Source organism: Phreatobacter sp. (assembly GCF_016793595.1).
Lineage (GTDB): Bacteria > Pseudomonadota > Alphaproteobacteria > Rhizobiales > Phreatobacteraceae > Phreatobacter.
The window spans coordinates 443366-501036 of record NZ_JAEULY010000004.1; the positions used below are offsets into that span (position 1 = coordinate 443366).

The window sequence follows — 57671 nt, forward strand, 5'->3', positions numbered from 1 at the left end:
TGCGGTTGTCCGCGCCGATGCCGCGCGCGACGTCCTGTACATCCGCGCCGACCTTCTCGCAGAGATCGGCGATCTCGTTGATGAAGGTGATCTTCATCGCGAGGAAGGCATTGGCCGCATATTTGATCAGCTCTGCCGCCCGGCGCGAGGCAAAGAGCAGCGGCGATGTGTTGAGGAACAGCGGCCGATAGACCTCCGTCATCACCTCGCGCGCGCGCTCGTCCGTCGTGCCGACGACGATCCTGTCGGGCCGCTTGAAATCGCCGATCGCCGCGCCCTCGCGGAGGAATTCGGGGTTGGAGGCAACGACGACATCGGCCGCCGGATTGGCCGCGCGGATGATCCGCTCGACCTCGTCGCTGGTGCCAACGGGAACGGTCGACTTGGTGACCACCACCGTGAAACCGCGCAGCGCCGAGGCGATCTCCCGTGCGGCGGCGAAGACGTGGGATATGTCGGCGAAACCGTCGCCGCGCCGCGACGGCGTGCCAACGGCGATGAAGACGGCATCCGCCTCCCCGACCGCTGGCGCGAGCGCCGTCGTGAAGGCGAGGCGTCCCGCCTCGACGTTCCGCGCAACCAATTCAGCAAGACCGGGCTCGTAGATGGGCACCCGGCCGCCGTGCAGGGCATCGATCCGCGCCGGATCACTGTCGACGCACGTAACGGAATGGCCGAAATCGGCGAAACAGGCCCCGGATACGAGGCCGACATAGCCGCAGCCGATCATCGCGATATGCATGGCGCTTCTCCCTTCCTCGCAGGCGTCGCGCAGCCCGGTCAGGGCAGCACGGCGACCCGCGTGAGGAGGGAGACCAGCTCCGCCTGCCGCCGCGTCTGCGTCTTGGCAAAGATGGCGGCGAGCTGGGAGCGGACCGTCGTCCGGCTGAGCCGCCGGCTGCGCGCGATCTCCATCGGCACCTCGCCCTGCGCCAGCAGCAATGCGAGCCGCGTTTCGGCAAGCGTCAGGCCGAACATCCGCTGCAGCATGCTGGGATTGGGCTGCAGATGGGCGTCGAGGTCGAGCAGCATGACGAGGCAGCGGCCATCCGCCGGCGGGTCCGGCGTCTGGTTGACGAAGAGCGGGGCTTCGTCGCGGCCGGACACCACCACCCAGGAGAGCGCGCCGAGCGTCGGCCTGGTGCGCGAACGATCCATCAGACGACGGAAGGCGCGCGAGATCTCCTCGAGACCGCGCGAGGCGCCGGCAGCGCCCATCAGCAGCGTGCGGGCCGTCGCATTGGCCTCGACCACACTGCGGCCGTCGGCAAGCACCAGATAGCCGCAGCCGAGGCGGTCCAGCGCGCCGAGCGCCGGGTGGTTCGGCGCATCCCGGCTGCCTGCATCGGCAAGCGAGGACGAGAATTCGCGGCTACGCGGAGGCGGCGGACGCCTCCCCTCCAGAAACGGCGGCGGTGAGCGGAGAGAGGCTTCTGCGTGGCTGCTCGCAAACGTCATGACACTACTCCCTACGAGAGCCTTCCGACGACGGAAGCGGGTCCGGCGATGACGCGCGTTTGCTGTCATCGCGCAGGATTGCGCGCTGTCGTTGTACGGAAGTTTGGTGTTTCCCCTCGACCTCCGGCGGAGGCCAATTCATGCCACTTCACAATCATTTGCGTGGAATTTTCCGGCAGCCAAAAGAACTGCACCCCCATCCATTCCAGCACCTGAAGACAATAGCAGCACGGCCCCGATGCACACGCGCCCGTTGTAGTTAGCAGACTTGCCCCGATGGGTGGGACAATCGTTCGAATGAATCCTTCCGCTAGGTAATATCGATCAGTCTACTCCGAAGGAGGTATCGCCTGTGGAGTACCCCCTCAGGCAAGCCTCTCGCCGTTCGCGACAACCGATCGGTTCGAGCCCGGGCGCCACCGTCATGCCGGTGCTCCCAGAACGCGAGCGCGCAAGACGCGAGCGCGATGCGGCCACGCGCGCGCAGCGTCGCCGGACGGCGCGGACGCACCGGTCGGCCGATGCCTTTTCAGGTCGAGACTGCAGCCGTCCTTCAAACGGACGAAGACCGGCCCGAACAACGCTGCCTAGCATCCCCAATCTCCGCCGGAGCTGACGCCCAACCGATGCTCCCGGCGGCCACATCCGCATTCGGGAATGTCTCGCGTCTATCGGTCGATGCCGGCCTGGGCGGATATTGGGAGGTTCGCATGAAGGCAGTGATCCAATGTGGCGGCAAGGGCACCAGGCTGCGTCCCTATACGGCGGTGCTGCCGAAGCCTCTCATGCCCATCGGCTCGCGGCCGGTGCTGGAACTGCTGCTGAAGTGGCTGCGTCGCAACGGCATCCGCGAGGTCTTCATTACCACCGGCTATCTCGGCCACCTCATTCGCAGCTTCTGCGGCAATGGCGAGCAGTGGAACCTGAAGATCGTCTACACCGAGGAGATCGAGCCGCTCGGCACGATCGGCCCGCTGACCCTCGTGCGCGACCGCCTGCTGGACGGGCCCTTCCTCGTGCTCAACGGCGACGTGCTCACCGACCTCAATCTCAGCCAGTTCGCCAGCTTCCACCGCCGGCAGCCGGGCCCGGTCACCATCGCCACGGCGGTCCGGACCATCAAGATGGATTTCGGCGTCATCGAGGAGGTCAATGACACCGTCGTCGGCTTCCGCGAGAAGCCTTCGCTGCCGCATCTCGTCAGCATGGGTCTCTACTGCATGGACCCCTCGATCTTCGAGCTCATTCCCGACGGCGTGCCGTTCGGCTTCGACGACCTGATGCTGCAGATGCTCGAAGACCAGACGCCGGTGCATGTCTTCAAGCACAACGGCCTGTGGCTCGACATCGGCCGCGTCGAGGATTTCCACCGCGCCCAGGACATCGCATGGGACGACCAGTCGGTCGTCGCCGAGTCCCAGGCTGCCTGAGCCCCTCACTGGCAAGGATCCGCGCCATGCTGCTGGTCGGCGAGCCCATTCTGGGCCACGAAGAGAAGAACGCCCTGTGCGACGTCATCGACAGCGGCTGGCTGACGATGGGCGATCGCGTCCGCGCCTTCGAGGAGGCCTTCGCCCATGCCCATGGCGCGGAGGATTCCGTCGCGGTGAATTCCTGCACCGCGGCGCTGCACCTGATCCTGCACGCCCTCGGCCTCGGCCCCGGCGACGAGGTGCTCGTCCCCTCCCTCACTTTCGTCGCGACCGCCAACAGCGTGCTCTATGTCGGCGCGACGCCGGTCTTCGTCGACATCCAGTCGGCCGACGTGCCGCTGATGTCGCTGGCCGAGGCGGAAGCCCGGTGCACGCCGCGGACCAAGGCCGTCATCCTCGTCCACTTCGCCGGATATCTGCCGGACCGCGCGGCCTGGCAGGCCTTCGCCCACCGGCGCGGCCTCCTGCTGATCGAGGATGCCGCCCATGCGCCGGGACTGCGCGAGGTCGGCACATTCGGCGTCGCCGCGGCCTTCAGCTTCTACGGCAACAAGAACATGACCACCGGCGAGGGCGGCGCGGTGATCGCCCGGGACAGCGAGCTTCTGGCGACGATCCGTCAGGCGCGCGGCCACGGCATGACCAGCGGCACGCGCCAGCGGCTCGACGCCCGCACGCCGACGTACGACGTCACCATGATCGGCTTCAACTACCGGCTAGACGAGCTGCGCGCAGCCATCGGCCTCGCCCAGCTCCGGCATCTGCCGCACTGGAACGAGGCCCGCCGCGCGCTGACGGCCGAATACCGCCAGCGGCTCGCCTTCCACTGCCCCGGCCTGACGGTGCCCTTCTCGCAGCCACGGCTGACGACCTGCCACATCATGCCGGTGCTCCTGCCAGTCGGCACGGACCGGCAGTCGGTGATCGACCATCTGCGCGCCGACGGCATCCAGACGACGATCCACTACTCGCCGGTGCACCTGATGACGCTCTACGCCAACCTCTGGCGGGGCATCAGCCTGCCGCGCACCGAGGACTTCGCCCGGCGCGAGCTGACGCTGCCGCTGCATCCCCGCATGGATGCGGCGAACGTCGAGACGGTCGCGGCCAGTCTCGGACAGGCCCTCCGCAGCCGCGCATCGGTGGAGGCCGTGGCATGAGCGCACCCGAGCTCGACCTGCGCCACGGCCACACGGCCCGCGACATCGGCGAGGCGGCGAGCCGCTGCTTCGACCTCGTGATCGCGATCGCCGCGCTCATTGTCCTGTCGCCGGTCTTCCTCGCCGTGATGGCGGCCATCTGGATCGAAGGCGGCAGGCCGATCTTCTTCGCGCAGCTCAGGCTCGGTCGCAGCGGGCGGCCCTTCGTCATGTACAAGTTCCGCAAGTTTGGCGCGGCCAGCGGCACCGATGGATGCCCGCTCACGGTCGCGGGCGACATGCGGCTGACGCCGGTGGGCGCCTTCCTGGCCGCGACCAAGATCGACGAGCTGCCGCAGCTCTGGAACGTGCTGCGCGGCGACATGGCGATTGTCGGCCCACGGCCGGAATCCCTGGCTTTCGCGGATTGCTTCCGGGGGTCTTTCGAGCACGTCCTCGACTTCAAGCCGGGACTGCTCGGACCGAGCCAGATCTACTTCCGCAACGAGTGTCGCTTCTATCCGGCAGACGCGGATCCGACGACCTTCTACCGGGAGGTTCTGTTCCCCGCCAAGGCGCGGCTGGACCTCGCCTACTTCCCGCACCGGACCCTCGGCTCCGACTTCGCGCTGCTGCTCCGCGGCGTGCTGGCGGTGCTCGGCTGGGCGCCGGCAAGGAGCGCCGGCGACCGCGCCGGTCCGGCGGACGTGCGTTTGCCGGGCCATTCGTGAGGTCGCGGAGCAGGGAGGCGCAGCGCCATGGACTACAGGGGCATGAAGGTTCTCGTTACCGGCGCCGACGGCTTCATCGGCTCGCACCTGACGGAGGCCCTGGTCGGAGCTGGCGCCCAGGTCACGGCGCTGGCGCTCTACAATTCCTTCGACAGCCACGGCTGGCTCGACGACGTGTCGGAGCCAGTGCGGCGCAACCTGACGATGATCCGCGGCGACGTGCGCGACGCCGCCTTCGTCGCCCGCATCGTCCAGGGCCAGCACATGGTGTTCCACGTCGCGGCCCTCATCGCCATCCCGCATTCCTATGCCGCCGCGCAGTCCTATGTGGAGACCAACGTCATCGGCACGCTCAACGTGCTCGAGGCCGCGCGCCAGTACGGCACCGAGCGCGTGATCCACACCTCCACCAGCGAGGTCTACGGCACGGCGCAGACCATGCCGATCGCCGAGAGCCATCCGCTGCAGGGGCAGTCGCCCTATTCGGCCTCCAAGATCGGCGCCGACATGATGACCGAAGCCTTCGCCCGGTCTTTCGGGCTGCCGGCGGTGATCCTCCGGCCGTTCAACACGTTCGGCCCGCGCCAGAGCGAAAGGGCGATCATCCCGACCATCATTCGCCAGGCGCTGGATCCCGGCTGCGATGCGATCATGGTCGGCGACACCACGCCGGTCCGCGACCTCACCTATGTCGATGACACGGTGGCCGCTTTCATGGTGGCCGGGAGTGCGCCGGGGATCGAGTTCGGGCGTCCCTACAATGCCGGCTGCGGCAAGGCCGTGACGGTGGCCGATCTCATCGAGATCATTCGCGGCCTCACCGGCACGAGCAAGCCCGTGCGGCGCGACGAGGCGCGGATGCGCCCGGTCAATTCCGAGGTGCGGGCGCTGCTCGCCGACAATTCCCTTCTCCGCCGCGAGACGGGCTGGCGACCCGGCACCAGCCTCAGCGACGGCCTTGAAAAGACCATCGCCTGGTGGCGCGGCCGCATGGGTGCCGGCCGGGTCCGCCGCGAGAAGGATTTCATCACATGAACCGGCCCGACAGGGCCGGGCGCCGGCGTCTGATCGGATCGGTCGCGGCCGCCGCCACGATCGCGGTCCTTTCCGGATGGGCGTCGGCGTTCTCCGACAACCTCTCCGGCGCACGGGTCATACCGCCGCCGGAGACAGCGCTGCCGGGCTATCTCCAGCCCAGCCGCGACCCCGCCTTTGGCACGCCCTACACGCGCATCACCGATCCGGGCGCGACGCTCGGCGCCGGGATAGCCTGCGGCCGCGACATGTGCCGCCACCGCTATTCCAGCGCGCAGGCATGGAATGCCGACCAGAGCCTGCTGCTTATCCCGATCGGTTGCAGCGGCATGTGCTTCTTCGACGGTCGCACCTACGAGCCACTTTTTCGCCGCGCCCGTTTCGGCGAATGCGAATGGCATCCCCTGCGTCCCGAGGCGATGATCTGCGTGACGCCCTCCGCCGTGCTGATCTGGGAGCCCAAGACCGCGCGCGAAGAGGTGCTCTACCGCGCGGCGGGCTATCGCGACCTCAAATTCGGCCCGTACAAGGGCAACCCTTCGAATGACGGGCGCTGGATCGCCGTGCGCGCCCTCGCTCCGAGCGGCGAGGAGGTCGTGTTCGCCTTCGATCTCGTCGAACGACGCAAGAAGCCCGACATTTCCCTCAATGGCCTGCCCGGCAAAACGAATGCCTGCACGATCTCGCCGCTTGGCCTGCATGTCGCCTGCATCCAGAACGCGCCTGACGGTACGGACCAGGGGTTCATTTTCTCGCGCGACGGCGATCTCGTGCAGCGCTGGTCGGAGCACCATAGGCCGGGCCATGGCGACATGACCGTCGATGCCGATGGCAGCGAGGTCTATGTCGGCATCAGCAAGGCGCCGCCGGATCGCTACTTCATCATCAAGCGGCGGCTTGTCGACGGCGCCGTGACTGTTCTCGCGCCCACGGGCGAAGGCCAGCATGCCTCCCTGCGCTCGATCGGCCGGCCGGGCTGGGTCTTCGTCACCTATTCCGGCGACCCCGAGGCGGTCGCGCGGCGGCCGGGCTGGGCGCCATTCGCGCGCGAGGTGATCGCGCTGAAGATCGACGGTAGCGGCGAGTTCCGCCGCGTCGTCCATACCCACAGCGTCCGGCACAATTACTGGAACGAGGCGCAGGCATCGCCCTCGCCGGACGGCACCCAGATCATGTGGGCGAGCAACTGGAACCGGCCGGGTGGCCCCATCCATACCTTCGTCGCCCGCCTCGACTGGCCGACGCGCGCGGCCACCTCAGAATCCGTGATGGAGCCGCAGAGATGACCCGCAGCAGGCATTCCCTCCTCCTCGCCGCCTCGCTCATCTGCATCGGCCTCGCGGCGACGCCACGGCCCGCGCGAGCGGACGGCCCCTATCGGCTCGCGCCCGGCGATACCGTCGAGATCGGGCTCGCCGTGTTGGGCGACCAGCGCCAGCGGGCCATGATCCAGGCGGACGGGACCATCGCCCTGCCCTGGACCGGCCGGGTGATGATCGGCGGACTGACGGCGGCCGAGTTCCAGGCGCGCATGGAGGCGCTGCTGCCGAACCGGGTGCTCCGCAGCCGCACGCCGGACGGGCGCGAGCACATCATCTCGGTGCGGCCCGAGGACATCTTCGTCTCGGTCGCGGAGTTCCGCCCCGTCTACGTCACCGGCGACGTGCTGACGCCCGGCCAGCAGACCTATCGCCCCCAGATGACCGTCCGGCAGGTCGTTACGGCGGCCGGCGGCTACAGCCTGCTGCGCTCGCGCGCCACGCAGACCGGCGCCGACCCGGCCGACCTGCGCCGCGACCACGACACGCTCTGGACCGAGTATACGCGCGAATATTACCGCATCCTGCGCACCCGCGCGGAGCTTGCCGGCCATGACAGCTTCGATCTGGCGCCGCCCCGCTCGTCGCCGCTGCCCGCCTCCGTACCCGAGAGCATCGGTCAGGCCGAACTGGAATCGCTGAAGGTCGCGCAGGCCGACTTCCGGCTCGAAGGCGCCTATCTCGCCCGCGCCACGCGGGAAACCCAGGAACAGGCCGTCGTGCTCGCCCGGCGCGAGCAGGAGGAGGAGAAGGGCGTCGAGGCGGACACCGCCGAACTGGAGCGCATCAACCGCCTCTACGGCGGTGGCAATCTGGTCAGCCAGCGCGTCAGTGAGAGCCGCCGCGCAGTTCTCATGTCCTCCTCACGGCGCCTCGAGACCACGGTTCAGCTCATGCGCGCGCGCCGGCAGGCGGACGACTACGCGCGCCAGCTCGAACGGCTGGGCAACCAGCGGCAGAACACACTTCTCCTGCAGCTTCGGGACGCCAGCACGCGCCTTGCCGATCTCGCCCTGCGCATCCAGGCCGTGGGCGAGAAGCTCCGGCCGAGCGGCGGCGCGGTCTCGGCGCCCGGCCCCGGCGCGACGACCGCGACCAGCCTCGTCGTGACGCGCAAGATCGGCGAGCAGTGGCAGCGCCTGCCGGTGACGGAGGATACCGACGTGCTGCCCGGCGATGTCGTGGAAGCGGTGCTGCGCTCCGAGGCGACCGCCGCCGTCGCGAACTGAACGGACGACAGCCGCAACCGGGCCGGCGCCTCACCGCGCCGGCCTTTCCCTGTTCAGATATGGCCGAACTGGAGCGCCGCCAGGATGAGCGGCAGGTTGTGCGCCAGGTGCGGCGGCACGACCAGATCGAGGTGCCCGCCGGCGATCGGCACGATATCCAGCCCGCCGACCATGCGCCGCCAGCCGAGATCGTCCGACAGGCCGCGCCGCTCGCAGCGGAACAGAGTGCCCGTGATCGGCAGGGGCGGCTCCTGCGGACCGCCGAGCCAGCGCCCCATGGCCCGCATCCGGAGCACTTCCTCCAGCTCCAGCCGCAGCATGAAGCGGGTGCCCGAAAGCCGGCCCGGCAGGACCTTCGCCAGTAGCCGGGCGAAGCTGGCCTCGCAGCCGAGCCGCACCGCCAGTTTCGCCACGCTTCGGCAGAGCATGCGATAGACCGTGACGCGATGCGCGCGGACGCGCTGGATCGCGCGTGCCACTGTCTCGGCGGGCTGATGGCGCCGGCCATCGACATTGGTGTCGAGGATGCCGAGGAAGCGGATCTGCCGGCCCTCCGCCAGCAGCCGGCTGGCGGTCTCGAATGCGACCGCGCCGCCAAGCGAATAGCCGAGCAGACGGATCTCCCCACGCGGCTGCGCCATCCGTATCTGGGCGAAGGCTTGGTCGGTCATCGCGGCGACCGTCTGCTGGCCGTCGAGAATGGCGTCCAGGCCGGGATAGCGGATCGGCACGACGCGGACGACGCGGCCCATCTCGCCGCCGAATGCGGCCATGCTCGGCCCGTAGCCGACCGAACCGGGGAACAGGAACAGGATCGGCCGCGCATCATCGTCGGCGCGCGCCGCCAGCGGGCCGTCGTCGGGCGGACTCGATACCGCTTCGACCATCTCCTCGAAGCTCATGTCGATCCGGTAGGCGTCCATGTGCAGTTCGCGGCCAAGCGCCGTCTCGATGTCGAGCACGCATTGGAGAAGCTTCAACGAGTCGCCGCCGGCCTCGTCCCAGCGGCCATGCGCCTCGGCCGTCCGCAAGGTCGCCTTCCATATCCGCTCGACGACCGCGCGCTCGCTGGACGCCGCGCCACTCTCCTGCCGGGCGGGCATCGCGACGGTATCGCGAGTGCGGATGCGCAATTCGCCGTCGAGGCGGCGCAGCGCCTGCGCGTCCATCTTGCCGCCCGGCAGCCTCGGCAGGTCGGGCAGGACATGAAGGCGGGCCGGATGCAGCGATGGCGGCAGGTTGCGCCGAACCGCCTGACGAAGCGCCTCGACCGGATCGACGCCCTCCCGCCGTGGCACCACGAAGGCGACGAGTTCGCCCGCCTCGGTCGGCAGCGCCGCGGCATCGACGACCAGCGGCGATTGCCGCAACACGACTTCCAGTTCCGCAGGCTCCACGCGGCGGCCGTTGATCTTCAGCTGCCGCCCCTTCCGCCCGACGATCCTCACCAGTCCGTCGGCGGCAACGGTTACCAGATCCCCGGTCGGCAGGATGCGTTGGCCGGGATGTTCGGGGTCGGCCGCCAGCGGCGCGACGACGCCGCCAGACCAGTGGCCGAGCGCCACATAGGGGCTGCTGATCACGAGTTCGCCGGTTCCACCGGACGGAACCGGCCGGCCGTCCTCGCCGAGCACCGCATAGGCGATGCCGGGCAGCAGGTAGCCGGCGGGCACGCCGACCCCGTCCTCGGGCGCCGGCTCGCCGGGAAACCACTGCGATCCCGTCGTCTCGGTCGACGAGTAGCTCACCTGAACCCGGCAGCCGGCGGGCGCGACGGCGCGTACCGCCGCGATGTCGTCCCACAGGATGCGTTCGCCGGCGATGCGGACGATCCGCAGCGAGGCGAAATCGTCGCCGCCCTCCCGCATCAGCGCACGCAGCAGGGCCGGCACGATATAGACCACCGTCGCCCCGGCCGTGCGGAACCGGCGCCGAACGCCGCGCAGGCCGGCGGCCTCGACATCGACGATCGCAAGGGTTGCGCCCGTCGTCAGGGCGGAAAGCACTTCCCGACAGCCGGCAATGGTGGCCGCGCCGCTCAGCGGCATCAGCACGTCGCTGGAGCCGATATGACAGGCATCGACATATTGGTGGACGCGTTGCAGCAGGCTGCGCTCGCTGTTGACGATGCCCTTGGGGCGGCCCGTGCTGCCGGAGGTGTAGAGGACGACGGCCGGGCGATCGACCGAAGCGGTCATGCCGGAGCCGACCGTCCGGTGTGGCGGCGCGGGCGCCAGCGCAGCCGCCGCGTCGATCCAGCGGACGGTCGGCGCTGCCGGCCAGTCGGCGGGACGACTGGCACCGATGCCGACCACGGCGGGCAGCCGCGCATCCGCGACGATGTCGAAGATGCGCTGCGGCGGGTCACGCGGGTTGAGCGGCACCACCAGCCGGTCGCATTCGAGGCCGGCAAGCATGCCGACCGGGAACCAGGCCGAGTTGCCGAGTATCAGCCCGACAGCCTCCCCCTGCGCCGTGACCGCGGCAATCCGGTCCGAAAGCGACGAGACCGCCTCGACGAGCTGGCGATAGGTGAGCGCGACCGCATCGTCCACGACAGCGGGCTTGTCGGGAAACGCTGCCGCCATCCGCCGTACGTGCTGCATCACCGGCACCTCGGCGAACTGCGCGCCGAGCGGCTCGAAGGGATGATCGACAGGGCCGCCGGCGTCCAGGGCCCTGCGCGGCGGCATCGACCAGACGAAGGACGGCGGTGGCGCTGCGGGGATCTCGCGCCGGACGGGGCTGTCGTAGATCGGGGCGCCCCCTGTCGTTCGGCGGCTGTTCATGTCGAGCATGGGTGGCTCCGTTCCCCGCATTGTCGTCCTAGGCGGTGGCCGGGATGGCGACATCGTACGATCGGAGGAGATTCCGGCCGGAGCGCCACCAACCCGCGTCATGGGTTCAGCTCCCTCCCGCCGCGATCTGGCCTACGGCGCGCGAACGAAGGCGCTCCGAAACGGCGCAGGCGAGCCCCGGCAGGAGACCAAGGCGGCGGTGGATGCTGACCGCCATGATGATGTTCCAGACGATGATCACCAGCGTGGTCGCCAACGCCGCTCCGACGGCGCCGAACAGTTTGATGCCGATCAGGCATCCGGCGACGTTGAGCGCTGCGCTGATGGCCATGGCGAGCGCCGCCGCCCGCTCCTGGCCGGTCATCGTCATCAGGTGTTGCTGCGGCCCCATCGCGGCGGCGATGAGCTGGCCCAGAACGAGCAGGCGCGCGATCTGGGCCCCCTGGACGAAGTCCTCGCCGAAGAAGCGCAGCACCGGCTCCATGAAGATGAGGAGCGGCGCGGCCAGAAGACCCGACACGGCGAACGACAGAAGGGCGGCGCGCGCGAAGAGCCGTTGCAGGCCGGCATGGTCATCGCGTGCATGAAGATCCGCCGCCGTGGGCGCGAACATGGTGCCGACCGCGACGCGCGGCAGCAGGATCAGCGTTGCGATACTGAAGCCAAGCGCAAAGATGCCGGCCTCGCGAATATGCTCCAGCCAGCCCAGCAGGATGACGCCGGTGCGAACCATGAGCACGTCGAGCAGCGACAACACCGTCATCGGCAGCACGGTCGCGCACCATTGAGCAATAGAGAAGGCCGGCCGCACGCCCTTCAGATAGGCCGGCCAGATCCGCAGCATCAGCACGAAGGCGAGACAGGCGGTGAGCACCGAGCTGACCAGCAGCGCGGTAAGAACGCCGGTGGCGTCCACCGGCCGGATGGCGAGGGCCGCCATGACCGCCACCAGCGCTGACAGGAGCGCGTCGCGGGCGATGCGTTCGGGCAGAAGCGCCGTCACCACCCCGCCGAAGGCGCGCACCAGCGCCGCGCTGATCAGATACATGGTCATGGCGGGGATCGTGGCCATGCCGATCAGCAGACCCGCCTCCTTGGAATCCGGAATGTGGTCGGCGACGGCGACGATCACAGCGATTCCGATCGCCGCGAGGATCAGCGATGCAACGGTCGAAACGCCGATCGCGAACAGCACGACGCCCCGCACGAGCCCCCATTCCTCGCGCGCAGCATGGACCGGCACGAAGCGCAGCACGGCGACGTGAAAACCGAGTGTCGCGACGTAGGAAAGGAACGAGGTCCAGGCCAGCACGTAGGAGAATATGCCGAAGCCATCCGTGCCGATCAGCCGCGCGATCTGCAGTTGCACCAGGCTGGTCAGAACGGCGCCACCGACATAGAGCGCGAAGGCCTGCGCGCTCGCGCTGGTCATGCGCTTGCCGAGATCCGGCTCCTTTTCCGTCCTCGCCGCCTGTTCCGGCTCGCTTTCGGCGGGGCGATCGGGCGGCGGCGCGTCGCCCGGCGCCTTCGCGGCCGGTCCTATGCGCAATTCGACCGCCTGCTCGATCCTGTCCAGTGCCGCGCCGAGCGAGACGCTATCCAGCGAACGCACCTCGATGATCGAGCCGCCACGCTGTTCGAGCAGCCCCTGGATGCGATCCGCTATGGGACCGGTCGCCATGCTGGTGCTGAGTCCTGCATCGAAGAACTGCTCCATTCGCGGCAGATGCTCCGAGCGATCCCGCAGGCGGCGCTCAAGCAGTTCGCACGGCGCATCGAGACGCACGACCAGATCGGCCTGCGGCGCCGCCTCCAGCGCACCGGCGAGCGCGGCATCGTTGGCGGCGCGGGTGAAGGCGGCGAGCGAACAGACGGCTTGCAGATAGGCCTGGTCGAAGATCACGACCCGGCTGGACTGGGCATTGCGCTTCCAGCAGCGCGAGAGGCGCAGGATGTACTGCCACAGGCGCAGCATCCAGACCGGGCTTTTCGGCGGCAGCAGCCAGATGAGCGAGTTCGCCAGGTGCAGTTCCTGCCGATGCTTGCGCGGCCGAAATACGGTTGCCAGCGTCCGCAGGAAGGCCCGGCCAGCCCGCCCCAATGCCGAGCGGCTGCCACCCGAGTCCGATGATCGCTCGGGCTCGCCCTGCCGGTAGCTGAGGATGACCGACGTGGCGTGGCCCTGCCGTTCCAGGCGCTGTCCGAGCGCCAGGGCCAGGGTGGTCTTGCCGGAGCCGGGCGGGCCGAACAGTTCGATGATCATCTCAGCCTCCGACGCGGGCACCCGTCAGGACGACGGGCCTCGGCGCCAATGCGGGCTCCTCCTCGGAGAGGATCGAGGCGATCCGTGGTCCGCCTGGCGCCTCCACGCCCGCGGCCCGGGCGAGGAACTGCACGGCGTCGCGGGCGGCTGCGCGCTCGGTGACGCCGGCACGGACCAGGAACAGGATCCAGTCGGCATTCATCGCGGCGAGACCGACCTCGGGCCGCTCGCGCACGCTGTCGTCGTCCACGATGATCAGGTCGTAGGTGCCGCGGAAGCGGTCGCTCCACCGGCCGCCCGGCTCGTCCATTCCGAGGCCGGAGGCCGTGTCCAGCCGTGCGGCGGGCACGAAGTCGATCTGGAGATGGCCGATCCGCTCGGCCGCGGCCGGACGCGCCGTGCTGCCGGCGGCGACCTCTGCCGGGCCGCCGCGGGCCGGCGGGTCGGGCGCCCGCTCCAGCCGCGCGGGATGGTTGCTGCGACTGACCAGCAGCACCTTCATACCGAGCCGCGCGCCGACGGCGGCAAGGCTCCAGGCGAGCGTGGTCTTGCCCTCCCCCGGTCCGGTCGAGGTCAGCAGGACGACCTGGGGACCATGACGCGTGCCGCTCGTCGGCATCAGCGATACAAGCAGCGAGCGGACGGCCCGCGCATAGTCGGATTGCGGCTCGTCGCGCGGCATCAGCGGCGCGCGGAGCGCCTCGACGCGCGACAGATAGGGCACCGCGCCGAGGCAGGGCACCGCCAGGGCATCGACGGCGTCGTCCTCGTCGCGCACGGTGCGCTCGACGACGCCGAGGCCGAGGGCCAGCAGGATGCCGAGGATCGCCGAGGCGATGACCATGGGCGGGATCAGGAAGGCGGGGTGCAGCGAACTCGGCCGCTCCGGCGGCCAGGCGGTCGCCAGCAGCCGCGCGTCCGGCCGGACGAACTGGACCTGCTCGTCGACCTCCTGCTGGCGGCGTAGCAGGCCGTCATAGAACTGGCCGAGCGCCGCTGCCTGCCGCTCGAGGGCGCGCAGGCCCGACAGGCCGTCGGCGGTCGAGTTGGCCGCCGCGCGCAGCGGCGCGAGCCGCTGTTCGATCGACCGTGCCTGCTCGCCATAGACCTGAGCCTCGCCTTCGAGGCGGCGGATGCCGCGGGCAAGCTCTTCCTGGATGGCTGCCGTGGAGGCGACGTCGCCGGTGTTCTGGCGACCGGCATCGCGCCGCACCAGGTCCAGCAGCAGCGGCGAGCCGAGCAGGCGCGCCATCTCCATTTCGGCGCCCGGCCGCTCGCGAAGCTCCCTGGCCCGCGCGAGGCGCTCCGTCGCCGACTGCATTTCCGAACGCGCTATGGCCAGCTGGCGCGACATCTGGGCGATCTGGAGGGCCGTCTCGTCGGCCGGCGCCGTGCTCGCGGCGGCGTGCAACAGACGATAGGCCTCCAGTTCCCGCTCGGCGCGCGCGACCTCGAGGCGGGCCTCCGGTATCCGCTTGGCGAGCCAGACCATCAACCGCCGGGCCTCGACCCGGTGGCGCAGCGCGAGATCGTCCAGATAGACCCGCACGATCGTGTTGGCGACGGCGGCGGCCGTCTGCGGGCTCGCCGACGTATAGGTCACGGTGATGACCCGCGAGCGCCGCTCCTGCCCCACCCGCAGGCGCTTCTTCAGCTCGAGCGCGAGGGCGTGCGCCGCACCATCGGCCGTTTCCTCAGGCGTGGGGTGCGGACCGGCAAGGCCGAGCGGCCTCAGCACCCGGTCGACGACACTGCGGATGCGGGACAGGCGCGAGGGCGGTTCGGCATAGTTCTCCGGCCGGTTCGCCAGCAGTGCCGAGGCAACCGCCAGCATGTGGGCATCGGAGGCCAGAATGGTGACGTGGGTCTCGATCGCCGATTCCTCGGTCGGCTGCGTGGCGGCGGTCGTGCCCGGTCCGTCATTGCCCCGCTGATCGACGATGATCTGCGAGGAGGCCGCATAGTTCGGCTGCACGACGATAGCCGTGACCAGCGCCACCGCAGTTCCCGCGGCGATGACACCGAGGATCAGCCGCCAGCGCCGCATGAGGGTTCCGAGGCTCCGGCTGATCGCGTGGCGGGCGCCGTCGGCGGGATGGGCGCCATAATCGGGCGTGCTGTCGAACGGGCCGCCCCCCGTCGCTCGAACGGAGTGGAGGAGCCGTGCCTCAGGTCCGAGAAGCGCCCTCATGGTCAACTCCAATGCTGAGCGGTTTCAAGTTCGGGAACACGGTCCGCCGGAGTGGACCGCGCATGTTCGTCAAGCCATGCCTGCAGCATCAGAACCGCCCAGAGGGCGCGCGAATGGTCGCCTCGTCCGTCGAGATGGTCGGACCAGCGGCGGCGCACCCCGGCAACGTCGAGCAGGTCGTGCCGGGCGAGCATGGCAGGGCTGAGCAGGTCCTCGGCCCAGCCGCGAAGCGGCCCGCGCAACCAGGCCCCGACCGGCACGTCGAAGCCGCGCTTCGGGCCTTCGAACACGCTGCGCGGCACGTAACGAGCGAGGACCTCGCGCAGAATCCACTTGCCGCGCCCGCCGCGCACCTTGACCCCCGTCGGCAGGCGCCAGGAGAACTCGACGACGCGGTGATCCAGCAGCGGGCAGCGCCCCTCGAGGCTGACCGCCATGGTCGCCCGGTCGAGCTTCACGAGGATGTCGTCCGGCAGGTAGCCTGCCATGTCGCGATGGACCACGCGGGAGACGATGTCGTCGAGGGCGGGACCGGCTGGATCGGCCGTCGCCGGGGCCTGCGACAGGGGCAGGTCGGACAGGCGCGTCAGCCGATCGTAAAGGCCGTCCTCGCCGCCCTCGATGAGGCGGCCGAGGCGGATGAGACTGTCGCCTTCGACCAGGCGCCGCAGTCGGCCGGGCAGCGGCAGGGCGGCCGCGACACGCCGGGGAAACCGGCCGGAGAGGCCCAGAATCAGCGCCGCAGCTGCCCTTCGGGCGGCTTCCGGCGCGGCGAGCAGGCTGGCAAGGCGCGACACCGTGAAATGCCGCTGATAGCCCGCAAAGCACTCGTCTCCACCGTCGCCGGTCAACGCCACGGTCACCTCGCGGCGCGCCATCCGGGAGACCAGCAGGGTCGGGATCTGCGATTCGTCGGCGAAGGGCTCGTCCCAGATGCGTGGCAATTCGGGGATGGTCTTCATCGCCTCGTCGGGCGACAGCCGGAACTGGGTGTGGTCGGTGCCGAGATGACGCGCCACGCGCGAGGCGCCGGCGGACTCGTCGTAGCCGGATTCGTCGAAGGCGATGGTGAAAGTGCGCACCGGCCGCGCGGACTGCGCCTGCATCAGCGAAACGACCGTCGCGCTATCGATGCCGCCTGACAGGAACGCGCCGAGCGGCACATCAGCCACCATGCGCTCGCGCACCACCTGCCGCAGGAGGTCGTCCAGCGCGCCGACGAGTTCGTCGTTTCCCGCCGCGAACTGGTCCGCACGCCCCCGCTCGGCGGCATCGGCGAGCGACCACCAGGGCCGGCAGGCTGCAGCAAGGCTCGCGGCATTGCCGCCCCGGGCAAGATCGTCGGTGCTCAACGTCAGGCTCGAACCGGGCGGGAGCTTGAAGACCTGCCGGTAGATGCAGCTGTCGCCGGCAACGACGCCCCGCGCAAGGAACCCGGCCACCGCGTCGCGGTCGATCGCCGGTGTGAAACCGGGGACCGCCCTCAACGCCTTGATTTCGGAGGCGAACAGCACCGCCCCCCGCAGGCAGGCGACATGAAGCGGTTTCTTGCCCATGCGGTCGCGCGCCAGATGCAGCACGCGGGCGCGACGGTCCCACAGCGCGAAGGCGAACATGCCGCAGAACCGCCGCAGCGCCGGCTGCAGGCCCCATGCCTCGACCGCGCGGATCAGCACCTCCGTATCGCTGGTGCTGTGGAAGCGGTGCCCGAGCGCCTCCAGTTCCCTCCTCAATTCGAGGAAATTGTAGATCTCGCCGTTGAAGCTCACGACGAGGCTGCCATCCTCCGAATGCATGGGCTGCCGGCCGCCTTCCGACAGATCGACGATGGCGAGGCGCCGGTGGCCGAGCGCGATGCCGGCCTCGCGGTCGATCCAGGTTCCTTCCCCGTCGGGACCGCGATGGGCGATCGCCGCGAGCATCGGGCCGACCACATCGACGCGCAGCTCCGCCGGCGCGCCCGGGCCCCGGAAGATTCCCGCTATGCCGCACATAGCCGGCCCCCTTGTCCCATTCCTGCCCGAGAGGTCGATGCAAGGCGCGCCTGCATGGCGGGCAGGCGCGCGCAGCCCTCGGCGAGGCAGAGCACCAGCCCGAACCAGAGGATCGGGTGCCGGAGGATGAAATGGCTGATGCCGAAGATGATGACGGCGCAGACCAGCGCCGCGAGCGCGTCCAGCCGTGCCCGGAACAGCAGCCGCAGCGTGCTGACATGAAGCCAGGCGAAGATGCCGACGGCGATGATACCGCCTTGCAGAAACAGGTCGAGGATCGTGCTGTGCGCCTCGAACGGCCGCGGCAGCGTCGCTAGCCGCGGGACGTTCGGACGTTCGAGATGCGGCCCCGGACCGAAGCCGAACGACGCGGATTCCAGCCCCTTGCGGATGGCGCTGCGCCACAACTCGAGACGCAGGTTGGCGGTCTGCATCGTCGCGTCGCCACCGTGATCCTTGGCGAGGCTGAGAGCCAGCGCGCTGGCGTCGGTCCGCTCCGACCAGACGAAGGGAAGGAGGCTCGCCAGCACCAGCGGTGCCGCGACGAGGATCGCCATGGCCGCCGTGCGGCGCACGCCGCCCGCCGGATCATCGAGCCAGGTCTTCAGCCGCAGCGCGCCCAGCAGGCCGAAGAGGCCGAGCATCGTCAGCAGGAAGGTATCGCTCCTCGTCAGGCGACCGGCGACGAGCGGGAGAACGGCTCCCATCCAGCCCGCGACACGCGCGCCGCGACTCTGCGCCGTCATGCCGAGATGGATCGCGACGGCGCTGAAAACGGCACAATAGAGCGCCGCCTGATTGGGGTTTTCCGACCAGCCGCGAAAGCGGTTCCAGTACCAGGGGTCGATGCCGCCGGCGGGAACCAGCCCGAAGCCGAGCGCCAGCTGGAAGGCGAGGCCGACATTGGCGAAGCCCACCAGGAACCAGGCCGATCGGCGCATGCGGACCGCATTGTCCGGCAGGATCAGCGCGAGGCAGGAAATCGTCGCCATCAGCACGTAGGCCATGGCGTCGTGGGCCATGCTGGCACCTTCGACGATCGGATCGAACAGCATGCCGAGAAAGGCGCCGATGCCCAGCGACAGGGCGAAGACGCACCAGAAGGTGCCCATCCGGCGGAAAGCCAGCCCCGCGTCGATACGGCCGGTCGCGATGAGATGGGTGCCCGAAAGCGCCAGCCAGAGCGCGAGCAGAACCTCACCCGCCCCGAGCGGCAGCCCCGGGAGCCGCAGGGTCGAGGCTGCGGAAAGCACGGTTCCGGCGGCCAGCATGGCGTCGCGGATCACGGACGCTCTCCATCGGCGCGGGCGGCTGAAGCGAGCTCCCGGACTGCAGGGGCGGGGCGGACCGGGGCGATGCGGGGTCGGAGCATCTGCCGGTAGATGTCGCGGTAGCTGTCGACGACGCCTTCGAGCGAAAACGCGCGCGCGACGAAGGCGATGGAGCGCAGCCCCATCACGCGTGCTTCGGCGGGGTCTTCGAGCAGCCCGAGGATGCGCTGGGCGAGCGCTGCCGCGTCGCCGGGCTCGACGAGATGGCCGTTCCAGCCCTCGGTGACGACGTCGGTACAGCCGGGCATGCGCGTCGCGACCATCGGCAGGCCCGCGAGCCCCGCCTCCAGCAGCGCGCGCGGAACGCCCTCCCGATACTGGGTCGGCAGGACGAAGGCGTCCGCCAGGGCAAGGAGCGCCGGCACGTCGCGCCGGTGGCCGAGCGCCATGACATTGGGGCCCGCGGCCTCGATCTCGGCGGCGTCGATGGCGAAGGGTCCCTCGCTCTCGCGAGGCCCGACGAGCAGGAATTTCACGCGCGGGCGGGCGCGCGCCACGATCCGCGCCGCCTTCAGCAACGTCCCTATGCCCTTCTGGCGGGTCAGGCGGCTGACCGTCACCACGACCTGTGCGTCGCCGAGGCCAAGCTCCTGCCGCAGGATGCCGGGATCGCGGCTCGCCGCGAGGGCCGTCCGGAAGGCCGCGACGTCGATGCCCGAACTGCGAACCAAGTGCGCGGCATCGCGGCTGACAAGACCGTGCCGCTCGAAATAGGCCTTGTCGTCGGCGTTCTGGAAAACCGTGGCCGCGGACCAGCGCGCCGTCGCTCGCTGGAGCAGACGATAGACTGGCCGGATCAGCCGGGCACGCATTCCGCCGCCGGGCGAGAAGGTCCAGCCCATGCCGTTGATGGTCCGGATGACAGGAACCGCGCCTCGCACAGCGAGCGGCGCGAGGAGGTTCGGCTTGGTGTCGAAGGTCTGGATCAGGTCCGGCCGGCATTCCGCGACCAGGCTGGCGATCCGCGCGATCGCGCCGAGATCGCCGCCACGACGATCAAAGCGGTCGAAATGCCAGGGCAGATGCGTCAGTCCGACGGCCCGGAACGGCTCGCCGCCGCCGCTGGACGCCGCCGTGACCCGAAAGCCCCGATCCCGCAAGGCCAGCAGGAAAGGGATGCGAAGGGCGTGGTCCTCTCCTCCAAGACACAGAACATGGGAGTCCATCGCGGCGCCTCCGCCCGCCCCCGGAAGGCCCGCTCATGCGGGACATGCGGGGAGCCATTGGAATGTTCTGGTGGAAGACTAGGAAGCCCCCGGAAATGCGTCCTCATCCGATCGGATGAGGGCTGGCGCCCCGCAGCGCGGCGCGGGCCCCCGCGCCCGCCCGCCGGGGCATTCGTTCAGTGGCCGTTGGGCTTGCCCGGGGCGTGTCGGCCGAAACCATTCGGTCCCGATGGAAGGGGATCGTCCGCCGCCGGCATCGTGGCATAGGCACCCTGCGACAGGTGGCCGAGCGCCCATATGGCCGCCTGTGTGCGGTTCTGAACGCCGATCTTGCGCAGGATCGCCTTCACGTGGACCTTGACGGTCGCCTCCATGATGTCGAAGGCGCGTGCGATGGTCTTGTTGGACTGACCTTCGATGAGCCCGCGGAGAATCTGCGTCTCCCGGTCGGACAGGACAGACGCCCATTGCCGCAGAGACCGTTCCTCCGGAGCCTCGAGCAGCAGCTGCGCCGGCATTTCGCGCGAGCCGCCGAGCTGGGCGAGGATGGACGAGGGGAAAATCCCTTCACCCAGCGCCACGAGCTCGAGCGCCTTGATCAGGGCTTGGGAACTGATGGATTTGCTGAGATAGCCGTTCACCGACAGGCGCAGAGCCTCGGCGAGCGGCGCGAGTTCATGGCGGTCAGCGAGAATGACGATGCGAGCATCGGCGAACCTGAGCCGCAGCGCCTCAATGTCCTCGGCAGGGGAACGATCGTCGTCACCGACGCCGAGAATGATCATCAGGCCGCGAAGGTCGGCGGGAGGCGTGGCCCGCAAATCACCAGGTGTCGGGGCGGTGGCCGCGACGCGGAACAGAGTTCCCGAGAGAATTTTCTCCAGCCCCTCGCGAACCAGCCTGCTCTTTTCGATCAGGACGATAGGTACGCTACGCATGGTGGCACCTTGTACGCTGCCGGCCTTGCCCTAGGCCGATCGATGAATACTCCTGTCCGTTTCTTGTTCTATGCCGACTTGCCTTGTTCTATCTCTATGTCGACTTTGGCTGCATGCTTTAGGGAAATGTACACTAAATCAAACAGATTTCGAATTCCAGCCGCCGCGCCGATCAAAAATTGATGATCCGAAACGTTTGGTTCCCAGTCCAAATTTCGATGATCATTGATATTACTATGCGTCATTTTTAAATATATTCCCACATTTTTGACCAATCAAATCTTGATACAGCGTGTACTGCTAAGATTTAGAACATTTTAATACTGACAGTTACGCGAAAAGTAACCCGCGCTCCACTGAAACATCGCCATCCCTTCCCGCCGCCGGTCAAGCAACAATTTGCAACAATGAACCAAATTGAACAGAGACTACATGGTATTTTCATGCCACCCGTAACGGCGCTTCGCGCTCCGGAGGTCGAGAGGGGCTGCGGTATCGGGGTGGCGACGACCGTTCGGCTTCATCCAAACAGGGGTAGCCCGACCACCCGGAGCAAACGCGCGCCCGGAGCCGCCGCCCCGAAGCTCCGGTCGTCTTCGCCCAAACACAGGCCGGCCGCGTGCGCGCCGCCGGCCTCGCAGAACCGGCCGCCACGCACCGGCAATGCCAAAAAGCACGTTCCTAACTTGCGGCACCTTGATCCCGCCGCCATTTGACGCCACAACTGCGGCGCAAACGCGCACCAGCCGACAGGGACGTTCTCGATGGCCACCGCCTCGACCTCCAACTGGACCAACCTCGTCAACGTCTTCGGAGCGACCATGATCGTCGGCACCGAAGCTGTCGGCGCGGGCGGCGCCACCGGCTGGGCCATTGCGAGCCTTCTCAAGATGGGCGATCAGGTGGTGATCGGCGCCACCGTCGTCGGCGTCATCGCCGGTCTGGTGGCAACCGTCGCCTTCTTCCGCTCCGCCTATCGCGTCGAGCCGTTCCGCTGATCGAACGGGCGGCGCGCCGATCAGGCGATGCCCATCGCCATGTTCAGGCGACATCCTTCGCCATGTGCTGCACCTGCCGGTCCGCGAGCTGTTCGACACGCGTGCGGGAAAAGCCCTTGCGGGCATACCAGGCGATGCGCTCCTCGAGCTTGAGGTTGGTGTAGAGGGCGATGCGCCTCGCGCCGAGCTCCCTCAGGCGTTTCTCGGCAAATGCGAGGATCGCATCGCCATAGCGCCGCCCCTGCTCGGACGGATGCACGGCCAGCGAATAGATCAGCGGCTCGCCCGCGCCCTGCAGCACCGCGCAGGCGATCAGATGATCCTCGCCATCCGCCACCCAGACCTCATGATCGGCCATGATCTCGGCATAGTCGACCATGCGCGGCAGTGACGGCGCACCGGTGATCGTCTCGTTGCGGGTATAGGCGATGTCCTTCAGGGTACGGATCGCCGGCACATCGCGCAGCGTCGCCCGGCGCAGCGCGAGCCCGCCCTCGCGCGCTTCCAGCCGGTTGAAGACCCCGAGGCTGACCTTCTGGCGCCCTTCCGCATCGAAATTCTCCGGCGACAGCCATTGCGTGAAGGCAAGCTTCCGCTGCGGCCATTCGGTGTCGAGCATGGAGAACCAGGCGGTGTCGCGGTTGCGGCCCTTGGCGATCATGTGCTGGCGGAACAGGCCCTCATAGGTGAAGCCGAAGCGCACGGCCGCGCGCTTGGAGGGCTCGTTGAAATTGTGGCATTTCCACTCGTAGCGTCGGTAGCCCAGAGTCTCGAAGACATATTGCGCGAGAAGATATTCAGCCTCGGTCGCCGCCGGCGTGCGCTGCAGCGCCGGCGTATAGAGGATCGAGCCCACCTCGATCACCCGGTGCACCGTATCGATGCGCATCAGCGACAGCCAGCCGATCGCGCGGTCGTCGCGGTCGCAGATCGCCCAATAGACGGGGTCCGTCGTACCCGCGGCAATAGTGCGGACATGGGCGTCGAAATCCGCCTTGTCGGCATAGGGACCGGTGAAGAGATAGGCCCATTGCTGCGGGGCCTCGGGGCCATGCGACAGCGCATGGAGCCCATCGGTATCGCGGGCCGGGTCGAGCGGCCGCAGCCGGCAGAAGCGGCCTTCCATGACGACGTGGGTCGGGCGTGGCGCAGGTTTCGGCTCGACGAGAAAATCGAAAGCAGGTTCGGTCAAGGCACGGCTCCGGCGGTGGATGGTCAGGCTTTCGGCCCATGGGTGCGGAAGAAGGTGTTGAGCGCGGCGAAGGGCTCGGCCTCCGCAAGGCTGTTGAAGGTGCCCTGCCCCGCAAGTTCGCGCGCCGACTTGAGGAAGCCGCCCCAGGCCGCCCGCGCCAGCGCGGAGCCGACGGAGACGCGGCGCACGCCGAATGCCGCCGCATCGGCGACACTGATGCCAATCGGTCCGGACAGCAGAAGGTTGACCGGTTTCGGCGCAACGGCCGCGACCACCTCGCGAATCTGCTCCGGCGTCCGCAGCCCCGGCGCGTAGAGGACGTCAGCGCCCGCCTCGGCGAAGGCGACCAGCCGCTTCACCGCCACCTTCTGCGCATCGGGAACGCCGAACAGATGGGCCTCCGAGCGCGCGGTCAGCAGAACGCCCGTGCCCTTCAGCGCCGACACCGCCGCCTTGATCCGCTCGACCGCGAGATCGAAGGCATAGAGCGGTTCGCCGGGCTTGCCGCTATTGTCCTCGATCGAGAGGCCGGCAACGCCCGTCGCCGCGCAAAGGCGGCAGTTCTCGGCGACGGCCTCCGGTTCGTGAGCGTAGCCGGATTCGAAATCCGCATTCACCGGCAGGTCGGTCGCCCCGACGATCTCGGCGATATGACCGAGCGCCATGTCGCGGGGAACCGCCCAGTCGGTGTCAGGCAGGCCACGCGAGAACGAGAAGCCGGAGGAGGTCGTCGCCAGCGCCTTGAAGCCGAGATGTTTCAGCATCAGCGCCGTGCCGGTGTCCCACGGGTTGGGAATGACGAAGCAGCCGCTCTCGTGCAGGCGGCGGAAGGTAGCGCGCGCGGCCGCGATCTGCGACGCGTCCTGGCGGGTGGCATCCGGCATGGTCATGGTCGGCCCCCTCGTCGATCGGGACCGCGAGTGTCGCGCTTCGCGCGGCCACGGCCAAGACAATCCTCGTGATGGCCGGTATCGCAGCAACGAATGACGAGGCTCAGCCTCCGTCGAAGATCGACGCTATGTCCGCCGGGGCGAGCAACCGGTACTGACCCGGTTCGAGATCGGCGGGCAAGCCGAGCCCGCCCATCCGGTCCCGATGCAGCGCCACCACATGATTGCCGACGGCGGCAAACATGCGCCTGACCTGATGGTAGCGGCCCTCATGGATCGTCAGGCGCGCCAGCTTCGGCTCCAGAACCTCCAGCTCGGCGGCAAGCAGTGGCTTTTCCTCGCCGTCCAGCAGCATGGTCCCGGAAGCGAACAGCGCCGCCTCGTCGCCTTTCAGCGGCCGGTCGAGCGCCGCGACATAGCGTTTCGGCACATTGCTCTTCGGCGAGATGATGCGATGCAGCAGCCCGCCGTCATCGGTCATCAGGAGAAGCCCGGAGGTCTCCTTGTCCAGCCGCCCGACCGTCGAGATCGCCGGGTCGCGCCGCCGCCAGCGCTCCGGCAGCACCGAATAGACCAGCGGCCCGGCCTCCTTGTGGGAGCAGGTCATGCCGAGCGGCTTATGGAGCATCAGGATGAGGCCCGGCAGCGGATCGAGCGGCCGCCCGCGCACGGTCATGCGCTCAGGGAGATCCGGCGTCAGCGCGATGCGCCCGTCCGCCTCCGCCACGGGCGCGCCGTCGAGCAGCACGCGGCCAGCGCCGACCAGCGCCTGCACCTCGCGGCGCGAGCCGTAACCCAGATTGGCGAGCAGGCGGTCGAGCCGCAGTTGGGCGGGCGGCTTGCTCATGGGCGGGTCCTGATCATGCCTCGGCCTCGTAGACCTTGTAGCCTCCGGCTTCCACCCTCAGCGACACCGAGCGGAACGACGCCTTGAGGACCGCCTCATAGGGCAGATGGCGGTTGGCGACGAGCAGCAGGCGGCCACCCCGCCTCAGCAGGCCGGCGGCCCGGCGCACGAAGGCCTGGCCCAGCGCACGGTCCTCCGCGCCGCCATCATGGAACGGCGGGTTGGTGACGACGAAGTCGAGCCCGGCGAGGCTGGCCACCTCGCGCCTGAGGTCCGCCCAGACGAACCGCGCGCGAGGATCAGCGACATTGCGTCGCGCGCAGTCGATCGCCCGGCGGTCGAGATCGACCAGCGTCAGCTCGGTCACGGCCGATGCGGCAAGGACGGCACGCGACAAGACGCCGATGCCGCAGCCGAGATCGGCGCCGCGCCCGGCCAGCGGCGGAAGATGCTCAAGCAGAAGCGCGCTGCCCGGATCGATCCGGTCCCAGGCGAAAACGCCCGGCTGCGACCAGAGCCCCAGCGTCTCGACGATGCGCGGCGCTCCAGCCACGATGGCCTCATCGAACCCGATAGCATCGATCGGACGTGCGGTCGTGCAAATGCGGTGATGCCGGCGCGCATCCTCGGAAACCGTGCAGCCAAAGACCTCAAGCTCCTTGCGCAGGCGCGAGCCGCCCTTGTCCTTGGGCGCCAGAACCGTGAGCTCCGCGCCGGTTTCGAGCGCCCTGAGCGCCAGCGCCACGGCATAGCGCCGCTCGATCGTGCCGGGGGGCCCAAGCATGACCATGCCGGCGAGCGAGCCGGCCGGCTGGTCCTCAAGCACAACCGAGCCAGGCACGAGCGGCGAGAACTGCAAGGCGGTCGGCGGCCAAGCGGCAAGCTCGGCGGGGGGCTCGCCGAAGAGTCCGAAGGCGGAAGGCAAAAGGCCGGCAGACGTGGTCATGCCGGCCCTCATAAGGGCAGAGCGCGCGTCCGTCATCCCGGCAGGGGCGACGGACACTACCAGTCAGTGGTTGTCGCGCGGGATGCCCCGCTTCTGCGCGATCTTCTGGTACTTGACCGCCGGCTTCAGCACCATGCCGTCGGCGAGCTGGCTCACCATGGAGCGCTGGATTTCCTGCCACGGCGTCTGGCTCTTCGGCACCTTGAAGCCGCCATTGGCCTTCAGTTCCGCCATGCGCGCGGCGAACTCCTCCTCGGAGATGAGGATGTTGGCCGAGCGCTTTTTCAGGTCGATCCGCACCCGGTCACCCGTCTTCAGCACCGCGAGGCCGCCGTTCGCCCCCGCTTCCGGCGAGGCGTTGAGGATCGAGGGCGAACCCGAGGTGCCCGACTGGCGGCCGTCGCCGATGCAGGGAAGGTCGCGGATGCCCTTTTTCAGAAGGGCCGCCGGCGGCTGCATGTTCACGACCTCGGCCGAACCCGGATAGCCGAGCGGGCCGACACCGCGCACGAACAGCACGCAGGTCTCGTCGATCTTCAGCTTCGGGTCGTCGATCCGGTGGTGATAGTCCTCCGGCCCCTCGAAGACGATGGCGCGGCCCTCGAAGGCGTCCTTGTCCTTCGGATTGGACAGGTAGCGCTTGCGGAAATCATCCGAGATGACGCTGGTCTTCATGATTGCGCTATCGAACAGATTGCCCTTCAGCACGATGAAGCCGGCATCCTTCACCAGCGGTTTCTTGTAGGGCCGGATCACGTCGGGATCGGTGACCTCCGCGCCCTTGACGTTCTCGCCCATCGTCTTGCCGTTGGCGGTGATCGCGTCGCCATGGATGCGGCCGGCTTTCAGGAGCTCGTTCATGACCGCCGGCAGACCGCCGGCGCGGAAATATTCCTCGCCGAGATAGGCGCCGGCCGGCTGCATGTTGACCAGCAGCGGCACCTCGTGGCCCACCGTCTCCCAGTCCTGGATGTCGAGCTTGACGCCGATATGCTTGGCGATGGCGTTGATGTGGATCGGCGCGTTGGTCGAGCCGCCGATGGCGGAGTTCGCCACGATGCAGTTCTCGAAGGCCTTGCGGGTGAGAATGTCCGAGGGCTTCAGGTCTTCCCACACCATGTCGACGATGCGCCGGCCCGTCGCATAGGCCATCTGGCCGCGCTCGCGGTAGGGAGCCGGAATGGCGGCGCAGGACGGCAGCGACATGCCGAGGGCCTCGGCCAGCGCATTCATGGTGGAGGCCGTGCCCATCGTGTTGCAATGGCCGATGGAGGGGGCCGATTTCGTCACCACGTCGATGAACTCGTCATAGGTGATCGTGCCGTCTGCCTGCTGCTTGCGCGCTTCCCAGACCAGCGTGCCGGAGCCGGCGCGCTTGCCGTTCCACCAGCCATTCAGCATGGGACCGCCGGAGAGCACGATCGAGGGGATGTTGACGGTGGCGGCGCCCATCACCATGGCCGGCATGGTCTTGTCGCAGCCGGTGAGCAGCACGACGCCGTCCATCGGATAGCCGTAGAGGATCTCGACCAGCGACAGATATTGCAGGTTGCGATCGAGGGCGGCGGTCGGACGCTTCAGCGTCTCCTGGATCTGGTGGACCGGGAATTCGAGGGGAATACCGCCCGCGTCACGGATGCCGTCGCGGACGCGCTGGGCGAGTTCGATGTGGTGGCGGTTGCAGGGCGAGATGTCCGAGCCCGTCTGCGCGATGCCGATGATCGGCTTGCCGGAGGTCAGCTCCTCCACCGTCAGGCCCCAGTTGACCGTGCGCTCCAGATAGATCGCGGTCATGCCCGGGTTCTCGGGATTGTCGAACCACTGCTTCGACCTGAGGTTCTGGGGCTTCATCTTCCGGCGGGCCATGTGGCATCTCTCCCATGCTGCGCTGCGAAGCTTTCAAATCGATTGAAGTGGCTGCAGCATTGTCGTTTCCGACAGTTTGAGCGCGCGTGCGCGGCGAATGCAACGACAAAACAGGCGGAGAGACATGCAGCGCCGTCAGGTCGAGTTAGCGCGCCGACGTCCTATGTGATATGCTCCGGAAGCATATGCTTCCTTGGGAGTACGATATGGCCATCACCCTGCGCAACAAACCGCTGGAGGAGAAGATCAAGCGGATCGGTCGCCAGCGTGGGCTCGGCCCGTCCGCGGTGATCGCGAAAGCAGTGGAGGCACTGGAGCAGACACCCCCGCCGGAAGTTCCGCCTGAAGAGGTGGAGCGGCGCAAAGCCTTTGCCGCAGCATTCCTTGCCGAGGTTTCCGGCAAGACGACGGAGGAGGAGCGACGCGCCATGCGGGAGTTCGAGGCCGACATGTATGATGAGCATGGGCTTCCGAAGTGAGCCTGCTCGTCGAGACGTCCGCTCTCGTTGCCATCGTGGCTGATGAACGCGAGGCCGGGGTTTTTCTCGCACGAATTGTCGGGGCTTCAAATCCATTGCTTCCGGCTTCATGCTATTTGGAAGCAGCGATGGTTCTCGCCAAACGGAAGAATGGAAAGTCCAAGCTCGACCAGCTTGTGGCCGGATTTGCCATCACCTTCATCCCGCTCGACGAGCCTGTCGCCCGTCTCGCCGCCGATGCCTTCGCCCGCTACGGCCGCGGCACGGGCCATCCGGCCGCGCTCAACTTCGGCGATTGCATAGCCTACGCCACAGCCATGCATCTCGATGTGCCCTTGCTGTTCAAGGGCGACGACTTCCGGCATACCGACGTGAAGGCTGCCCTCTGAGGCGGCCGCGCCAGCCTTCCGGAAACGCCCATGACCTTCCAGACCGTCGCCAATTTCGACCGCATCGGCGAGGAAAACGCCTTCGCCGTCCTCGCGCGCGCCACGGCGCTCATGCGCGCAGGCAAGGACGTCATCAATCTCGGCATCGGCCAGCCGGACTTCGCGACGCCGGGCAACATCACCGAAGCCGCGATCAAGGCGATCCGCGACGGCCACCACGGCTACACGCCAGCCAACGGCATCTTGGCCCTGCGCGAGGCTGTGGCCGCCGATCTCGACCGACGGTTCAAGGTCGGCGTCTCACCCGAAGAGGTGATGATCGTGCCCGGCGGCAAGGTCACCATGTTCATGGCGATCCTGATGTTCGGCGAACCGGGCGCAGAGATCCTCTATCCGGACCCCGGCTTTCCCATCTACCGGTCGATGATCGAGTACACCGGCGCGACGCCGATCCCGGTGCCGATCCGCGAGGAGAACGGCTTCGCCTTCTCCGCCGACGAACTCCTGTCGCTGATCACGCCGAAGACCCGCCTCGTCATCGTCAACTCGCCCGCCAACCCGACCGGCGGCGTCACGCCCAAGGCCGAGATCGACAAGCTGGTGAAGGGGATGGAGCGCTTCCCCGACGTCGCGATCATGTCCGACGAGATCTACGACCAGATGGTCTATGACGGCGAGGAGCACGTCTGCCTGCTCTCCTACCCGTCGATCCGCGACCGGACGATCCTGCTCAACGGCTGGTCCAAGACCTATGCCATGACGGGCTGGCGGCTCGGCTATTCGATCTGGCCGGGCAAGCTCTACGAATATGCCCGCAAACTGGCGGTGAACTCGTTCTCCTGCGTCAACGCGCCCTCGCAATTCGCGGCGCTTGAGGCCCTGACCGGCCCGCAGGATGCGGTCGGGAAGATGGTCGCCGAATTCGATGCCCGGCGGAAGCTGGTGGTCGAAGGCCTCAACAAGCTGCCCGGTGTCTCGTGCATCGTGCCGAAGGGCGCCTTCTACGCCTTCCCGAACATCAAGGAGACCGGCTGGAAGGCGAAGCCGCTGGCCTCGGCGCTTCTTGAGGATGCCGGCGTCGCCACCATCGGCGGTCCCGATTTCGGCGTCTATGGCGAGGGCTATATCCGCCTCTCCTACGCCAATTCCTCGGAGAACATCCTGAAGGCGCTCGACCGGATGAAGGGCTTTCTGGAGCGTCGCAACAGCTGAGCTGCCCGCCTCGCCGTCCGGCCTCTCCGCCGCTTGACGGAGGCCCGCCGAAATTGCGACCGCCGGACGCCCCGTGCGATCCTGCCCACGCGGCGCGCCTCGCACCGGCATCATCCTGCCGCGTGGCCCTCGCGGCATGGATGGAGACGCACCGATGGATTTCGCCCTCACCCGCGAGCAGGAGGCCATTCGCGAGGCAGTCGCCGGCATCTGCTCGCGCTTCGGTGACGACTACTGGCTGAAGCTCGACAAGCAGGGCGGCTTTCCCGAGGATTTCGTGCAGGCGCTGGCGGCCGACGGCTGGCTCGGCATCTGCATCCCCGAGGAATATGGCGGCTCGGGTCTCGGCATCAGCGAGGCGGCCGTGATGATGCAGGCGATCGCGGAATCCGGCGCCGGCATGTCGGGCGCCTCGGCCGTCCACATCAACGTTTTCGGGCTCAACCCGGTGGCGGTGTTCGGCACCGAGGAACAGAAGCGCCGGATCCTGCCGCCCATGGTTGCCGGCAAGGAGAAGACCTGCTTCGCCGTCACCGAGCCGAATACCGGCCTCAACACGACCCAGCTCAAGACCCGCGCGGTGCGGAAGGGCGACCGCTACGTGGTGGACGGGCAGAAGGTCTGGATCTCGACCGCGCAGGTCGCCGACCGCATGCTGCTGCTGGCCCGCACGACGCCCCTTGAGGATGTCACCAAGCCGACCTTCGGCCTGTCGCTGTTCTGCACGCCGTTCGACCGAGCGAGGATCAAGGTCCACGAGATCGAGAAGATGGGCCGCAAGGCCGTCGATTCGAACGAACTGTTCATCGAGGGACTGGAAGTGCCGGTGGAGGACCGGATCGGCGAGGAAGGTCGCGGCTTCGAATACATTCTGCACGGCATGAATCCGGAGCGCATCCTGATCGCGGCCGAGGCGGTGGGGCTCGGCAAGCTGGCTCTGGCGCGGGCGGCGGCCTATGCGAAGGAACGCATCGTCTTCAACCGGCCGATCGGCCAGAACCAGGCGATCCAGCATCCGCTGGCGAAGAACTGGATGGAGCTGGAGGCCGCGCGCCTGATGATCATGAAGGCGGCATGGGAATACGATAACGACATGCCCTGCGGCGCCTCGGCCAACGCCGCGAAATACCTCGCCGGCGAGGCCGGGTTCGATGCCTGCCAGCAGGCGGTGATGACCCATGGCGGCTTCGGCTACGCCAAGGAGTTCCATGTCGAACGCTACCTGCGCGAAGTGATGATCCCGCGCATCGCGCCGATCAGCCCGCAGCTCGTGCTTTCCTTCATCGCCGAGCGCGTCCTCGGCCTGCCCAAGTCGTACTGACATGCCCGACCCGATCCCCCATGGGGCCTTCGACATCGCGGCCCATATCCGGCCGGGCGACAGGATCGTCGTCGGCCAGTGCACGGCCGAGCCGCTGACGCTGACGGAAGCGCTTGTTGCCGCCGCACCGGCCATCGGACCGGTCGAGGTTTTTCTCGGCACCGGCTTTTCCCGGACATTTCGGCCAGATGCCCCGGAAAACCTGAGTCTTGGCGCCTATGGCGCGACCGGCACCAATGCCGCGCTGTCGCGGGCCGGCCGGCTCGACGTGCTGCCAATGCACTACAGCGCGCTGGCGGAAGCCTATGCCGGCAAGGCTCTGACCGCCGACGTGGTGCTGATCCAGCTCCGCGACGGTCGCAACGGCCTCAGCCTCGGCCTCGCCAACGACTATGTCGCGCAGGCGGCGCGCCATGCCCGAACGGTCATCGCCGAGATCAATCCGGATGTGCCGGACACCGGCGGCGCGGCCCTGCCGGGGGATATCGCGATCAGCGCCTTCGTTGCCGCCGCAAAGCCGCCCGTGGAGGCGCAGGCGAGCCGGCTGGACGAAGTGGCTCAGCGGATCGGTGCGCATCTCGCGGCACTGATCCCGGACCGCGCCACGCTTCAGATCGGTATCGGCGCGATCCCCGATGCGACCTTGGCGGCGCTCGGCAACCACCACGACCTCGGCATCCATTCGGGCGTCGCGACCGACCGCGTCCTCGATCTGATCGAGAAGGGCGTCGTCACCAACCGCTTCAAGCCTTTCGATCCGGGCGTCACGGTCGCGAACACGCTGATCGGCACGCGCCGGCTCTACGATTTCGCCGATGGCAATGCCGCCGTCGAGGTGCGGCCGGCTTCGCACACGCACGACCACGGCGTGCTCAGGCGGATCGATCGCTTCCATGCGATCAACTCGGCCATTGAGGTCGATCTCACCGGACAAGTGAATTCCGAGATGGCCGGCGGCGTCTGCGTCGGCGGCGTTGGCGGCCTTGTCGATTTCGCCCGCGGCGGACGCGCCGCACCCGGCGGGCGCGCCATCATCGCCCTGCCCTCGACGGCCGCCGGCGGCACGGTCAGCCGCATCGTGCCGCGCGTCGCCACCGTCACCCTGCCACACAGCGACGTCGATCTCGTCGTCACCGAACATGGCGTGGCGGACCTGCGCAGCGTCACGCTCAAGCAGCGCGCGGAGCGGATGATCGCCATTGCCGATCCGGCCTTCCGCGAGGATCTCGCCCGGGGCTGGCGTGACGGGGCATCCGGGCAGCGTTGAGCCCCGGCCGCTGGTCGCATTCTGCGGTCGCGCTATAGAAAGCTCCGGGACGAACAAGAACATCCCGGAGGAACATCCATGGCATTGCCCGTTTATACCGGCGTCTTCCCCGTCGCGCCGACCCCCTTCCTCGACAATGGCGACCTCGACCTCGAGGGGATGAAGCGCGTGCTCGACTGCATGATCGACCAGGGCGTCGATGGCATCTGCGTGCTGGCGAACTATTCCGAGCAGTTCGTGCTCACCGACGAGGAGCGCGAGACGCTGACGCAGCTCTGTCTCGCCCATGTCGCGGGACGCGTGCCGGTGATCGTCACGGTCAGCCATTTCTCGACGCGGATCGCCGCCGAGCGCGCCGCGCGGGCGCAGAGGGCGGGAGCGGCCATGCTGATGCTGATGCCGCCCTATCACGGCGCGACGCTGCGCGCCGACGAAACGCGCATGGTTGAGCATTTCCAGCGGATCGCCGAGGCGGCCCCCATTCCGATCATGCTGCAGGACGCGCCACTGTCGGGTGTCGCGCTATCGGTGCCGACAATGGTGCGGCTCGCCGAGGCCGTGCCTCAGGTCTGCTACTTCAAGATCGAGACGCCCGGCACGGCGGCCAAGCTGCGCGGCCTGATCGCCGCCGGCGGCAATGCGGTGATCGGTCCCTGGGACGGCGAGGAATCGATCACGCTGATGGCTGATCTCGATGCGGGGGCGACCGGCACGATGTCGAGCGCGCTGCTCCCCGATCTGATCAAGCCGGTGGTGCAGCACCATGCCGCCGGGCGGCGGACCGAAGCGGCGGCGCAATACGCGAAGATCCTGTCGCTGATCAATTACGAGAACCGCCAGTGCGGCCTGCGCGCCACCAAGACCGTGATGATGGAAGGCAAGGTCATCCGCTCGGACCATGTCCGGCACCCGCTCGACCCGATCCATCCGGCGACCCGCGAGGGGCTGCTGGAACTCGCCCGCGAGCTTCAACCGCTGGCGCTGCGCTGGGGGCATTGACGCAAGGCTTGCCTTTGTTCTCGTATAATGGAATATTATTCCATCATACGATTAGCGCCGGCCCGCCATGTTCATGCGTCCATCGAACCGCTCGCATCATCGGCCTTCCGAGGGCGAGGCCCGGCCGCCCTCGCCTGCCGCGCGGCACAATGGCGGACCGCCGCTCGACGACTATGGCGGGCCGCCCTGGGGCAAGGGCGATCCGCATCGCTTCCTGCACTGGCAGCGGGCGCACAAGGCCGCCTGGAAGAGCGTGTCGGCCGACGTCATGCGTTTCCGGATGGACAAGGCCGACAGGCTCGGCCTGACCTACGAGGAATATTCGCTCGAGATCATGGAGCGCGGCCGATACCTCCAGATCGAGGACGGCGAGCGGATCGCCGAGATCAAGGCGGCACGGCGCAGGCGGCGGCGACGCGCCGCATGAGCGGCACGCGCCCTGCCCCCTTAACCTCCCGGCGGGAGCGTGGCAGCCTGCGCGCCGTCAGGAGAATGCCATGTCGCTGTCCACCACCGCCATCGCCGAGCTCGATGCCTTCGCGCTCGGTCACGCCTTCCGGCGCAAGACGCTATCGCCGGTGGAAGCCGCCACAGACGCTCTCGATCGGGCGGAAGCCTCGCAGCCGGCGATCAACGCCTTCGCGCTGATCGACCGCGCCCGCACGCTCGCCTGGGCCCGCGAATCGGAAGCGCGCTGGATGAAGGGCGAGCCGCTCGGGCCTTTCGACGGCGTGACCGTGACGGTGAAGGACAATCTCGCGGTTGAAGGCTGGCCGAGCCTCAAGGGCTCGACCGTCACCCCGAAATCGCCCATGGGCTACGACGCCCCGGTAACCGCGCGTTGCAAGGAGGCGGGGCTGGTCATCCTCGGCCTCACCACCATGCCGGAATTCGGCTGGATCGGCCTGTCGACGTCGCCGCTCACCGGCCATACCCGCAATCCGTGGAACCGCGACCGCACGGCAGGGGGCTCGTCGTCCGGCGCGGCCGCCCTGGCGGCCCTCGGCATCGGAAGGTTCCATCTCGGCACGGACGGGCTCGGCTCGATCCGCATTCCCGCGGCCTTCTGCGGCGTCGCCGGCATCAAGGCGACCTATGGCCGGGTGCCCGCCTATCCGATCTCGGTCATGGGCGAACTCGCCCATCTCGGCCCCATCGCCCGCGACGTGCGCGAGGTCGCGGCGTTGCTCACCATCCTGTCCGGACCCGACCATCGTGATCCCATGGCCTGGAACACCCCGACCCCCGACTACACGATCGGCATCGACGACGGCGTCAGGCGCCTTCGCGTCGCCTATTCGCCGCGCCTCGGCTTCGTCGGGAAGATCGATCCGGCGGTGGAGCAGGCGGTGGCGTCGGCCGCCGCGACCTTCGAGGCCATGGGCGCCATCGTCGATGAGGTCGACCCGCCGATGGAGGACCCCTCGCCCATCGCCTGGGACATCTGGAACGCCGGCGCGGCACTGGCGCTGAAGTCGTTCGGCACGGCGGAGCGCGCGGCCATGGACCCCGGCCTCGTCGGCTGCGCGGAGACCGGCGCCAGGACATCCGCCGCCGACCTGATCGATGCCCTGCTCTACCGGCGCACGAAGGCCGTCGTCGCGATGGCCGAATTCCATCAGACTTACGACCTGTTGATAACGCCGACCATGCCGACCGGCGCGATCCCGCTCGGCGCCGACCTGCCGCCCGCGGGCTTTGCCGGGGTCGCCGACTGGGGGCCGCTCTGGACCGACTGGTGCCGCTTCACGCCGCCGTTCAACGTCACGCAGCAGCCGGCCGGAACGGTGCCATGCGGCCTCGACGCAGACGGGCTGCCGATCGGCCTCCAGATCGTCGGCTGGCGCCGGCAGGAGGCGACGGTGCTGCGCGCCATGCGCGCCTTCGAATCCGCGCGTCCCTTCGCCCGCGTGCCGATGTCCCACGTCAGCCCGTAATGTTCCATAAGCGGTAGCAGATGCGCGACGCCTATGCGCTTGCCACATGCGCGCTTTTTGCGCGGGCACTGCATAGGCAACGGGATTGACACCGCATCCCGCGGCATCTCTGATCCAGCCTTCTGTCGGCAGGGTCATATCCTGCCGTGGAGTTCCAGGGGAGAGTCATCATGAAATCCGTCAAACTGTCTCGCCGCTCGGTGGTAGCGGGCGCGGCCGCGGCAAGCGCGCTCGCCGGCACCACCGGTGCCTCCGCCCAGGGCGCGGCCAATACGCTGCGCGTCGTCATGCACTCGGACCTGCGCATCGTCGACCCGATCTGGACCACCGCCTACATCGTCCGCAACCACGGCTACATGATCTACGACACGCTGTTCGCGATGGACGCCAGCGGCCAGATCCAGCCCCAGATGGTCGACAAGTTCACGACCAGCGATGACAAGCTCACCTACACGTTCACGCTGCGCGACGGCCTGATGTGGCACGACAACACGCCCGTCACCACCGCCGACGTCATTCCCTCGATCCGCCGCTGGGCCGCGCGCGACCCGCTCGGCCAGACCGTCATGGGCTTCATCGCCGAGATGACGGCGAAGGATCCGAAGACCTTCGAGATCAAGCTGAAGGAGCCGACCGGCCTCCTGATCTTCGCTCTCGGCAAGCCCTCGTCGAACGTGCCGTTCATGATGCCGAAGCGCGTCGCCGAGACCGACCCGAACACGCAGATTTCCGAGTTCGTCGGCTCCGGCCCGTTCGTGTTCATGCGCGACGAGTGGCGCCCGGGCGACAAGGCCGTCTACACCAAGTTCGCCGGTTACAAGCCGCGTTCGGAGCCGGCATCGGCGCTGTCCGGCGGCAAGATCGCGAAAGTCGACCGCGTCGAATGGCGCGTCGTGGCTGATCAGCAGCAGGCGGTCAACGCCCTGCTCGCGGGCGAGATCGACGTCATCGAATCGCCCAGCCACGACCTTCTGCCGCTGCTGAAGGCCGACAACAACGTCAAGCTGTTCAGCTGGAACCCGCTGGGCAACCAGTACACGATGCGGTTCAACCACACGACCGCACCGTTCAACAATCCGAAGATCCGCCAGGCCGCGCTCTATGCGTTCAACCAGGAGGATTTCCTGAAGGCGACCATCGGCGACCCCGAATACTACAAGGTCTGCAAGGCCATGTTCGTCTGCGGCACGCCGCTCGAGACCATGGCGGGCATGGAAGACAAGCTCGAATCCAACTTCGCCAAGGCCCGCCAGCTTCTCCAGGAGGCCGGCTACAATCGCGAGCCGGTGGTGCTGCTGCACTCGACCGACCTGCAGGTGCTGACCAATCTCGCGCCGGTGGCCAAGTCGCTGCTGGAGCGTGCCGGCTTCGTCGTCGACATGCAGTCGATGGACTGGCAGACGGTGGTCGCCCGCCGCGTCAAGCGCGACCCGCCGACCCAGGGCGGCTGGAGCGCCATGCTGACGTCGTGGGTGTCGGCCGACATCCTCAACCCGGTCATGGCCGGTTTCTTCAACGCGTCGGGCGACAAGGCGGCCTTCGGCTGGCCGAATGACCCGGAGATCGAGGCGCTGCGCGCCCGCTTCGCACGGGCCGGCAGTGCCGCCGAGCAGAAGCAGATCGCCGAGGCGATCCAGCGCCGCGTTGCTGAAGCCCCGACCCACATTCATCTGGGACAGTGGTATCAGCCGGGCGCCCACCGCTCGAACATCTCCGGCTGGCTCGCCACGCCCGCCCCGGTGTTCTGGAACATGGAGAAGGCTCGCGGCGCCTGATCGCCCGTCATCCCCGGAGGCCGGCCGTAGCGGCCGGCCTCCCCTTTTTTGCGATCCAGCCCGTCCGATCGGATTATGATCAGTTATATTCTCAGACGCCTCGCGGCGACCGTCCCCGTCTTGTTCACCGTCGCGGTGATGGTGTTCCTGATGCTGCGCCTGACGCCCGGAGATCCCGCGGCGATCATCGCGGGCGACAACGCCACCTCGCAGCAGATTCTCGACATCCGCACCAAGCTCGGCCTCGAGCAGCCGGTGCTCCAGCAGTTCTTCATCTGGCTCGGCAGCATCCTGCGCGGCGACCTTGGCGAAAGCTTCTTCTTCCGCAAGACGGTGTGGGAGCTGATCTCCGAGCGCATCGAGCCGACCCTGTCGCTCGCGGTTCTCACCATCATCCTGGCGGTCGTCATCGCCATTCCGCTCGGCGTTGTCGCCGCCTACCGGCAAGGCACCTGGATCGACCGCCTCGTGATGGGCTTTTCCGTCATCGGCTTCTCGGTGCCGGTCTTCGTCGTCGGCTACCTGCTCGTCTACATCTTCGCGGTGAAGCTCGGCTGGTTCCCGGTGCAGGGCTATCAGCGAATTTCGGGCGGCCTCGGCCCCTGGTTCCGCAGCCTCGTCCTGCCGGCATTCACGCTCTCGGTCATCTATGTGGCGCTTATCGCGCGCATGACGCGCACCAGCGTGCTTGAGGTCCTCTCGGAAGACTACATCCGCACCGCGCGCGCCAAGGGGCAGACCGAGGTCAAGGTGCTGTTCCAGCATGCGCTGAAGAACGCCGCCGTGCCGATCGTCACCGTGGTCGGCATCGGCATCGCCCTGCTCATCGGCGGCGTCGTCGTCACCGAAAGCGTCTATTCCATTCCAGGCCTCGGCCGCCTCACCGTCGACGCCGTGCTGGCGCGTGACTTCCCGGTGATCCAGGCGATCATCCTGACCTTTTCCTTCGTCTACGTGCTGATCAACCTCATCGTCGATCTTTCGTACACGATCTTCGACCCGAGGATCCGCTATTGACCGCCCCAGCCACCACAACCCCGCTGGCCGGCGCGGCGGACACGCCCGCCCCCGCCAAGCCGACCGTCTGGCGCAAGCTGTTCCGCAATCCCGCCGTCCTCGCCGGCCTCGCCATCGTGCTGGTCATGGTGTTCATCGGCCTGATCGCGCCCCTGATCGCCACCAGCGATCCGGCCGCGATCAATCCGGCGGCGCGCAACCGCCTGCCCATGGCTGAAAGCTCCATGCGCGCCGATGACGGCACGCGCATCACCGTCAAGCACTGGATGGGCACCGACACGCTCGGCCGCGACGTGTTCTCGCGCGTCGTCTATGGCGCGCGCGTGTCGATCTTCATCGGCGTCGCCGTCGCCGCCATCTCGATCGGCGTCGGTCTCGCGATCGGCCTGCTTGCCGGCTATTTCCGCTGGCTCGACAGCATCATCATGCGGATCATGGACGGGTTGATGGCGATCCCCGCCATCCTCCTCGCCATTGCCGTGGTTTCGCTATCGCGCGCCGGCCTCCTGTCGGTGATCATCGCCATCGTGGTGCCGGAGGTACCGCGCGTCGTGCGCCTCGTCCGCTCGGTCGTGCTCTCCGTGCGCGAGGAGCCCTATGTCGAGGCCGCGCGCGTGTCCGGCACGCCGACGCTGAAACTGTTGATCCGGCACGTTCTGCCGAACACCATCGCGCCGCTGATCGTGCAGGGCACGTTCATCTGCGCGTCCGCGATCCTCGTCGAGGCGATCCTGTCATTCCTCGGCATCGGCATTCCGCCGGACATTCCGACCTGGGGGAACATCATGGCCGAGGGGCGCCAGCTCTTCCGCGTGTTCCCGCACAATATCCTCTATCCGGGCATCTTCCTCGCCCTCACCGTGCTTGCCGTGAACATGCTCGGCGACGGCCTGCGCGACACGCTCGATCCGAAAATGGAGAAGCGCGGATGAGCGGTCCGATCCTGGAAATCCGCAACCTGACGGTCGGCCTGCCCAAGGGCGGCGACCGCGCCAATGCGGTCGAGGGCGTCTCGTTTCACGTCAACCCGGGCGAGATCGTCTGCGTCGTCGGCGAGTCCGGTTCGGGCAAGTCGGTGACGGCGCACTCGGTCATGGGCCTGCTGCCCAAGGGCCAGCTCAAGGCAACGGGCGGCGAAATCCTGCTCGAAGGCGAGAATGTGCTCACCGCCACGCCCAGCCGCCTTAGGGCGCTGCGCGGCACGCGCATGTCGATGATCTTCCAGGAGCCGATGACGGCCCTGAATCCGGTCGTCACCTGCGGCGCGCAGATCGACGAGGTGCTGCAGATCCACACCGATCTTGGCGCGACGGAACGCAAGGAAAAGGTGCTCGCGGTGATGAACTCCGTGAGCCTCCCCGATCCCGAGAAGATGTTCGACGCCTATCCGCACCAGCTCTCGGGCGGACAGCGCCAGCGCATCATGATCGCGCAGGCGCTGGTGCTCGACCCCGCCCTGCTGATCGCCGACGAGCCGACCACCGCGCTCGACGTGACCACGCAGGCGCAGATCCTGAAGCTCGTCGCCGAGATGCAGGAGCGGCGCGGTACGGGCGTCCTGTTCATCACCCATGATTTCGGCGTCGTCGCCGAGATCGCCCACCGGGTCGTGGTGATGCAGAAGGGCCACGTCGTCGAAACCGGCACCGCGACGGAAGTGCTGAAGAACCCGCAGCATCCCTATACCAAGATGCTGATCAATGCGGTTCCGCCCCTGACGCCGGCCGTCCGCGACGAGAAGACCGGGCCGGTGGCGCTGGAGACGGTGAAGCTCTGCAAGGTCTATGGCGGCGGCGGCTTCTTCCAGAAGAAGCGCGAGGTGCGCGCCGCTTCCGACGTCGACATCCGCGTGCGCCGCGGCGAGACGCTCGGCATTGTCGGCGAGTCCGGTTCGGGCAAGTCGACGGTCGCGCGCTGCATCGCCCGGCTGATCGAGCCGAGCTCCGGTGGCATCGTGGTCGACAACATGGATATTGCCCGGCTGTCGGAGCGCCAGCTCAGGCCACACCGCAAGCACTGCCAGATCGTCTTCCAGGACCCCTACCGCTCGCTCAATCCGCGCCGGTCCGTGGGGGCGTCCATCGTCGAGGGGCCGATGAATTTCGGCGTCTCCGCCGATACCGCCCATGCCAAGGCGCGCGACCTGATGAAGCTGGTGGGTCTGTCGCCCGACGCGCTGGACCGTTACCCGCACCAGTTCTCGGGCGGCCAGCGCCAGCGCATCTGCATCGCGCGCGCGCTCGCCATGGAGCCCGAGATCCTGATCGCGGACGAGGCGGTCTCCGCCCTCGACGTGTCGGTGCAGGCACAGGTGCTGGACCTGCTCGACGATGTCCGCAAGAAGTTCGACCTCGCGGTGCTGTTCATCACCCACGACCTGCGTGTCGCGGCACAGATCTGCGACCGCATCGCGGTAATGCAGAACGGCGTGGTGGTCGAGCACGGCCGGACGGTGGACGTCTTCACCAACCCGCAGCACGCCTATACGCGGTCGCTTTTCGAGGCCGCGCCGGGGCGGAATTTCGAGTTCGCCCGGGTGGCCTGAGCTCAGGAATGGACATGCGGCGCAGGCACGCTAGCCTGCGCCCATGATCATCTCGTCCGAAACCCTCGCCCGCCGCATCGCGCAAGGTCGCGGCTCGGCGCCCGCCGACCTCGTCATCCGCAACGTCAGGCTCTACGACCTCGTCACCGGCAATCTCATGCCGACCGACATCGCCATCTGCGGCGACACCATCGTCGGCACCTATGGCGACTACCAGGGCGCGCGGATCATCGAAGGCCGCGGCCGCATCGCGGTTCCGGGCTTCATCGACACGCATCTGCACGTCGAATCCTCGCTGGTCACGCCGATGGAGTTCGACCGCTGCGTCGCCCGCCACGGCGTCACCACGGCGATCTGCGACCCGCACGAGATCGCCAACGTGCTGGGCCGCGCGGCCCTCGACTACATGCTGGAGGGGGCAGGCCGCACGGTGATGGACCTGCGCGTCCAGCTCTCCTCCTGCGTGCCCGCGACCCATCTGGAGACGGCCGGCGCGCGGCTGGAGGCGGCGGACCTCGTCCCCTATCGCGACCATTCGAAAGTGATCGGCCTTGCGGAGTTCATGAACTTCCCCGGCGTCGTGCATGCCGACCCGGCCAGCCTCGCCAAGATCGAGGTCTTTTCGGACCGGCATATCGACGGCCACGCGCCGCTGCTGCGGGGCTTCGACCTCAACGGCTATATCGCCGCCGGCATCCGCACGGACCACGAGACCACGACCATCGACGAGGCGCTGGAGAAGATCCAGAAAGGCATGACCATCCTGATCCGCGAGGGGTCGGTGTCGAAGGACCTGCACGCCCTCGCGCCGCTCCTGTCCATCGCGACCTCGCCCTTCCTCGCCTTCTGCACGGACGACCGCAACCCGCTCGACATCGCCGAGGAAGGCCATCTCGACTTCATCATCCGTACCGCGATCCGCCTCGGCGTGCCGCCGCTCGCCGCCTATCGCTCGGCCTCGTTGACGGCCGCGACCGCTTTTGGCCTGAGAGACCGGGGCATTATCGCGCCGAGCAAGCGCGCCGACATCGTGCTGCTGGACGATCTCGAAGCCTGCGCCGTCTCGGACGTCATTGCCGGCGGCGTTCTGATCGGGCCGGAAGCCTATGCGGGCAAGACGCCCGTGCCGCCGGTCGGGCTCGACAGCATGAAGGCGCGCGCCGTGAGCGCCGCCGACTTCCACGTGCCGGCGGCCGGGCCGGGCGCGCGGGTCATCGGCGTCATTCCCGGCAAGATCATCACCGAAGACCTCCGGATGGAGCTGCCGGTACGCGCCGGCGAGATGCTCTGCGATTTCGACAAGGACGCGGTGAAGGTCGCCGTCGTCGCCCGCCACGGCATCAATGACAATATCGGGCGCGGCTTCGTCCACGGCTTCGGCCTGAAGCGCGGCGCCATCGCATCATCCATCGGCCACGACAGCCACAATATCTGCGTGGTCGGCGCTGACGACGCCGACATGGCGCTGGCGGTGAACCGGCTGGTGGCGATACGCGGCGGTTTCGTCGTGGTTGAAGGCGGCGAGGTGCGCGCCGAACTGCCGCTGCCCATTGCCGGCCTGATGAGCGACCGCCCCTATGAGGAGCTGATCGCCCCGCTAGAGGCGTTGCGTCATGCCGCGAAGGCCCTCGGCGTCGTGCTGGCCGAACCCTTCCTGCAGGTCGCCTTCCTGCCGCTGCCGGTGATCCCGCACCTGAAGATCAGCGACCGGGGGCTGGTGGACGTGAACCGGTTCGAACTGATCGGGTGATCGCAGGAAACGGGCGGAGAGATCGGGTGTCGCGGGCGCGGGCGGCATGCGACCCAAGCCTCCCGGAGGCTTGACCCATGACCGATACCGCAGAGACCGGGGCGGCAACCGCCCCCTCCCCGTTCAACCGGCTGCTGGCGACTGCCGGCTTCGTCCAGTTCGCCGACCAGATCGCCCTCACCGCCCTGCCGATCACGGCGGTTCTCGCGCTCGGCGCGGGCCCCGGCCTCGTTGGCGCGCTGGTCGCGGCTCAGACCGCCGCCTGGCTCCTCGTTTCGCTGCCCGCCGGCGTCGTCGTCGATCGCATGCCAAAGCGGCTGGTGCTGAGGATCGCCCTGACGATCAGTCTCATCGCCGCCACTTCGGCTACGGCTGCTGCCCTGTGGAACAGCGTCGTCCTGCTCGCCATCGCTGCCTTCCTCGCGGCCGCGGGCACCGTGACCTTCGTGCTGGTGCAGATCGGGCTCATCCCGAAACTGGTGACGCCAGGCACCCTGCCGCGCGCCAATGCCCGCATCGAGCTCGCCCGCGCCAGCGCCAGCGCCGCCGCTCCCTTCATCGTCGGGCAGCTCGCGACCCACGTCTCGCCGCTCGCGGGCTATCCGCTCGCCGCCTTCCTCGCGCTGGCGGCGCTCGCCTGCGCCATGACCATCCGGATCGACGACGACGCCGCGCCGGCCGTTGCCAAACCACCGGTGTTGCAGGCCATTGCCGAAGGCGCGCGCTTCGTCCTCGCCGAACCACTGCTGCGCGCCATCGGTCTCTGCGCGGTGTTCTGGAACTTCGCCTTCGTGGCGCTGCTCGCCGTCTTCATCCCCTTCGCGCTCACGCGGCTCGGCACGGATGCCGCCGGCGCGGGCCTCGCGCAGGGCATCAACGGCCTCGGCATGATCCTCGCCGCCGCCGTCGCTCCCGCCATCTTCGCCCGCGTCGAACCGCGCGCCGTCCTGCTGTTCGGGCCGGTCTCCTCGGCCCTCGGCGCGATCATGATGGTCCTCGCCCCCTCCTTCGGCGGGATCGTGCTGGCCGCCCTCGCCTTCGGCATTATCGGCTTCGGCCCGATGCTCTGGCTGGTGATGCAGACCTCCGTGCGCCAGATCGTCACGCCGCCAGCCCTGATGGGCCGCGTCACCGCGACGATCCAGGTGGCGATCTACGGCGTCCGGCCCATCGGCGCGCTGGCGGGCGGCCTCGTCGGGCAATATGCCGGGCTGGACGCGGCGATCGTCATGGTGGCGGCCGCCTTCGCCACCTCGGCGCTGGTCTCGCTCGCCTCGCCGCTGGCGCGCCTGAAAGAGATGCCGGCTCCGGCATGACAGCAATCCCTAGACGTTCGGGTGCTTGGCGGCCCCAAGCCTTTGGCCTAAGACACGCCATCCCTTTCGTCTGAGGACCCACGCCATGGCCGTCGCCCAGCTCCACCCCGCCACCGGCTACGTGAAGGACAACGAGGAGTTCAACTGGGAAGACCCGCTGAACCTCGACGGCCTGCTGACCGAAGAAGAGCGCATGGTGCAGGAAACCGCCCGCACCTATTGCCAGGAGAAGCTGCTGCCGCGCGTCACCTCGGCCTTTCTCGAGGAGCGCTTCGACCGCGAGATCATGAGCGAAATGGGCGAGCTCGGCCTGCTCGGCTCGACCCTGCCCTCCGAATATGGCGGCGCCGATCTCGGCTATGTCGCCTATGGCCTGATCGCCCGCGAGGTCGAGCGTGTCGATTCCGGCTACCGCTCGGCCTGTTCGGTGCAGTCCTCGCTGGTCATGTACCCGATCTACGCCTACGGCTCCGAAGAGCAGCGCAAGAAGTACCTGCCGAAGCTCGCTTCCGGCGAGTGGGTCGGCTGCTTCGGCCTGACCGAGCCCGATGCCGGCTCCGACCCCGCCGGCATGAAGACGCGCGCGACCAAGGTCGATGGCGGCTACATCCTCAAGGGTTCGAAGATGTGGATCACCAACTCGCCGATCTCGGATCTGGCGGTGGTCTGGGCCAAGACCGACGAGGCCATTCGCGGCTTCGTCGTCGAGCGCGGCATGAAGGGCTTCTCGACCCCGAAGATCGAGGGCAAGGTGTCGCTCCGCGCCTCGATCACCGGCGAGATCGTGCTGGATGACGTCTTCGTTCCGGCCGAGAACATGCTGCCGAACGCCAAGGGCCTGTCCGGCCCGTTCGGCTGCCTCAACCGCGCCCGCTACGGCATTGCCTGGGGCGCGATGGGCGCCGCCGAGGACTGCTGGCACCGCGCCCGCCAGTACACGCTCGACCGCAAGCAGTTCGGCAAGCCGCTGGCCGCCACCCAGCTCGTCCAGAAGAAGCTCGCGGACATGCAGACCGAGATCACCCTCGGCCTGCACGGCGCGCTGCGCCTCGGCCGCCTGATGGAGGACCATTCCTTCGCGCCGCAGGCCATCTCGCTGATGAAGCGCAACAATTGCGGCAAGGCGCTCGACATCGCCCGCGTCGCCCGCGACATGCACGGCGGCAACGGCATCTCGGCCGAGTACCACGTCATCCGCCACATGGTGAACCTGGAGACGGTCAACACCTACGAGGGCGCGCACGACGTCCACGCGCTGATCCTCGGCCGCGCGCAGACGGGCATTCAGGCGTTCTTCTGATCGCCGTTCCGAACCGCGATACGCAAAGCCCGGCCATCGCGCCGGGCTTTTTCGTTCGGGCCGGCGGGGCATAAGGCCCGACCGGCCTATCGGCGCTGCGGCCGCGCGCGCGGATCGGTCTGGATCGACATGAGATAGGCGACGATCGACGCGGCCCGCTCGGGCGAGAATGTGAATTCCGGCATGGCCGGATGACCGGACGTGAAGCCCTCCGCGAGCGCCTCCTCAAGCACGTCGACCGGATAGCGCTTGCTCAACTCGCGAAACAGCGGCGCGCCGGGATAGCGGCTGACATCATCCCGGCCAATGGCATGGCAAAGGGCGCAGTGCTGGCGCACGAGAACCTCACCCCGCTGCACGAGGACACGCTGGCTCTGGGCGGCAGCCGGCCCCGCGCCGAGCATGGCGGCGGCAAGAGCGAGGACGGCGGTAAGGGAGCGCATGATGGTCCTCGCGGGCGAGATGCGATGCCGGCCCAACAAGCACGCATGCCGCACCAGCGGCTTTGAGGTCGATCAATCGGCCAGCCGGACAAGCTCGGCGGTCAGCATGGAGGCAGGGTCAGCGAAAGGCGCGATGACGGTAAAGTGGTTCGCGCCGTCCACCACGATCTCCTTCGTCACGACGCCCATCGGCCGCCAGGCATCGACGAGCGCCCGGGTCTGGCGGTGGTATTCAGACGATTCCTCTCCGCCCACGACCGCCGTGACCTTCAGCCCCTCCGGCGGCGACCAGACCAGCGGCGAGGCGCGCGACGCCTGCCCGACATCCATGCCGAGAGCCTTGTTGATGGAGGTACGGACGAGCGGCGCGAGATGGAACAGGCCCGATACCGGCATGGCCGCGGCGATGATCGACGCAGCCTCGCCGATCCAGGGCCAATTCGCCCCCGCGAGGCAGGCAGCGAGATGCCCGCCGGCCGAATGGCCGAAGGGCAGCACCTTTCGGCCGGTCCGCCGATGCAGTTCGCGCGCGCAGGCGATGGACTGATCGACAATCTCGCCGAGCGCGACCTGCGGGCAGAGATCGTAGCTCATCACGGCGACATCGAGGCCGTGCGCGTTGGCGCCGGCGGCGAGATGGCTGAAGAAGCCCTTGTCCAGCGCCTGCCAGTAGCCGCCATGAATGAACAGGAGGACCGGCGCGCCGGCGCGCGGGCTTGCCGCCGGGAACCAGTCGTAGCGATGCCGTTCGCCCGTGCCGTAGGCTTCGTCGAGCTTGGCGTCACCGCGCGCGGCGCGAAAAGCCGCCGCGTCCGCCGCCCAGCCCGCGATGATGGCCGGATGCTCCGGCACGCGGGCGCGGTTGTTGTACTCGGCTTCGAGGTCGATCTGCGTCATGGACGGCACCGCTTGAGGATCAGCCGCCCGGACAGCGCCGCATGACCTCCCCGTCAAGGTCGATGCGATCGTCGTCCAGGCGCTTGATCGGCACCGTACGGCCTGCCGTCTCCACGACATAGTCGCCATCCGACAGGCCGACCCCGGCAATTGCGCGTTCCGGCTCGCCGGCCACCCTCAGGCTGCGCGCGGTGATGCGCGTCACCCGCTCGCCGCCGGCCTTGCAGGCGGCTTCGTCGCCGAACGTGCCCTCGAAGCCGAAGACCCGCGTCGTCGATGTTCCCGGCAGCGCGCCGAGCGCCGTCCATGTCGCGATGGCCTGCTCGATGTCGGCGGGACAGGAGGCGGCCGGATCGGAAAAGACGCCGCCGAGCAATGTCGAGGCGAGACGCGTGGTGCCCCTGTTGAACGAGCAGGCGTGCACGGCCTGCGCCGCAAGGTCGATGGTCACCGAGACCAGCCGCTCGTCGGGCCGGTAGGTGCCGGAGACGAACAGGACATTCCCGCGCCGCTCGACCGGCGTCGTCAGCGTCATCTTCAGCGTCCAGCCGAGTTCCTCGGCCGGCAGGAGCGCTGAAAGCGCATCCGACAGCGCCGCGAAGTGGAAGAAGCGATAACCGCGCTCGACACGTTCGTTCGGCTGGCGGCCGACCCACCAGGCCAGCGGCTGTAGCGGTGCGGCGATGACCAGCCGTTCGAACCGCATCGGCTCGCCCGGCCCGAGCGACCAGCGCGCATCGATCAGGCCGTTGCGGGCGAGCGCGGTGACCACGAGGCGGCCGTTCTCGACGGCGAAGTTCGGCTGGGTCGTGCAGCTGTCTTCCAGATCGGTCACGGCCAGCCGATCCCGCGTGACCGTTACATAGACCCGCCCGGCCTCGCAGCCGGCTATCTCCCGCTTTCCCTGCAGCACCACGATATCGGCGTCGCCGACCTGAACGACCGTCGGCTCGCAGCACGCCGCGAAAGCCGCGAGGCCGGCATCGACCCTGACGCCGCTCCGACTGACGCGCCGGCCATCGACGAAGCCGGAAGGCGCATCGGCCGACCGGTAGGTGTGGATGCCGAGCGTGCCGAAGCGCGTCACGATCGTCTGACTGTCCGACACCCTCGCAAGCCCCGCGCGGATACGCACTTCGAGGTCGACATCGCGCACCAGCGCGCCGACATGGCGGAATGCCCGCTCGGGCGGACCGTCGAAACCGGCCTGCAGCAGATAGGCCGCGACGGCCTCGCTCAGCTTGCCCGATTGTTCGCCATCGACGGGGCCGGAATAGAGGCCCAGCCTGGTGAGGTTTTCCTGGAGAGCGCGTGTTTCCGTCTCCTGCGCCCGCGCCGGCACGGCCATCCAGACGAGGGCCGCCAGCAGGACCGCGAACAGGCGCGCCGCGCAGGCCGTGATTTGACCGCCACGGCCGGGCACCGTAACGGTCTCGCCGTGCGGGCCGGCATGGCCCCCGCGCCCGGTGCTGTCTCTCGCGGCATCGGTCCGGCTCATCGCGTCAGTCAGTCTCATGGCATCGATCAAGCAAAAGGCAGCCCTCGCATCCATCGCCGTCACCGTCGGCCTGACGCTGGCCAAGGCGGCGGTCGGCTTCGCCAGCGGCTCCATCGCCATTCTGGCGGAGGCGGCCCACGGCATCGTGGACACGGCCGCGACCCTGCTCACCTTCTATGCCGTGCGTCTCGCCGACAAGCCCGCCGATGAAGAGCATCAATATGGCCACGGCAAGGTGGAATCCATCGCCGCGCTGGCGGAAACCGCCTTCCTCTTCCTCGTCTCCGGCATCGTCATCACCGAGGCCGTGAGGCGGCTGTGGGACGGCGGCCACGCGGTGCAGGTGACGCCGATCATGGCGGGCCTGATGATCGCCGTCATCGCCATCGATTTCTGGCGCGTGCGGATCATGGGCCGGATCGCCAGGGAGACCGGCAGCCACGCGCTGGAATCGGGCGCGCTGCATTTCGCTTCCGACATGGCGAGTTCGGCCGTGGTGCTCGCCGGCCTGCTGTTCGTCTGGCTGGGCTTTCCGAAGGCCGACGCCGTTGCCGCCATCGTCGTCGCCATCCTCATCTGCGCGATGAGCTGGAAGCTCGGCCGTCGCACCATCGACACGCTGATGGACCGGGCGCCGAAGGGCGCGACGGAGGCGATCCGCGAGGCCGTGGAGGCGGTGCCGGGCGTGGTCTCGCTGGATCAGCTCAGGCTGCGCGAGGTCGGGCCGGAAACGCTCGCGGAGATCGGTGTCACGGTGAACCGGACGCTGCCGCTCGAACGGGTGTTCGAGATCAAGGAAGCGATCACCGAGGCGGCCACGAAGGCCTTCGCCGGCACCGTGCCGACCGTCACGGCCAATCCGGTGGCTCTCGACGACGAAACCGTCATGGAGCGCGTCCACCTGACCGCGCGCCGGAACAATCTCGCGGTCCACCACGTCACCGTGCAGCATCTCGGCGAGAAGATCTGCGTCGGACTCGACCTCGAGGTCGATGGCGACCTGTCGCTCGGCGAAGCGCACGACATTGCCAGCCGGCTCGAACAGGCGATCCGCGGCGAACTGGGCGCCGATGCGGAGGTCGAGACCCATATCGAGCCGCTACAGGCCGAAATGCTCGCCGGTTCGGACGGCGACACGGCGCTGATCGCGGCGCTCGCCGACAGCCTGAAGGAGCTCGCCGCCGGAACCGGACCGATCACCGACATCCACAGCGTCCGCGCCCGAGAGACCGGCCAGGGCATCGTCGTCACCTACCATTGCCGCGCCAACCCCACGCTGCGCATCGCCGAGGTTCACGAGGCCGTCGACGAGATCGAGCGCCGCTTCCGCAGGGCCCATCCGAAGGTCATCCGCATGGTCGGCCATGCCGAGCCGATCCGCCCCCTTTCACCGGGCGGCGCGCGCACATAGCTTCGTCGCACGAATCGCGACGGCGGACAGAAGGACGAGACCATGCGCACCGACGAGGCGCCCCCCGTGCGGCTGGCCGACTACCGCGTCCCCGACCATGTCGTGACGACCGTCCGGCTCGACGTGTCTCTGCACCCGACCGCGACGCGCGTGGTGGCGGAGCTGTCCGTCGAACCTCACCCGGCCGGCGTCGCGGGCGCGCCGCTGGTCTTCGACGGCGATGATCTGGCGCTCGTGGCGCTCGCGGTCGATGGCAAGCCCCTGCCCGCCGGCGCCTACGAGGCGACCGCCAAGACGCTGACCATCGCGCGCCCGCCATCTGGCGCCTTCACGCTGACGATCGAGACCAGGGTCAACCCGGAAGCCAACAGCCAGCTGATGGGGCTCTACCGCTCGTCAGGGACATGGTGCACCCAGTGCGAGGCCGAGGGCTTCCGCCGCATCACCTATTTCCCGGACCGGCCGGACGTGCTGGCCGTCTATACGACCCGCATCGAGGCGGACAAGGCCGACGCGCCGGTCCTGCTCGGCAACGGCAACCTCATGGAGGCCGGCGACCTTCCCGGCGGCCGCCATTTCGCCGTCTGGCACGACCCGCATCCGAAGCCGAGCTACCTTTTCGCGCTGGTCGGCGGGAAACTCGCCCACGTCGCCGACAGTTTCGTCACCCGCTCGGGCAACAAGGTCGAACTCGGCATCTATGTCGAACCCGGCAAGGAGGATCGCTGCGCCTATGCGATGGACGCGCTGAAGCGCTCGATGCGCTGGGACGAGGAGGCATTCGGCTGCGAATACGACCTCGACGTGTTCAACATCGTCGCGGTCGGCGACTTCAACATGGGGGCCATGGAGAACAAGGGCCTCAACATCTTCAACGACAAATACGTTCTGGCCCTGCCCGACACGGCGAGCGACCAGGACTATGCGGCGATCGAGGCGATCATCGCCCACGAATATTTCCACAACTGGACCGGCAACCGCATCACCTGCCGGGACTGGTTCCAGCTCTGCCTGAAGGAGGGCCTGACGGTCTTCCGCGATCAGGAATTCTCGTCCGACATGCGCTCGCGGGCGGTGAAGCGCATTGCCGACGTGCGGCTGCTGAAGAGCCACCAGTTCCCCGAGGATGCAGGGCCGCTTTCGCATCCGGTCCGCCCCGAAGTCTACAGCGAGATCAACAACTTCTACACGGCGACCGTCTACGAGAAGGGCGCCGAGGTCATCCGCGCGCTGAAGGTTCTCATCGGCTCCGGCGCATTCCGGAAGGGCATGGATCTCTATCTCGTGCGCCATGACGGCGATGCCGCGACCGTCGAGGACTTCATCGCCTGTTTCGCCGAGGCGAGCGGCCGCGACCTCTCCCAGTTCTTCCTCTGGTATCGCCAGTCGGGCACGCCGGAAGTCACCGTCTCCACGCGGCACGATGCGAAAGCCGGCACCTTCACGGTCGAAGCCCGGCAGGCGCTCAAGCCGACACCGGGCCAGATCGAGAAACAGCCCATGGTCATCCCGCTGGCGCTCGGCCTGATCGGGCCGAACGGCGAGGATCGCCCGCTGCTCACCGAGGATGGACGGACCGTCGCGGGGGTGGTGGCGCTCACCGAGGCGCGCCACAGCTTCACCTTCACCGGTCACCCGACGCGGCCGGTCCTGTCGATCAATCGCGGCTTCTCCGCGCCCGTGACGCTGAGGACCGATCTCACCGCCGACGATCTCGGCTTCCTCGCCCGCCACGACAGCGATCCCTACAACCGCTGGCAGGCGGCGCAGACGCTGGCGACCAACCTGCTGGTCGCCGCCGGACACGGCGACGGCGCCATCGCGCCCGACGATGCCGAGCCGGTCATCGCCGCGCTGAAGGCCACGCTCGCCTCGCCCGCCGACCATGCCTTCGCCGCACAGGTCCTCGCCCTGCCCTCCGAATCCGACATTGCCCGCGAGATCGGCGCGGAGGTCGATCCCGATTCGGTCCACGCCGCGCGCGTGCATCTGCGCCGGATCGTCGCGACGACGCTCGGCGATGATCTGAAGCGGACCCTCGACAGCCTGTCGTCCAGCGCGCCCTACACCCCCGACGCTGGCTCGGCCGGACGCCGCGCGCTGGCCAATATCGCCCTCGACCTCTGGGCGGCGGCGGGCGGCGAGGGCCGCCTCACCACCGTCGAGCAGCGCTTTGCCGCAGCCGACAACATGACCGACCGCCTCGCCGCGCTTGCGGTGCTCGCCCAGCATCCCGGCGAGCGGCGCGAGGCCGCGCTCGAGAGTTTCCGCGCGCGTTACCGCGACGATCCGCTGATCCTCGACAAATGGCTGGCGCTGCAGGCAGCGATCCCGGAGCCTGGCACCCTCGACCGGGTGAAGCGGCTTCTCGCCGGCCCTGGCTTCGCCGCGACCAATCCGAACCGCCTGCGCGCGCTCGTCGGCTCCTTCGCCACGGCCAACCAGACGCAGTTCAACCGCGCGGACGGCGGCGGCTACGGCTTCCTCGTCGATGTCGTGCTCGACGCCGACGGGCGCAATCCGCAGGTCGCGGCGAGGCTGCTCTCCGCGTTCAAGAGCTGGCGTGCCATGGAGCCGGGCCGCCGCGCCCATGCCAGGGCGGCGCTCGACCGGGTTCTCGCCGCCGAAACGCTGTCGACCGACGTCCGCGACATCGCGCAGCGTTCGCTCGCCTGATGACAGGGGCATTTGGTCCTAATCGTGTTAACCAAATATTTCCGATCCTGTGATTCCCGGACTCTAGACAGCCCCGCGCCAAATCGATTCTTATGGCTGTGATTCGGAGGGGCTGGGGCCAACGTCCGGACGCTAAATTCAAGAGTTCGACGGGGGAACCGGCGATGGAGCGCATTTCGGCGCCCAGCGCGGATGCGCTGATTCACGCCTACGGGCCGCGCGGCTTCGCGCAGCCGATCAACGCCTCCATCGAGTCCTGGCTGGCGCCCTACGAGCCCATCCTGCGCCGCCTCGTGCCGGTCCTGATTGTCGCCTTCCTGGTGGTCATGGGCGCAGGCGCCGCGCTCCAGATCTACAACAGCCGCATCGACGCTCTCACCGCCGTGCAGAACGACATCGCAACCGCCGCCTCGGCCGTCGATGCCGACCTCAACTACCGCGTCACGCTCACCGACGGCGACCTCGCCACCGCCGCCCAGATGGCTCTGGACCTCAGCGCCCCGCGCGTCGGCGCGCATCCCGGCCGCATCATGCTCGCGACCGACGCCACCGGCATCGTCGTCGCCGCCATGCCCGCCGACGCGCGCCGGCGGTTCCTGGGCAAGCCGGTGGCTCCGCACTTCATTCGTCCCGCCGGCACCACCGGCACCGACTACGTGCAGCTCATCTCCGGCGCGCAGGCGCTGATGGCGGTCAGGCCGCTGCCGCAGCCGCTGGCGAAGCTCTACGTCATTCAGACCGTCGACGAGGCGCTCGCCAACTGGTGGCGCGCGACGCTGCTCACCAGCACGCTGTTCGCCACCACCGGCCTGCTGCTGCTGGTCATCGGCATCGCCTTCCACATCCAGACCATGCGCGCGGCCATCGCCGACATGGTGAACCACAATGCGCGCGCCACCATCGACGCGGCGCTGGAGAGCGGACGGTGCGGCCTGTGGGACTGGGAGATCGGGGCCGCGCAGATGTTCTGGTCGGCCTCGATGTTCGAGTTGCTGGGCATGGCCGGCCGCGAGGGTCTTGTCACCATCGACGAACTGCAGCCGCTGCTTCACCCCGAGGACAGCTATCTCGGCGGCATCGCCTCCATGACCGGGCTCGACCCCGAAGCCGCCGTCGACTTCCAGTTCCGCATGCGCCATGCGGAAGGCCGTTGGGTCTGGCTCCGGGCACGCGGCCGCGGCCTTGCCGTCGCCGGCGTTCCCTATCGTCGCTTCGTCGGCATCGTGGTGGACATCACCGAGCAGCTTGAGCTGGCGCGCCGCAACGCCGCCGCCGACCATCGCATCCGCGAGGCGATCGAGACGGTGTCGGAGGCCTTCGTGGTCTGCGACGACCGCGACCGGATCGTGGTCTGCAACTCCAAGTTCCGCGAGCTCAACGGCCTCTCCGAGGAGACCGCCCGCCCCGGCGCGAGCTACCAGGAGGCGCTGGCCGCCGGCGGTGGCGCGAAAGTGGTGGACGGGCGCGTGCTCGGCAACGGCGCGCGCGACGGCGCCCGCGACCTCGAAGTCCAGCTCGCCGACGGCCGCTGGTTCCAGATCTCCGAGCGGCGCACCCATTGCGACGGCTTCGTTTCGGTCGGCACCGACATCACCGCCCTGAAGCGGCACGAGAACCAGCTCACCGCCAGCGAGCAGCGCCTGCGCGCCAGCGTCGCCGACCTCCAGCGCAGCCAGTATGCGCTGGAAATGCAGACCCAGCAGCTTGCCGAACTCGCGGAGAAATATTCCGAGCAGAAGACCCAGGCCGAGGAAGCCAGCCGCGCCAAATCCGAGTTCCTCGCCAATATGAGCCACGAGCTGCGCACGCCGCTGAACGCCATCATCGGCTTCTCGGAAATCCTCAAGGACGGCCATTTCGGGCCGCTGGGCGTGACCAAATACGGCGAATATGCCCGCGACATCCATGACAGCGGCCATTTCCTGCTGTCGGTCATCGACGATATCCTCGACATGTCCCGGATCGAGGCTGGCCGGCTGAAGCTCGATCCCCGCCCGACCCAGCTCGACGACACGCTGGAGGAGACCATGCGCGTCATCTCCAAGATGGCCGAGGACAAGGCCATCATCATCGAGGCCGAGGTGCCGCAGGACATGGCCCTCGTCGCGGACCGCCGGGCGGTGAAGCAGATCGCGCTCAACCTCCTGTCGAACGCCGTCAAGTTCACCCCGCGCGGCGGCATGATCTCGGTCCGGGCGCGCAAGGCCCGCGGTGTCATCGCGATCGCCATCGAGGATACCGGCATCGGCATCCCGCGCCGCGCCATCGACAAGCTCGGCAAGCCCTTCGAGCAGGTGCAGAGCCAGTTCTCGAAGAACCACAAGGGCTCGGGCCTCGGCCTCGCCATCGCCAAGTCGCTGGCGGAGATGCATGGCGGCTCGCTGCGTATCCGCTCCACCGAGGGACGCGGCACCACTGTCGTCGTCCGCCTGCCCGTCGCCGGTCCGGTGCCGCAGGCCGCCTGAAGCCTCAGAACGGTTGGTGGAGCATGATCTTCTCCGAAAACCGGTCCCCACTATTCGGGATCATGCTCTAGATATCCCCGACGATGGCGCGAAACGCCTTGCGGACCTTGGCCTGCGTCTCGCCAACATAGGCGTCCAGCGTCACGAAATCCGGCAGCTCACCGGCGCGCGCCAGCAAGCGTTTCAGCCCCGGCGCGGCGGTCGCCGGTTCGAAACCGTCGACGATGCAGAGCCGGATGATCTGCGTCAGGCGCTGGTAGAACCGGCAGGCCTCGCGCAGCACCTCCGCCTCGGCCGCCTTCAGGAGGCCCGCCGCCGCCGCCCGGTCGAGAACGCGGGCGGTGTTGGGGTCGAGGATATCCGGGTGCCGCGCGCCGTGGACAAGTTGCAGGGCCTGCGCGACGAACTCGATATCGATCAGCCCGCCGCGCGCATATTTCAGGTCCCATCGGGTCTCGTCGCCCTTGTCCTCGGCGATGGCCACGCGCATGTCGATGATGTCGCCGAGCGTCGTCTTGGCGCTGCGCTTGGCGGTCAGCACCGCACGGATGGCCTTTTCGACCTCGGGGCCGAAGCCGGGCGTCGCCGCGATCACGCGGGCTCTTGTCAGCGCCATGTGCTCCCAGGTCCAGGCCTCTTTCAGCTGGTAGCTGCGGAAGCCCTCGATATGGGTCGCGACCGGACCTGAGCGGCCGGACGGGCGCAGCCGAAGATCGACGTCGTAGAGGATGCCCTCGCTGGTCGGCGCCGACAGGGCGCTGACGAGGCGCTGGGTCAGGCGCGCGAAATAGTGGCCGCCGGTGAGCGGCCGCGCGCCATCGGAGGCGTTCTCCTTCGGGTCGTGGTCGTAGAGCAGGATCAGGTCGAGATCGGAGCCGGCGGTCATCTCGCGGCCGCCGAGCTTGCCCATGGCGACGACGGCGGTCCGCATGCCGGGAATACGGCCATGCGCCGATATCATCGCCTCGGTGACGGCCCGGTGCAGCGCGATGATCAACTGCTCGGCGAGCCGCGCGAAGGCCTGCCCCGCCGCCTCCGCGGACACCGTGCCGGCCAGAACCCGGACGCCGGTAAGGAAGAGCTGCTCCTGGCCGAAGACGCGGGCGCGGTCGAGCACCTCCTCGGCATGGCCGGCGAGCGCCAGCGTCTCGTTCAGCAGCCGTGCGAGTTCGGCATCGCCCGGCAATTCCCCGAAGAAGGCAGGCTCAAGCAGCGCGTCGAGCACATGGGCGCGCCGTCCCATCAGATCGGCCAGACGGGGGGCCGAACCCAGCACCTGCATGATGAGTTCGAGGAGATCGGGATGGGCGCGCAGGATCGCCAGCAGCTCGATCGGCTGCGAATGGCGCGTCAGCAGCCGGTCGAAGGCCCTGAGGCCGAGATCGGCATCGCCGGTGCGTGACAGCGCGTCGATGAGGGCCGGCGCCAGTTCCGCGACGCGTTCGCGCGCTTCCTTCGCCCGCAGGCCACCGGATTTCGGCGCCTGCCAGCCGAGCACGGTCAGGGCAGCCGCCGCCGGGTCCTGAAAGCCGAGCTCCTTCAGCGCGGCGAGCGTGGTGGCCTTCGGCGGATCGGAGGCGAGATCCAGCGTGCCCTTCACCTCCGCCAGCGGCGGCAGGGTCTCGAACAGCTTGGCATAGGCCGCCTCGACCGGCAGCAGTTCCTCCGTCAGCGCCTGCGCGAAGGCCGCGCGGTCCTTGTAGCCGAGGAAGCGGGATATGGCCTCGACGCCCTCCGTCGTTTCGGGCAGCGAATGGGTCTGGTCGTCGGCGACCATCTGCAACCGGTGCTCCACCCGGCGCAGGAACCGATAGGCGCGCTCCAGCCTTTCCCGCGTCTCGGGCGTGACCCAGCCGGCCTCGCGCAGCCGCTCGAGCCCGGTGATCGTGTCCCTCACGCGCAGCGCCGGATTGCGGCCGCCGGCGATGAGCTGCTGGGTCTGGACGAAGAACTCGATCTCGCGAATGCCGCCGCGACCGAGCTTGATGTTGTGTCCCTCCACCGCCAGCGCGTCATGACCGCGAAAGGCGTGGATCTGCCGCTTCATCGCATGGACGTCGGCGACCGCCGCATAGTCGAGATATTTGCGCCAGATGAACGGCTGCATCTCCTTCAGGAACGCTTCGCCCGCCGCGATGTCGCCCGCGCAGGGGCGCGCCTTGATGAAGGCGGAGCGCTCCCAGGTCTGGCCGATCGTCTCGTAATAATGCAGCGCCGCCGGGGTGGAGATGGCGACCGCCGTCGCGCCGGGATCGGGGCGCAGGCGCAGGTCGGTGCGGAACACGTAGCCGTCGGCCGTGCGCTCCTGCAGGATCTTCACGAGGCGCTGGGTCAGGCGGATATAGGCCGGCTGCGGTTCCTTGCCGGGCTTCATCGGCGCGACCTCGGGATCGAAGAAGACGATCAGGTCGATGTCGGAGGAATAGTTCAGCTCGAAGGCGCCGTGCTTACCCATGGCCAGCACGATGTAGCCGGAGCCGCGCTCGGCATGTTTCGGATCATCGGGCTGGAGGGTGCCGGCATCGGCCAGATCGCGCATCAGATGCGCCACGGCCTCGGCCACGGCGAGATCGGCCGTCTCGGTCAGCGCGCGGGTCACCGCCTCCAGTGGCCAGAGGCCGCCGATGTCGCAGAGCGCCACGAGCAGCGCCACATCGGCGCGGAAGCGCCGCAGCACGCGGCCGACGCCCTCGTCGCTGCGCGCCTTGCGGCAATGCGTGACCGCCTCGGCCTTGAGCGCGGCGAATCGATCTTCCGGCGCCTCGCTGAGACAGGCGAGCAGGTGGCCGGGATCGTCGCGCGCGATCCCCGAGAGGAACGGCGAATGGGCGAGGACGCCCGCCACCAGCGCCTTCGCCTTTGCCGGCCTGGTTGCGGCGGCAAGCTCGCCACGCACTGATTCGTCCTCGACGCCGCCGAGATAGGCGGCGAGCGTTTTGGCGGCCGTGACGCCTTTCGGCATGACCGGTGCGTCTAAAAGCCGTTCGAGGAACGGGGAACGGGCGTCAGGCGGCTGGCGGTGCGGCGGCGTCATGGACCAATCGTGGCAGACGCAGCGCAACCTTTAAACCCGGCTGTGCGCCGGATCGCGCTTCACCAAGCGTCAGGCTGCCGCCGTGGAGGCGCGCGACCGCCGCCGCGAGGCTGAGGCCAAGGCCGGAGCCGGGGCGCGAGCGGCTCGCCTCCAGCCGGACGAAACGGTCGAGCACG

General features: G+C 68.3%; 44 protein-coding genes (2 of these 44 running past the window's edge). 25 read left to right on the forward strand and 19 right to left on the reverse strand.

From position 1 onward, the window contains the following. Positions 1 to 742, reverse strand: partial view of a UDP-glucose dehydrogenase family protein gene (locus tag JNK84_RS06210; protein WP_293421637.1) — the 5' portion only. It extends 677 nt beyond the left edge of the window; only the first 742 of its 1419 coding nucleotides appear in the window; it begins with the start codon at positions 740 to 742; its stop codon lies off the left edge, out of view. Positions 743 to 780: 38 nt separating this feature from the next. Continuing rightward, positions 781 to 1458 (reverse strand): helix-turn-helix transcriptional regulator, encoded by a 678-nt coding sequence (locus JNK84_RS06215; protein WP_293421639.1) that lies wholly within the window; start codon positions 1456 to 1458, stop codon positions 781 to 783. A 710-nt stretch (positions 1459 to 2168) separates the two neighbouring features. Between JNK84_RS06215 and JNK84_RS06220 the strand changes: the two genes are divergently transcribed. The 6 genes from JNK84_RS06220 to JNK84_RS06245 are packed head-to-tail and all read left to right on the forward strand — an operon-like array spanning position 2169 to position 8344. Next, positions 2169 to 2888, forward strand: coding sequence for a nucleotidyltransferase family protein (locus tag JNK84_RS06220; RefSeq protein ID WP_293421641.1), 720 nt, complete (start codon positions 2169 to 2171; stop codon positions 2886 to 2888). A 26-nt stretch (positions 2889 to 2914) separates the two neighbouring features. Then, on the forward strand, positions 2915 to 4051 hold the full coding sequence (locus tag JNK84_RS06225) for a DegT/DnrJ/EryC1/StrS family aminotransferase (protein WP_293421643.1): 1137 nt from the start codon (positions 2915 to 2917) through the stop codon (positions 4049 to 4051). Further along, complete coding sequence (locus JNK84_RS06230) at positions 4048 to 4761, forward strand: sugar transferase (RefSeq protein WP_293421645.1); 714 nt, start codon at positions 4048 to 4050, stop codon at positions 4759 to 4761. The genes JNK84_RS06225 and JNK84_RS06230 overlap by 4 nt, the downstream gene beginning before the upstream one ends. Before the next feature lie 27 nt (positions 4762 to 4788). Then, a complete protein-coding gene (locus JNK84_RS06235) occupies positions 4789 to 5796 on the forward strand; it encodes an SDR family NAD(P)-dependent oxidoreductase (RefSeq protein WP_293421647.1) in 1008 nt (335 codons plus the stop codon). Further along, positions 5793 to 7082: a hypothetical protein gene (locus tag JNK84_RS06240; RefSeq protein ID WP_293421649.1), complete on the forward strand. Its 1290-nt coding sequence runs from the start codon at positions 5793 to 5795 to the stop codon at positions 7080 to 7082. Before JNK84_RS06235 ends, JNK84_RS06240 begins: the two co-directional genes overlap by 4 nt. After that, a complete protein-coding gene (locus tag JNK84_RS06245; protein WP_293421651.1) occupies positions 7079 to 8344 on the forward strand; it encodes a polysaccharide biosynthesis/export family protein in 1266 nt (421 codons plus the stop codon). The genes JNK84_RS06240 and JNK84_RS06245 overlap by 4 nt, the downstream gene beginning before the upstream one ends. 53 nt (positions 8345 to 8397) lie before the next feature. Here the strand turns inward: JNK84_RS06245 and JNK84_RS06250 are convergent, their stop codons facing one another. The 7 genes from JNK84_RS06250 to JNK84_RS06280 all read right to left on the reverse strand — a co-directional run bounded on the left by JNK84_RS06250 (position 8398) and on the right by JNK84_RS06280 (position 21025). Continuing rightward, positions 8398 to 11142 carry a non-ribosomal peptide synthetase gene (locus JNK84_RS06250; protein ID WP_293421653.1) on the reverse strand — a complete coding sequence of 915 codons (2745 nt, stop codon included), beginning with the start codon at positions 11140 to 11142 and terminating at the stop codon, positions 8398 to 8400. 106 nt (positions 11143 to 11248) lie between these two features. Continuing rightward, positions 11249 to 13405 (reverse strand): lipopolysaccharide biosynthesis protein, encoded by a 2157-nt coding sequence (locus JNK84_RS06255; protein WP_293421655.1) that lies wholly within the window; start codon positions 13403 to 13405, stop codon positions 11249 to 11251. A gap of 1 nt (position 13406) precedes the next feature. Then, positions 13407 to 15596, reverse strand: a complete 2190-nt coding sequence (locus JNK84_RS06260; protein WP_293421657.1) for a GumC family protein — start codon at positions 15594 to 15596, stop codon at positions 13407 to 13409. A gap of 2 nt (positions 15597 to 15598) precedes the next feature. Further along, positions 15599 to 17590, reverse strand: a complete 1992-nt coding sequence (gene asnB, locus JNK84_RS06265; protein WP_293421659.1) for an asparagine synthase (glutamine-hydrolyzing) — start codon at positions 17588 to 17590, stop codon at positions 15599 to 15601. Further along, positions 17578 to 18876: an O-antigen ligase family protein gene (locus JNK84_RS06270; protein WP_293421661.1), complete on the reverse strand. Its 1299-nt coding sequence runs from the start codon at positions 18874 to 18876 to the stop codon at positions 17578 to 17580. The genes asnB and JNK84_RS06270 overlap by 13 nt, the downstream gene beginning before the upstream one ends. Next, positions 18873 to 20087: a glycosyltransferase family 4 protein gene (locus tag JNK84_RS06275; protein ID WP_293421663.1), complete on the reverse strand. Its 1215-nt coding sequence runs from the start codon at positions 20085 to 20087 to the stop codon at positions 18873 to 18875. Before JNK84_RS06275 ends, JNK84_RS06270 begins: the two co-directional genes overlap by 4 nt. Positions 20088 to 20263: 176 nt before the next feature. Beyond that, entirely contained in the window at positions 20264 to 21025 is a 762-nt protein-coding gene (locus JNK84_RS06280; RefSeq protein ID WP_293421665.1) for a LuxR C-terminal-related transcriptional regulator, read from the reverse strand. Positions 21026 to 21789: 764 nt separating this feature from the next. On the opposite strand from JNK84_RS06280, the gene JNK84_RS06285 reads away from it, so the two are divergent. Then, positions 21790 to 22023, forward strand: a complete 234-nt coding sequence (locus tag JNK84_RS06285) for a hypothetical protein (protein WP_293421667.1) — start codon at positions 21790 to 21792, stop codon at positions 22021 to 22023. A 43-nt stretch (positions 22024 to 22066) separates the two neighbouring features. Here JNK84_RS06285 and JNK84_RS06290 read toward each other — a convergent pair whose 3' ends face one another. The 5 genes from JNK84_RS06290 to JNK84_RS06310 all read right to left on the reverse strand — a co-directional run bounded on the left by JNK84_RS06290 (position 22067) and on the right by JNK84_RS06310 (position 27764). Next, positions 22067 to 23215, reverse strand: coding sequence for a GNAT family N-acetyltransferase (locus JNK84_RS06290; RefSeq protein ID WP_293421669.1), 1149 nt, complete (start codon positions 23213 to 23215; stop codon positions 22067 to 22069). Between the two features lie 23 nt (positions 23216 to 23238). After that, complete coding sequence (locus tag JNK84_RS06295) at positions 23239 to 24105, reverse strand: isocitrate lyase/PEP mutase family protein (protein ID WP_293421671.1); 867 nt, start codon at positions 24103 to 24105, stop codon at positions 23239 to 23241. Between the two features lie 103 nt (positions 24106 to 24208). Further along, positions 24209 to 24952 (reverse strand): pseudouridine synthase, encoded by a 744-nt coding sequence (locus tag JNK84_RS06300; protein ID WP_293421673.1) that lies wholly within the window; start codon positions 24950 to 24952, stop codon positions 24209 to 24211. Positions 24953 to 24965: 13 nt separating this feature from the next. Then, entirely contained in the window at positions 24966 to 25898 is a 933-nt protein-coding gene (locus JNK84_RS06305; RefSeq protein WP_293421675.1) for a class I SAM-dependent methyltransferase, read from the reverse strand. Between the two features lie 63 nt (positions 25899 to 25961). Next, the gene (locus tag JNK84_RS06310) at positions 25962 to 27764 is read right to left on the reverse strand and encodes an IlvD/Edd family dehydratase (protein WP_293421677.1); all 1803 of its coding nucleotides are present in this window, start codon (positions 27762 to 27764) and stop codon (positions 25962 to 25964) included. A 206-nt stretch (positions 27765 to 27970) separates the two neighbouring features. Here JNK84_RS06310 and JNK84_RS06315 point away from each other — a divergent pair, with 206 nt between their 5' ends. The 15 genes from JNK84_RS06315 to JNK84_RS06385 all read left to right on the forward strand — a co-directional run bounded on the left by JNK84_RS06315 (position 27971) and on the right by JNK84_RS06385 (position 45071). Continuing rightward, positions 27971 to 28243 (forward strand): hypothetical protein, encoded by a 273-nt coding sequence (locus JNK84_RS06315; RefSeq protein WP_293421679.1) that lies wholly within the window; start codon positions 27971 to 27973, stop codon positions 28241 to 28243. Further along, a complete protein-coding gene (locus JNK84_RS06320) occupies positions 28240 to 28632 on the forward strand; it encodes a type II toxin-antitoxin system VapC family toxin (RefSeq protein ID WP_293421681.1) in 393 nt (130 codons plus the stop codon). Before JNK84_RS06315 ends, JNK84_RS06320 begins: the two co-directional genes overlap by 4 nt. 30 nt (positions 28633 to 28662) lie before the next feature. Continuing rightward, entirely contained in the window at positions 28663 to 29844 is a 1182-nt protein-coding gene (locus JNK84_RS06325) for a pyridoxal phosphate-dependent aminotransferase (RefSeq protein ID WP_293421683.1), read from the forward strand. 154 nt (positions 29845 to 29998) lie between these two features. Next, positions 29999 to 31165, forward strand: a complete 1167-nt coding sequence (locus JNK84_RS06330; protein ID WP_293421685.1) for an acyl-CoA dehydrogenase family protein — start codon at positions 29999 to 30001, stop codon at positions 31163 to 31165. A gap of 1 nt (position 31166) precedes the next feature. Next, the gene (locus JNK84_RS06335) at positions 31167 to 32432 is read left to right on the forward strand and encodes an acetyl-CoA hydrolase/transferase family protein (RefSeq protein ID WP_293421687.1); all 1266 of its coding nucleotides are present in this window, start codon (positions 31167 to 31169) and stop codon (positions 32430 to 32432) included. 78 nt (positions 32433 to 32510) lie between these two features. Further along, positions 32511 to 33431, forward strand: a complete 921-nt coding sequence (locus JNK84_RS06340) for a dihydrodipicolinate synthase family protein (RefSeq protein ID WP_293421689.1) — start codon at positions 32511 to 32513, stop codon at positions 33429 to 33431. A gap of 73 nt (positions 33432 to 33504) precedes the next feature. Then, complete coding sequence (locus JNK84_RS06345; RefSeq protein WP_293421691.1) at positions 33505 to 33858, forward strand: hypothetical protein; 354 nt, start codon at positions 33505 to 33507, stop codon at positions 33856 to 33858. A 70-nt stretch (positions 33859 to 33928) separates the two neighbouring features. Further along, positions 33929 to 35368, forward strand: a complete 1440-nt coding sequence (locus JNK84_RS06350; protein ID WP_293421693.1) for an amidase — start codon at positions 33929 to 33931, stop codon at positions 35366 to 35368. A 170-nt stretch (positions 35369 to 35538) separates the two neighbouring features. Continuing rightward, complete coding sequence (locus JNK84_RS06355; protein ID WP_293421695.1) at positions 35539 to 37143, forward strand: ABC transporter substrate-binding protein; 1605 nt, start codon at positions 35539 to 35541, stop codon at positions 37141 to 37143. 75 nt (positions 37144 to 37218) lie between these two features. Then, positions 37219 to 38160: an ABC transporter permease gene (locus tag JNK84_RS06360; RefSeq protein WP_293421697.1), complete on the forward strand. Its 942-nt coding sequence runs from the start codon at positions 37219 to 37221 to the stop codon at positions 38158 to 38160. Then, positions 38157 to 39092, forward strand: a complete 936-nt coding sequence (locus JNK84_RS06365) for an ABC transporter permease (RefSeq protein WP_293421699.1) — start codon at positions 38157 to 38159, stop codon at positions 39090 to 39092. The genes JNK84_RS06360 and JNK84_RS06365 overlap by 4 nt, the downstream gene beginning before the upstream one ends. Continuing rightward, on the forward strand, positions 39089 to 40705 hold the full coding sequence (locus tag JNK84_RS06370; protein WP_293421701.1) for an ABC transporter ATP-binding protein: 1617 nt from the start codon (positions 39089 to 39091) through the stop codon (positions 40703 to 40705). The genes JNK84_RS06365 and JNK84_RS06370 overlap by 4 nt, the downstream gene beginning before the upstream one ends. A 43-nt stretch (positions 40706 to 40748) precedes the next feature. Then, entirely contained in the window at positions 40749 to 42455 is a 1707-nt protein-coding gene (ade, locus tag JNK84_RS06375) for an adenine deaminase (protein ID WP_293421703.1), read from the forward strand. 77 nt (positions 42456 to 42532) lie between these two features. Further along, complete coding sequence (locus JNK84_RS06380) at positions 42533 to 43771, forward strand: MFS transporter (RefSeq protein WP_293421705.1); 1239 nt, start codon at positions 42533 to 42535, stop codon at positions 43769 to 43771. A gap of 85 nt (positions 43772 to 43856) precedes the next feature. Next, positions 43857 to 45071, forward strand: a complete 1215-nt coding sequence (locus JNK84_RS06385) for an acyl-CoA dehydrogenase (RefSeq protein ID WP_293421707.1) — start codon at positions 43857 to 43859, stop codon at positions 45069 to 45071. Between the two features lie 86 nt (positions 45072 to 45157). Here the strand turns inward: JNK84_RS06385 and JNK84_RS06390 are convergent, their stop codons facing one another. The 3 genes from JNK84_RS06390 to JNK84_RS06400 form a co-directional block, all read right to left on the reverse strand. Then, entirely contained in the window at positions 45158 to 45514 is a 357-nt protein-coding gene (locus JNK84_RS06390) for a c-type cytochrome (RefSeq protein ID WP_293421709.1), read from the reverse strand. A 72-nt stretch (positions 45515 to 45586) separates the two neighbouring features. Next, on the reverse strand, positions 45587 to 46411 hold the full coding sequence (locus JNK84_RS06395; RefSeq protein WP_293421711.1) for an alpha/beta hydrolase: 825 nt from the start codon (positions 46409 to 46411) through the stop codon (positions 45587 to 45589). Between the two features lie 19 nt (positions 46412 to 46430). Next, positions 46431 to 47927 (reverse strand): peptidoglycan-binding domain-containing protein, encoded by a 1497-nt coding sequence (locus JNK84_RS06400; protein WP_293421713.1) that lies wholly within the window; start codon positions 47925 to 47927, stop codon positions 46431 to 46433. On the opposite strand from JNK84_RS06400, the gene JNK84_RS06405 reads away from it, so the two are divergent. The 3 genes from JNK84_RS06405 (at position 47926) to JNK84_RS06415 (ending at position 54461) form a co-directional block, all read left to right on the forward strand. Continuing rightward, positions 47926 to 49320 (forward strand): cation diffusion facilitator family transporter, encoded by a 1395-nt coding sequence (locus tag JNK84_RS06405; protein ID WP_293421715.1) that lies wholly within the window; start codon positions 47926 to 47928, stop codon positions 49318 to 49320. The genes JNK84_RS06400 and JNK84_RS06405 overlap by 2 nt on opposite strands. A gap of 42 nt (positions 49321 to 49362) precedes the next feature. After that, positions 49363 to 51996, forward strand: a complete 2634-nt coding sequence (gene pepN / locus JNK84_RS06410; RefSeq protein WP_293421717.1) for an aminopeptidase N — start codon at positions 49363 to 49365, stop codon at positions 51994 to 51996. 164 nt (positions 51997 to 52160) lie between these two features. Further along, entirely contained in the window at positions 52161 to 54461 is a 2301-nt protein-coding gene (locus tag JNK84_RS06415) for a PAS domain-containing sensor histidine kinase (RefSeq protein ID WP_293421719.1), read from the forward strand. Between the two features lie 67 nt (positions 54462 to 54528). Here the strand turns inward: JNK84_RS06415 and JNK84_RS06420 are convergent, their stop codons facing one another. Further along, complete coding sequence (locus tag JNK84_RS06420; RefSeq protein WP_293421721.1) at positions 54529 to 57495, reverse strand: bifunctional [glutamine synthetase] adenylyltransferase/[glutamine synthetase]-adenylyl-L-tyrosine phosphorylase; 2967 nt, start codon at positions 57493 to 57495, stop codon at positions 54529 to 54531. Then, positions 57467 to 57671: the 3' end of a sensor histidine kinase gene (locus JNK84_RS06425; protein ID WP_293421723.1), read on the reverse strand. Its footprint extends 1274 nt past the window's final position; the window shows 205 of its 1479 coding nt (coding positions 1275-1479); the start codon falls outside the window, past its right edge; its stop codon occupies positions 57467 to 57469. The genes JNK84_RS06420 and JNK84_RS06425 overlap by 29 nt, the downstream gene beginning before the upstream one ends.

Coding starts and splice junctions, on each gene's coding strand:
- JNK84_RS06215 (WP_293421639.1), bottom strand. CDS start 1,458: ATGACGTTTGCGAGCAGCCACGCAGAAGCCTCTCTCCGCTCACCGCCG.
- JNK84_RS06220 (WP_293421641.1), top strand. CDS start 2,169: ATGAAGGCAGTGATCCAATGTGGCGGCAAGGGCACCAGGCTGCGTCCC.
- JNK84_RS06225 (WP_293421643.1), top strand. CDS start 2,915: ATGCTGCTGGTCGGCGAGCCCATTCTGGGCCACGAAGAGAAGAACGCC.
- JNK84_RS06230 (WP_293421645.1), top strand. CDS start 4,048: ATGAGCGCACCCGAGCTCGACCTGCGCCACGGCCACACGGCCCGCGAC.
- JNK84_RS06235 (WP_293421647.1), top strand. CDS start 4,789: ATGGACTACAGGGGCATGAAGGTTCTCGTTACCGGCGCCGACGGCTTC.
- JNK84_RS06240 (WP_293421649.1), top strand. CDS start 5,793: ATGAACCGGCCCGACAGGGCCGGGCGCCGGCGTCTGATCGGATCGGTC.
- JNK84_RS06245 (WP_293421651.1), top strand. CDS start 7,079: ATGACCCGCAGCAGGCATTCCCTCCTCCTCGCCGCCTCGCTCATCTGC.
- JNK84_RS06250 (WP_293421653.1), bottom strand. CDS start 11,142: ATGCTCGACATGAACAGCCGCCGAACGACAGGGGGCGCCCCGATCTAC.
- JNK84_RS06255 (WP_293421655.1), bottom strand. CDS start 13,405: ATGATCATCGAACTGTTCGGCCCGCCCGGCTCCGGCAAGACCACCCTG.
- JNK84_RS06260 (WP_293421657.1), bottom strand. CDS start 15,596: ATGAGGGCGCTTCTCGGACCTGAGGCACGGCTCCTCCACTCCGTTCGA.
- asnB (WP_293421659.1), bottom strand. CDS start 17,590: ATGTGCGGCATAGCGGGAATCTTCCGGGGCCCGGGCGCGCCGGCGGAG.
- JNK84_RS06275 (WP_293421663.1), bottom strand. CDS start 20,087: ATGGACTCCCATGTTCTGTGTCTTGGAGGAGAGGACCACGCCCTTCGC.
- JNK84_RS06280 (WP_293421665.1), bottom strand. CDS start 21,025: ATGCGTAGCGTACCTATCGTCCTGATCGAAAAGAGCAGGCTGGTTCGC.
- JNK84_RS06285 (WP_293421667.1), top strand. CDS start 21,790: ATGGCCACCGCCTCGACCTCCAACTGGACCAACCTCGTCAACGTCTTC.
- JNK84_RS06295 (WP_293421671.1), bottom strand. CDS start 24,105: ATGACCATGCCGGATGCCACCCGCCAGGACGCGTCGCAGATCGCGGCC.
- JNK84_RS06300 (WP_293421673.1), bottom strand. CDS start 24,952: ATGAGCAAGCCGCCCGCCCAACTGCGGCTCGACCGCCTGCTCGCCAAT.
- JNK84_RS06305 (WP_293421675.1), bottom strand. CDS start 25,898: ATGACCACGTCTGCCGGCCTTTTGCCTTCCGCCTTCGGACTCTTCGGC.
- JNK84_RS06310 (WP_293421677.1), bottom strand. CDS start 27,764: ATGGCCCGCCGGAAGATGAAGCCCCAGAACCTCAGGTCGAAGCAGTGG.
- JNK84_RS06315 (WP_293421679.1), top strand. CDS start 27,971: ATGGCCATCACCCTGCGCAACAAACCGCTGGAGGAGAAGATCAAGCGG.
- JNK84_RS06325 (WP_293421683.1), top strand. CDS start 28,663: ATGACCTTCCAGACCGTCGCCAATTTCGACCGCATCGGCGAGGAAAAC.
- JNK84_RS06330 (WP_293421685.1), top strand. CDS start 29,999: ATGGATTTCGCCCTCACCCGCGAGCAGGAGGCCATTCGCGAGGCAGTC.
- JNK84_RS06335 (WP_293421687.1), top strand. CDS start 31,167: ATGCCCGACCCGATCCCCCATGGGGCCTTCGACATCGCGGCCCATATC.
- JNK84_RS06340 (WP_293421689.1), top strand. CDS start 32,511: ATGGCATTGCCCGTTTATACCGGCGTCTTCCCCGTCGCGCCGACCCCC.
- JNK84_RS06345 (WP_293421691.1), top strand. CDS start 33,505: ATGCGTCCATCGAACCGCTCGCATCATCGGCCTTCCGAGGGCGAGGCC.
- JNK84_RS06350 (WP_293421693.1), top strand. CDS start 33,929: ATGTCGCTGTCCACCACCGCCATCGCCGAGCTCGATGCCTTCGCGCTC.
- JNK84_RS06355 (WP_293421695.1), top strand. CDS start 35,539: ATGAAATCCGTCAAACTGTCTCGCCGCTCGGTGGTAGCGGGCGCGGCC.
- JNK84_RS06360 (WP_293421697.1), top strand. CDS start 37,219: ATGATCAGTTATATTCTCAGACGCCTCGCGGCGACCGTCCCCGTCTTG.
- JNK84_RS06370 (WP_293421701.1), top strand. CDS start 39,089: ATGAGCGGTCCGATCCTGGAAATCCGCAACCTGACGGTCGGCCTGCCC.
- ade (WP_293421703.1), top strand. CDS start 40,749: ATGATCATCTCGTCCGAAACCCTCGCCCGCCGCATCGCGCAAGGTCGC.
- JNK84_RS06380 (WP_293421705.1), top strand. CDS start 42,533: ATGACCGATACCGCAGAGACCGGGGCGGCAACCGCCCCCTCCCCGTTC.
- JNK84_RS06385 (WP_293421707.1), top strand. CDS start 43,857: ATGGCCGTCGCCCAGCTCCACCCCGCCACCGGCTACGTGAAGGACAAC.
- JNK84_RS06390 (WP_293421709.1), bottom strand. CDS start 45,514: ATGCGCTCCCTTACCGCCGTCCTCGCTCTTGCCGCCGCCATGCTCGGC.
- JNK84_RS06395 (WP_293421711.1), bottom strand. CDS start 46,411: ATGACGCAGATCGACCTCGAAGCCGAGTACAACAACCGCGCCCGCGTG.
- JNK84_RS06405 (WP_293421715.1), top strand. CDS start 47,926: ATGGCATCGATCAAGCAAAAGGCAGCCCTCGCATCCATCGCCGTCACC.
- JNK84_RS06400 (WP_293421713.1), bottom strand. CDS start 47,927: ATGAGACTGACTGACGCGATGAGCCGGACCGATGCCGCGAGAGACAGC.
- pepN (WP_293421717.1), top strand. CDS start 49,363: ATGCGCACCGACGAGGCGCCCCCCGTGCGGCTGGCCGACTACCGCGTC.
- JNK84_RS06415 (WP_293421719.1), top strand. CDS start 52,161: ATGGAGCGCATTTCGGCGCCCAGCGCGGATGCGCTGATTCACGCCTAC.
- JNK84_RS06420 (WP_293421721.1), bottom strand. CDS start 57,495: ATGACGCCGCCGCACCGCCAGCCGCCTGACGCCCGTTCCCCGTTCCTC.